The 57671-nt window shown below is 52.3% G+C and carries 49 protein-coding genes (1 of these 49 running past the window's edge); 7 read left to right on the forward strand and 42 right to left on the reverse strand.

The features are described from left to right. Positions 1 to 153 precede the first annotated feature (153 nt). From ARC85_RS07285 to ARC85_RS07295, 3 genes are read right to left on the reverse strand one after another with little or no spacing between them, the layout of a single operon-like run. Positions 154 to 1890 (reverse strand): alpha-amylase family glycosyl hydrolase, encoded by a 1737-nt coding sequence (locus ARC85_RS07285; protein ID WP_023008996.1) that lies wholly within the window; start codon positions 1888 to 1890, stop codon positions 154 to 156. Then, the gene (locus tag ARC85_RS07290; RefSeq protein WP_022992716.1) at positions 1887 to 3110 is read right to left on the reverse strand and encodes a glycosyltransferase family protein; all 1224 of its coding nucleotides are present in this window, start codon (positions 3108 to 3110) and stop codon (positions 1887 to 1889) included. The genes ARC85_RS07285 and ARC85_RS07290 overlap by 4 nt, the downstream gene beginning before the upstream one ends. Before the next feature lie 36 nt (positions 3111 to 3146). Further along, on the reverse strand, positions 3147 to 3947 hold the full coding sequence (locus ARC85_RS07295) for an HAD-IIB family hydrolase (protein WP_023008997.1): 801 nt from the start codon (positions 3945 to 3947) through the stop codon (positions 3147 to 3149). A gap of 80 nt (positions 3948 to 4027) precedes the next feature. Here ARC85_RS07295 and ARC85_RS07300 point away from each other — a divergent pair, with 80 nt between their 5' ends. Next, positions 4028 to 5482, forward strand: coding sequence for a protein adenylyltransferase SelO (locus ARC85_RS07300; protein WP_286714623.1), 1455 nt, complete (start codon positions 4028 to 4030; stop codon positions 5480 to 5482). A gap of 7 nt (positions 5483 to 5489) precedes the next feature. Here the strand turns inward: ARC85_RS07300 and ARC85_RS07305 are convergent, their stop codons facing one another. Next, positions 5490 to 6884 carry an AmpG family muropeptide MFS transporter gene (locus ARC85_RS07305; RefSeq protein WP_502688010.1) on the reverse strand — a complete coding sequence of 465 codons (1395 nt, stop codon included), beginning with the start codon at positions 6882 to 6884 and terminating at the stop codon, positions 5490 to 5492. A 15-nt stretch (positions 6885 to 6899) separates the two neighbouring features. After that, complete coding sequence (locus tag ARC85_RS07310) at positions 6900 to 7382, reverse strand: YajQ family cyclic di-GMP-binding protein (RefSeq protein ID WP_286714625.1); 483 nt, start codon at positions 7380 to 7382, stop codon at positions 6900 to 6902. Positions 7383 to 7516: 134 nt separating this feature from the next. On the opposite strand from ARC85_RS07310, the gene ARC85_RS07315 reads away from it, so the two are divergent. Beyond that, positions 7517 to 8488, forward strand: coding sequence for a response regulator (locus ARC85_RS07315; protein WP_286714626.1), 972 nt, complete (start codon positions 7517 to 7519; stop codon positions 8486 to 8488). Between the two features lie 226 nt (positions 8489 to 8714). On the opposite strand, the gene ARC85_RS07320 is transcribed toward ARC85_RS07315, so the two are convergent. The 10 genes from ARC85_RS07320 to ARC85_RS07365 form a co-directional block, all read right to left on the reverse strand. After that, positions 8715 to 9728 (reverse strand): AraC family transcriptional regulator, encoded by a 1014-nt coding sequence (locus ARC85_RS07320; RefSeq protein WP_286714627.1) that lies wholly within the window; start codon positions 9726 to 9728, stop codon positions 8715 to 8717. Positions 9729 to 9818: 90 nt separating this feature from the next. Beyond that, on the reverse strand, positions 9819 to 11030 hold the full coding sequence (locus ARC85_RS07325; protein WP_011786034.1) for an argininosuccinate synthase: 1212 nt from the start codon (positions 11028 to 11030) through the stop codon (positions 9819 to 9821). Positions 11031 to 11163: 133 nt separating this feature from the next. Beyond that, positions 11164 to 11568 (reverse strand): flagellar export chaperone FliS, encoded by a 405-nt coding sequence (gene fliS, locus ARC85_RS07330; protein WP_011786035.1) that lies wholly within the window; start codon positions 11566 to 11568, stop codon positions 11164 to 11166. A gap of 33 nt (positions 11569 to 11601) precedes the next feature. After that, positions 11602 to 13575 (reverse strand): flagellar filament capping protein FliD, encoded by a 1974-nt coding sequence (gene fliD / locus ARC85_RS07335; RefSeq protein ID WP_121207890.1) that lies wholly within the window; start codon positions 13573 to 13575, stop codon positions 11602 to 11604. A 216-nt stretch (positions 13576 to 13791) separates the two neighbouring features. Further along, entirely contained in the window at positions 13792 to 14226 is a 435-nt protein-coding gene (locus tag ARC85_RS07340; RefSeq protein ID WP_014422025.1) for a flagellar protein FlaG, read from the reverse strand. 71 nt (positions 14227 to 14297) lie between these two features. Further along, complete coding sequence (locus ARC85_RS07345) at positions 14298 to 15788, reverse strand: flagellin N-terminal helical domain-containing protein (protein ID WP_286714628.1); 1491 nt, start codon at positions 15786 to 15788, stop codon at positions 14298 to 14300. A 151-nt stretch (positions 15789 to 15939) separates the two neighbouring features. Continuing rightward, on the reverse strand, positions 15940 to 19557 hold the full coding sequence (locus tag ARC85_RS07350) for a glycosyltransferase (RefSeq protein WP_286714629.1): 3618 nt from the start codon (positions 19555 to 19557) through the stop codon (positions 15940 to 15942). A gap of 12 nt (positions 19558 to 19569) precedes the next feature. Then, the gene (locus tag ARC85_RS07355) at positions 19570 to 20598 is read right to left on the reverse strand and encodes a methyltransferase domain-containing protein (protein WP_286714630.1); all 1029 of its coding nucleotides are present in this window, start codon (positions 20596 to 20598) and stop codon (positions 19570 to 19572) included. Positions 20599 to 20651: 53 nt separating this feature from the next. Further along, positions 20652 to 21764, reverse strand: coding sequence for a DegT/DnrJ/EryC1/StrS family aminotransferase (locus ARC85_RS07360; RefSeq protein ID WP_286714631.1), 1113 nt, complete (start codon positions 21762 to 21764; stop codon positions 20652 to 20654). 100 nt (positions 21765 to 21864) lie between these two features. Next, complete coding sequence (locus tag ARC85_RS07365; RefSeq protein ID WP_286714632.1) at positions 21865 to 22527, reverse strand: acetyltransferase; 663 nt, start codon at positions 22525 to 22527, stop codon at positions 21865 to 21867. Between the two features lie 360 nt (positions 22528 to 22887). On the opposite strand from ARC85_RS07365, the gene ARC85_RS07370 reads away from it, so the two are divergent. Next, the gene (locus ARC85_RS07370) at positions 22888 to 24366 is read left to right on the forward strand and encodes a flagellin N-terminal helical domain-containing protein (RefSeq protein ID WP_286714633.1); all 1479 of its coding nucleotides are present in this window, start codon (positions 22888 to 22890) and stop codon (positions 24364 to 24366) included. 66 nt (positions 24367 to 24432) lie between these two features. Here ARC85_RS07370 and rfbC (ARC85_RS07375) read toward each other — a convergent pair whose 3' ends face one another. From rfbC (ARC85_RS07375) to rfbB (ARC85_RS07390), 4 genes are read right to left on the reverse strand one after another with little or no spacing between them, the layout of a single operon-like run. After that, complete coding sequence (gene rfbC, locus ARC85_RS07375; protein WP_206852439.1) at positions 24433 to 24975, reverse strand: dTDP-4-dehydrorhamnose 3,5-epimerase; 543 nt, start codon at positions 24973 to 24975, stop codon at positions 24433 to 24435. Between the two features lie 17 nt (positions 24976 to 24992). Beyond that, on the reverse strand, positions 24993 to 25856 hold the full coding sequence (gene rfbA / locus ARC85_RS07380) for a glucose-1-phosphate thymidylyltransferase RfbA (protein WP_286714634.1): 864 nt from the start codon (positions 25854 to 25856) through the stop codon (positions 24993 to 24995). Then, positions 25853 to 26764 carry a dTDP-4-dehydrorhamnose reductase gene (gene rfbD / locus ARC85_RS07385; RefSeq protein ID WP_286714635.1) on the reverse strand — a complete coding sequence of 304 codons (912 nt, stop codon included), beginning with the start codon at positions 26762 to 26764 and terminating at the stop codon, positions 25853 to 25855. The genes rfbA (ARC85_RS07380) and rfbD (ARC85_RS07385) overlap by 4 nt, the downstream gene beginning before the upstream one ends. Then, a complete protein-coding gene (gene rfbB / locus ARC85_RS07390) occupies positions 26764 to 27831 on the reverse strand; it encodes a dTDP-glucose 4,6-dehydratase (protein WP_286714636.1) in 1068 nt (355 codons plus the stop codon). The genes rfbD (ARC85_RS07385) and rfbB (ARC85_RS07390) overlap by 1 nt, the downstream gene beginning before the upstream one ends. 215 nt (positions 27832 to 28046) lie before the next feature. Here rfbB (ARC85_RS07390) and ARC85_RS07395 point away from each other — a divergent pair, with 215 nt between their 5' ends. Together ARC85_RS07395 and ARC85_RS07400 are read left to right on the forward strand one after the other, a co-directional pair. Continuing rightward, positions 28047 to 30050 carry a tetratricopeptide repeat protein gene (locus ARC85_RS07395; RefSeq protein ID WP_286714637.1) on the forward strand — a complete coding sequence of 668 codons (2004 nt, stop codon included), beginning with the start codon at positions 28047 to 28049 and terminating at the stop codon, positions 30048 to 30050. 133 nt (positions 30051 to 30183) lie between these two features. Further along, positions 30184 to 33444 carry a DEAD/DEAH box helicase gene (locus tag ARC85_RS07400; RefSeq protein ID WP_286714638.1) on the forward strand — a complete coding sequence of 1087 codons (3261 nt, stop codon included), beginning with the start codon at positions 30184 to 30186 and terminating at the stop codon, positions 33442 to 33444. A gap of 57 nt (positions 33445 to 33501) precedes the next feature. On the opposite strand, the gene sbcB is transcribed toward ARC85_RS07400, so the two are convergent. The 4 genes from sbcB to ARC85_RS07420 are packed head-to-tail and all read right to left on the reverse strand — an operon-like array spanning position 33502 to position 36390. Then, positions 33502 to 34950: an exodeoxyribonuclease I gene (gene sbcB / locus ARC85_RS07405; RefSeq protein WP_286714639.1), complete on the reverse strand. Its 1449-nt coding sequence runs from the start codon at positions 34948 to 34950 to the stop codon at positions 33502 to 33504. A 50-nt stretch (positions 34951 to 35000) separates the two neighbouring features. Beyond that, the gene (locus tag ARC85_RS07410) at positions 35001 to 35243 is read right to left on the reverse strand and encodes a DUF2442 domain-containing protein (RefSeq protein WP_011786049.1); all 243 of its coding nucleotides are present in this window, start codon (positions 35241 to 35243) and stop codon (positions 35001 to 35003) included. After that, positions 35224 to 35454 (reverse strand): DUF4160 domain-containing protein, encoded by a 231-nt coding sequence (locus ARC85_RS19635; RefSeq protein WP_011786050.1) that lies wholly within the window; start codon positions 35452 to 35454, stop codon positions 35224 to 35226. The genes ARC85_RS07410 and ARC85_RS19635 overlap by 20 nt, the downstream gene beginning before the upstream one ends. Positions 35455 to 35496: 42 nt before the next feature. Continuing rightward, positions 35497 to 36390 carry a DUF6160 family protein gene (locus ARC85_RS07420; RefSeq protein ID WP_286714640.1) on the reverse strand — a complete coding sequence of 298 codons (894 nt, stop codon included), beginning with the start codon at positions 36388 to 36390 and terminating at the stop codon, positions 35497 to 35499. 352 nt (positions 36391 to 36742) lie between these two features. Between ARC85_RS07420 and ARC85_RS07425 the strand changes: the two genes are divergently transcribed. Further along, a complete protein-coding gene (locus ARC85_RS07425) occupies positions 36743 to 37771 on the forward strand; it encodes a response regulator (protein ID WP_011786052.1) in 1029 nt (342 codons plus the stop codon). Positions 37772 to 37773: 2 nt separating this feature from the next. Continuing rightward, entirely contained in the window at positions 37774 to 38724 is a 951-nt protein-coding gene (locus ARC85_RS07430; protein ID WP_286714641.1) for a GGDEF domain-containing protein, read from the forward strand. Between the two features lie 37 nt (positions 38725 to 38761). On the opposite strand, the gene ARC85_RS07435 is transcribed toward ARC85_RS07430, so the two are convergent. The 19 genes from ARC85_RS07435 to ARC85_RS07525 form a co-directional block, all read right to left on the reverse strand. Beyond that, entirely contained in the window at positions 38762 to 39130 is a 369-nt protein-coding gene (locus ARC85_RS07435) for a histone-like nucleoid-structuring protein, MvaT/MvaU family (RefSeq protein ID WP_014422046.1), read from the reverse strand. A gap of 161 nt (positions 39131 to 39291) precedes the next feature. Continuing rightward, a complete protein-coding gene (tviB, locus tag ARC85_RS07440) occupies positions 39292 to 40554 on the reverse strand; it encodes a Vi polysaccharide biosynthesis UDP-N-acetylglucosamine C-6 dehydrogenase TviB (protein WP_286714642.1) in 1263 nt (420 codons plus the stop codon). A 71-nt stretch (positions 40555 to 40625) separates the two neighbouring features. Further along, the gene (locus ARC85_RS07445) at positions 40626 to 42047 is read right to left on the reverse strand and encodes an MBL fold metallo-hydrolase (protein WP_286714643.1); all 1422 of its coding nucleotides are present in this window, start codon (positions 42045 to 42047) and stop codon (positions 40626 to 40628) included. Positions 42048 to 42091: 44 nt separating this feature from the next. Then, the gene (locus tag ARC85_RS07450; RefSeq protein WP_286714644.1) at positions 42092 to 44041 is read right to left on the reverse strand and encodes a nucleoside-diphosphate sugar epimerase/dehydratase; all 1950 of its coding nucleotides are present in this window, start codon (positions 44039 to 44041) and stop codon (positions 42092 to 42094) included. A gap of 3 nt (positions 44042 to 44044) precedes the next feature. After that, complete coding sequence (locus tag ARC85_RS07455) at positions 44045 to 44602, reverse strand: sugar transferase (RefSeq protein WP_286714645.1); 558 nt, start codon at positions 44600 to 44602, stop codon at positions 44045 to 44047. Then, positions 44599 to 45585 carry an NAD-dependent epimerase/dehydratase family protein gene (locus ARC85_RS07460; RefSeq protein WP_286714646.1) on the reverse strand — a complete coding sequence of 329 codons (987 nt, stop codon included), beginning with the start codon at positions 45583 to 45585 and terminating at the stop codon, positions 44599 to 44601. Before ARC85_RS07460 ends, ARC85_RS07455 begins: the two co-directional genes overlap by 4 nt. Further along, positions 45582 to 46355, reverse strand: a complete 774-nt coding sequence (locus ARC85_RS07465) for a glycosyltransferase family 2 protein (protein ID WP_286714647.1) — start codon at positions 46353 to 46355, stop codon at positions 45582 to 45584. Before ARC85_RS07465 ends, ARC85_RS07460 begins: the two co-directional genes overlap by 4 nt. A gap of 5 nt (positions 46356 to 46360) precedes the next feature. Next, the gene (locus tag ARC85_RS07470; protein ID WP_286714648.1) at positions 46361 to 47425 is read right to left on the reverse strand and encodes a hypothetical protein; all 1065 of its coding nucleotides are present in this window, start codon (positions 47423 to 47425) and stop codon (positions 46361 to 46363) included. 25 nt (positions 47426 to 47450) lie between these two features. Continuing rightward, positions 47451 to 48041: a CatB-related O-acetyltransferase gene (locus ARC85_RS07475; protein WP_286714649.1), complete on the reverse strand. Its 591-nt coding sequence runs from the start codon at positions 48039 to 48041 to the stop codon at positions 47451 to 47453. Between the two features lie 2 nt (positions 48042 to 48043). After that, positions 48044 to 48790, reverse strand: coding sequence for a hypothetical protein (locus tag ARC85_RS07480; protein WP_286714650.1), 747 nt, complete (start codon positions 48788 to 48790; stop codon positions 48044 to 48046). A 114-nt stretch (positions 48791 to 48904) separates the two neighbouring features. Beyond that, positions 48905 to 49660: a Wzz/FepE/Etk N-terminal domain-containing protein gene (locus tag ARC85_RS07485; protein ID WP_286714651.1), complete on the reverse strand. Its 756-nt coding sequence runs from the start codon at positions 49658 to 49660 to the stop codon at positions 48905 to 48907. Between the two features lie 47 nt (positions 49661 to 49707). Then, positions 49708 to 50682: a GDP-L-fucose synthase gene (fcl, locus tag ARC85_RS07490; RefSeq protein ID WP_286714652.1), complete on the reverse strand. Its 975-nt coding sequence runs from the start codon at positions 50680 to 50682 to the stop codon at positions 49708 to 49710. A gap of 1 nt (position 50683) precedes the next feature. Beyond that, positions 50684 to 51802, reverse strand: coding sequence for a GDP-mannose 4,6-dehydratase (gene gmd, locus ARC85_RS07495; protein WP_286714653.1), 1119 nt, complete (start codon positions 51800 to 51802; stop codon positions 50684 to 50686). A 169-nt stretch (positions 51803 to 51971) separates the two neighbouring features. Continuing rightward, complete coding sequence (rfbD, locus tag ARC85_RS07500) at positions 51972 to 52856, reverse strand: dTDP-4-dehydrorhamnose reductase (protein ID WP_286714654.1); 885 nt, start codon at positions 52854 to 52856, stop codon at positions 51972 to 51974. Beyond that, a complete protein-coding gene (rfbC, locus tag ARC85_RS07505) occupies positions 52853 to 53395 on the reverse strand; it encodes a dTDP-4-dehydrorhamnose 3,5-epimerase (RefSeq protein ID WP_286714655.1) in 543 nt (180 codons plus the stop codon). The genes rfbD (ARC85_RS07500) and rfbC (ARC85_RS07505) overlap by 4 nt, the downstream gene beginning before the upstream one ends. Then, positions 53392 to 54264: a glucose-1-phosphate thymidylyltransferase RfbA gene (rfbA, locus tag ARC85_RS07510; RefSeq protein ID WP_286714656.1), complete on the reverse strand. Its 873-nt coding sequence runs from the start codon at positions 54262 to 54264 to the stop codon at positions 53392 to 53394. The genes rfbC (ARC85_RS07505) and rfbA (ARC85_RS07510) overlap by 4 nt, the downstream gene beginning before the upstream one ends. Then, positions 54261 to 55358 (reverse strand): dTDP-glucose 4,6-dehydratase, encoded by a 1098-nt coding sequence (rfbB, locus tag ARC85_RS07515; protein WP_286714657.1) that lies wholly within the window; start codon positions 55356 to 55358, stop codon positions 54261 to 54263. The genes rfbA (ARC85_RS07510) and rfbB (ARC85_RS07515) overlap by 4 nt, the downstream gene beginning before the upstream one ends. Positions 55359 to 55372: 14 nt before the next feature. Continuing rightward, positions 55373 to 56479 carry a DUF1972 domain-containing protein gene (locus ARC85_RS07520; protein ID WP_286714658.1) on the reverse strand — a complete coding sequence of 369 codons (1107 nt, stop codon included), beginning with the start codon at positions 56477 to 56479 and terminating at the stop codon, positions 55373 to 55375. Next, positions 56476 to 57671, reverse strand: the 3' portion of a protein-coding gene (locus ARC85_RS07525) for an O-antigen ligase family protein (protein ID WP_286714659.1). Its footprint extends 52 nt past the window's final position; only the last 1196 of its 1248 coding nucleotides appear in the window; its start codon lies beyond the right edge, outside the window; its stop codon occupies positions 56476 to 56478. Before ARC85_RS07525 ends, ARC85_RS07520 begins: the two co-directional genes overlap by 4 nt.

Here is a 57671-nt window from a genome sequence, read left to right on the forward strand (position 1 = left end):
CGGGCGGTGAACTGCAATCCGCTTGCCTGGGGCATGACTTCGATCCCTGAAGATTATGTTGAACTGACTCATCCTGAGCAGTCCCGATTATAACCACCGACTTGCAGAATACAAACCAACCATGCCTCATTCCTGAGGCATTCGCCTTAACGCTCAGCGTCTCTGCTGGTTGGACAACCACACACTCTGATACGGCTTCAGGGTGATTGACCCAGCCAGATCATCCACCTCCATTCCGGAGATCAAGTCTACCCAGCGATCCGTTCCGATCAGATTAATATCACTGAGCGCCACCTGCTGCACCTCGGGACTGATGTTATGGATACAGAACACCGACTGCTCCCGTCGCATGCTCTGGCGCCAGAACCCGAACAACTGCAACCCCAGGTGCAAGGTGAACTGCGTGGCGTTCGGATGGAACGCAGGTTGAGCGCGGCGTATGGCAATCAAACGCTTCAGCTCCCGGAATGCCTTGCTGTGGTGGGTCAGTGGATCTGCGAGAGTTTCCTCCAGTTGCGACAACTGCCATTGACTGCGGTTAATGGAGCGCAGGCGCCCGGTATGCTCCACCCGCGCCTGATCGTTCTCCGTGGCCAGCAAGCTGTGAATATAAAAGGCGGGAATGCCCTCGAGAGCCAGCATGATGGTATGCGCACACAGGAATCGCGCGAGCTGCCAGTGGTCAGCACCGCCTTCTGCGGTTCCTTTGAGGGCATCCCAGAGCGCAATGTTCATCTCATAGGGCTGATCCCGCCCGTCGGCCGTCCGGCGATAGGACACCTTACCCCCAAACGACTCCATGGTGTTGATCAGGCGTTGCTTTTCATCTTCGGTCAGCAGACCATCTGTGGGCCGCAGACCAACGCCGTCGTGGGAAGCGATAAAGTTCAGATAGGTGGTGCCCAGCTGCGCCGGGGGCATACTCATCAGCCAGGTTTTCAGATGTCGGCAATTGCCGGTCACCAGCGTGTTGATCAGCAGGGGCGGCAACGAAAAGTTATAGATGGCATGGGCTTCGTTGGCATTGCCAAAATAAGTCAGGTTCTCCCGGTTAGGCACGTTGGTTTCGGTAATCACCACCGCGTCCGGCGTGTGATGTTCAATCAGCAAGCGCAGAATCTTGATCAGCTCGTGGGTTTGCTGCAGGTGAATACACGGCGTGCCCGGCTCTTTCCAGAGAAAGGCCACGGCATCCATACGGAAAATCATCACACCCCGTTCCAGGTATTGGCGGATGATCCCCGCAAACTCCAACAGTACCTGCGGGTTGGCAAAGTTCAGGTCTACCTGATCTTCACTGAAGGTGCACCACACATAGCGCTCGCCGTCGTCGGTCTGCACCGGATTGAGCAGGGGCGACGTACGTGGCCTCACTACCTGGCTGAGGTCGTCTTTCGGGTTGCCTTCAAAGAAATAGTCCTTACCCGGGTCGATGCGCTTCTTATAGTTTTCGAACCACCGGCTGCGGGCCGACATGTGGTTGATCACAAGATCGGACATCAACTTGTAGTCCCGGGCAATGGCCTCAATTTCCGGCCAGCCACCGTGACTCTCATTCACCGCCAGGTAATCCATCACCGAAAAGCCATCATCAGAGCTGAAGGGAAAAAACGGCAGTATGTGCACCGCGGAAACGGAGTCCTTAAGGCAGTCATCCAGGAAGCGCTTGAGCGTCACCAGTGGCTTCTCGTCCGATTGCTGAAGCGTATCCGCGTAGGTAATCAGCAACACATCGGTTTCGTCCCAATGGTTCTGGTGGGCCGGTGGGGCGTCGGCATTGGGCGCCAGCCCCATGGTGGCCAGTAACTGCTCCGCCAGAAAGTCACAATCTACCGAGGGATAGACGACCTCGAGCATACCTTGCAGCTTGCTCTTCAGTGGCTGAATCATGGCCGATATTCCTGATTGTCCAGTTCAACAGCCTCCAGCAGTTGCTCACGAATGTCCGGAATGGCACTGGTCACCCGGTTCCAGCTGGGGATGAAGGGGGTGTCCATGGGGTTATCCAGGAAGTAGGCACCGGCGCGCATCACATTCTGGGCAAACAATTCCACCGCCTTTTCTTCCTTGTGCCGATCAAAGCCGAGCCCGTTGATCACGGCGTCGTTCTGATAGGTTTCCACAAAATCCAGAGCAATACGGAAATAGGTCGCCTTGATGGTGCGGAACTTTTCATTGGAGAACACTTCGCCATTGGTGGCCAGCTTTCGGAACAGGGCCTTGGCGATATCCACGCTCATTTTGGACAGCCCTCGGCTGGCATCCTCCGGCGAGAGATCCTGATGCTTGTGATCGTAGACATCAGCAATATCCACCTGGCACAGGCGATTGGTGGCGTAGTTTCGTTTCATCTCCGAGAGCACACCAATCTCGAGCCCCCAGTCACTGGGAATGCGCAGGTCATTGATAACATCTGTGCGGAACGAGAATTCTCCGGCCAGGGGATAGCGGTAGCTGTCGAGGTAGTCGAGAAAATCGTTCGGGCCGCAGACTTTTTTCAGGGCACGGATCAACGGGGTTACCAGCAGACGACTGACACGGCCATTCATCTTGCTGTCGGCGACCCGGGCGTAATAGCCCTTACAGAACATGTAGTTGAATCCAGGGTTGGCCACCGGGTAAATCAACCGTGCCAGCAGGTCCCGCGAGTAGGTCAGGATATCGCAATCATGCAACGCCACCGATTTGCTCACCCCGGAGGCCAGGACATAACCGAAGCAATACCAGACATTCCGCCCCTTACCCATTTCAGTTGGGGCCAGGCCCTGCTCGCGAAGCTTGAGGTCGATGGCCCGCAAACGCGGCCCATCGTTCCACAGTACCTTGAACGGCTGAGGCAGTTCGGAGAAGTACTCCAATGCGTGCCGGTATTGTGCTTCATCGGCACGATCGAGCCCGATCACGATTTCTTCCAGGTAAGGCACCTTTGCCAGCTCCTGGACAATGTGTTTCAGGGCGGGGCCTTCCAGCTCTGAATACAGCGACGGCAACACCAGTGACATGGGCCGCGCTTTACGGAACTGAAGCAGATCGGCCTCGATGTCTTCTACCGGTCGTCGCACAAGATTGTGCAGGGTCGTTACTATGCCATTCTGGTAAAAGTCGCCCATGGCGCCTCTCCTTTACTTTTGGCCACACCAGGCGGCCTAGTAGCCGTACTCAAAAAGAAGATTGAGTACGCATTCGTTCCAACCCTCCGGGCCGGGCTTCAGGGAGCGCATGGGGTGCTTCTGCGATGGTAACTGGACCTGATCGCTGTTCACCCCGCGAATCACCACCGGGATATCCGCGGCCTCCAGCATGCGCTGGTCGTTCGGGCTGTCGCCCAATGCGATGGTGACTAGCGGCTCGCCCCGATAGTGCTCCCGGTATTGCTCCAGCAAAAAGCGGGCCCCCTCGGCTTTGTCGAAGCGCCCCATGGCGTGCCAGAAACGCCCCCCCTGCACCAGACGGAGCCCCTCACGCCCCAGTGCCGCACTGAATTGGTCCAGCTCCGGGTCACTGCCTTGCCAGATCAGCGGCTCCGTACCCAGGCGCTGCCGGGCCCGAGAGGCCTCCACCTCATCCAGGCCCGCAACCTCCGCCAGTTCCGCATCCGCCATATCCGAAAAGCCCCGAAACTGTGCACCTGCCTTTCTCTGCACCATAAGCGTGCGAAGGACCTGCTGGTGATCTGCTCCAAAATTCATCACCTGTTCTTCGGTGCGGCCCAGACAGCCCGCCGGGATAACCGCCGCCGCACCGTTCTCGACGATAAAGGGGGCCCGTATGCCCATCGCGTTTTGCAGATGGCGCATCTCGGCGGCGGTTTTACTGGAGTTAAAAATCAAGGGGATACCGTTAGCGGCCAACTTTGCCATGGCCGGCGATGCGGCCCGCCAGCTGTAGCTGTGATGGTCCAGCAAGGTGCCGTCCAGGTCGGTGAAAACTATCAGGTGTGGTTGCATTTGGTTCACCTGCTCTGCAATCTGTTGTTAGGCTTCAACCCTATACATACGCAGTATTCATACCAAAGCCAGGTCGTTTTATGAGCAACAACAGCTTTCAGGTGGAACATCGCTACCTGGAATTACCGGACAGCTTCTACAGTCGGGTGCAGCCATCCCCCCTGTCTGAACCGCGAATGGTCTGCTTTAACCAGGCCCTGGCCAGCGATATGGGATTTCTGGTGCGGAATGAAAATGACTGGGCGGCCATTGGTGCCGGCGCCGAACTCCTGGAGGGGATGGACCCGGTCGCCATGAAGTACACCGGGCATCAGTTCGGCATGTACAACCCGGAACTGGGCGATGGCCGCGGCCTCTTACTTTGGGAAACCGTGGGACCGGACGGTACACGCTGGGACTGGCACCTGAAAGGGGCAGGCACCACGCCCTACTCCCGCTTCGGCGATGGCCGGGCAGTACTCCGGTCAACCATTCGTGAATATCTGTGCAGTGAAGCCATGCATGGCCTGGGAATACCCACCACCCGCGCGCTGTTCATGATCAGCGCCAAAGACCCGGTGCGCCGGGAGTCCATCGAGACCGCCGCCGCTTTGATGCGGGTAGCGAAAAGCCACATCCGGTTTGGCCACTTCGAGTTTGCAGCCCACCATGAAGGGCCGGACGCCCTGAAAACATTGCTAGAACATGTAATTGCCCTGCACTTCCCTCACCTGATCAGCTTGCCGGAGGACCAACGCTACGCCCGCTGGTTTGAGGAAGTGGTGGAACGCACCGCTAGGTTAATCGCGAAATGGCAGGCCGTTGGTTTCTGCCATGGGGTGATGAACAGCGACAATATGTCGATTATCGGTGACACTTTTGACTATGGCCCATTCGCCTTCCTGGACGATTTCGACGCCGGCTTCGTTTGCAATCACTCCGATCACGAAGGCCGCTATGCCTACAATCGCCAGCCCCAGGTAGGCTTTATCAACTGTCAGTACCTGGCCAATGCATTGTTGCCGATCATGGACGAAGATACCGTTCGCCGGGGACTGCGACGCTATGAAACCGCCTACAACGAGCATTTCAAACACCAGATGCTCGCCAAACTGGGGCTGGAGGAAGCGGATGGGTCAGATATGGGCCTGATCATGGACACCTTCAGCATGCTCCACGAACACCGCGTGGACTACACCCGGTTTTTCCGCGGCCTGTCCAACCTGCACGACCATGGCACCGCGCCGGTTCGTGATCTGTTCGCAGACCGCAGCGTGGCTGACGAATGGCTGGAACGTTACGAAGCCAGACTACAGAAGGAAACCCGCGGCCACGATGAACGGGAATACGCCATGCGCCGGGTAAACCCGAAGTACATTCTGCGCAACTACCTGGCCCAGCAAGTCATCCTGGAGGCGCAGAACGGCGACTATGAGCCAATGAAGGAACTGCTCAAGGTGTTGGAAAAGCCCTTTGATGAGCAACCCGAGTATGAGAAATACGCTGCCCTGCCACCGGATTGGGGGAAACATCTGAACATCAGCTGCTCTTCCTGAGCGGCCGCTATTTCACCAGGGCATCTTCCTCATGTTTGACTGGCGCCAGCGCATCCAGCCTGGCGCCTTGTCGCATCATAAACAGCACCAGAAGAATCGCAGGCACGCCCATCAACCCCGCAATCAGGAAGAACTCGGCGTAGCCATAGTTCGCCACCACAATCCCGGAAAAGCCCCCCAGGAACTTGCCCGGCAGCGTCATCAGCGAGCTGAACAAGGCATACTGGGTGGCGGTGAACGAGGCACTGGTCATGCTGGACAGCCAGGCAATCAGCGCCACGTTGGCAATACCGCCACTGAGGTTATCGGCACTCACCACCAAGGCCAGCGCCGCGATATCCGGTGGTTGCTGGGCTAGCAGCACGAATAGAAGATTGGTTGCCGCCGTCATGACGGCACCTGCCAGCAGTATCCGGCGCACGCCATAGCGCACCACCAGCACTCCACCGACCATGGAGCCAACAATGGTCATGAAAAACCCGAACACCTTGGTGACATCGGCCACCTGGGTTTTACTGAAACCCATAAAATCCAGATAGAACGGATTGGCCATCACCCCCATGGCAATATCCGAAATGCGATACACCGCCACCAGCACCAGAATGGCCACCGCCAGCTCCCGATACCGACGGAAGAAGTCCAGAAACGGGCCAGCCACCGCGGCATAGAACCAGCCAGTTAACCTGGCCAGGCGTTCCGGCAGGTGGCTTCGTTTCTCCACCTCTTCCTCAATTCGATGGGCAATGTCCTGCGCAGCCGCAAAATGGTTTACTTCCGGCTCTTTCACAATCAGCACCGTCAGCGCACCCACACCCACCAGCGCTGCCATCACCTGATACGACACTTCCCAGGACCAGAACTCCGCCACATACAGTGCACCGGCGCCAGCCACCAGCAACGCCAGCCGATAACCAAAGATGTATGTGGCCGCTAACGCCGCCTGCAGACGCTCCTGAGCAATCTCAATGCGATAGGCATCAATGGCCACATCCTGCGTGGCGGAGGAAAAAGCCACCAACAATCCGAACAGCGCCAGTGTCTCCGGAGCCGCCAGGGCGTTTGTCTGGGACATCAGGTACAACCCGGTGGCAATGCCCGCCTGAGCCAGCAGAATCCAGCTGCGGCGCTTGCCAAACAAGCGATCCAGCACCGGCAGTTTCAGCCGGTCCACCACCGGCGCCCAGAACACCTTGATGGAATAGGTAATGCCAAGCCAGCTGAAAAAACCGATGGTGGCGGTCTCCACCCCAACGTCTGCCAGGCGGGCATTGAGGGTGGAAAACACCAGCAGAAAGGGCAGCCCCGCCGAGAACCCGAGAAACAACATGGCAATTACTTGCCAGCGGGTGTAGGTGTAGGCGGTATCCCGAATCAGGGCTACAACATTGGGGGGAAGATAAATAAGAGCCTCTCCGAATCAGTCGCGAAAGTTGTTGAACTGCAGCGGGATGTCCAGTTCTGCCTCACGCAACATGGCAATGGCTTCCTGCAGGTCGTCCCGTTTCTTGCCGGTAACCCGTACCTTGTCGCCCTGAATGCTGGCCTGCACTTTCATCTTCTGCTCTTTGATCATCTTCACGATCTTCTTGGCCATGTCCGTTTCAATACCCTGCTTCAGGGTGAAATGCTGCTTCACCAGCTTGCCCGCTTTGCTTTCGCCATCTTCCGACAGGGCACGCGTGTCGATGTTGCGCTTGGCAAAAGCCATTCGCATCATGTCCACCACTTGCTCCAGCTGGAACTCCTGCTCTGCGCTCAAAGTCAGGCGCTTGTCCTCCAGCTCGATATCCGCCTCAACATTCTTGAAATCCCAGCGGTTACCCAGTTCACGCTTGGCCTGATCCACCGCGTTGGTAACTTCGTGCATTTCGATTTCTGAAACAATGTCAAAAGAAGGCATAGTCGTTATTCTCCAAAGGCCACGGAGGGGTATACTGTGGCGACAATTTGATTACGGATGTTCGAAACCGCCAAGAATACCAAGAGCTGTGGCGAACCGCATCTGACAATGGACTGGTAAGAAGTAGATAAATAATGCCAAACCTCGATCTTCCCATTCTCGTAGTAGACGACGCCAAATTCAGCAGTATGGTGGTGGGCCGTACGCTGCGAAATGCCGGATACCGCGACATACGCATCGCCAACAACGCATCGGCTGCCCTGAAACTCATGGAACAACGCCCGGTCAGCGTACTGATTGCAGACTGGCTGATGCCAGAAATGGACGGCCTGCAGCTGACCGACCAGGTTCGCCAGCAAGACGAGCAGAACAACCACTACACCTATGTGATTCTGCTCACCGCCCGCGAGAGCGTGGAAGCCTTGTCGGAAGCGTTCGACCGGGGTGTGGACGACTTCATCTACAAATCAGACATGACCAAACAGCTCATCCCTCGCATCTTTGCGGCGGACCGCATGGCAGACCGGCAGAACACCCTGCTGCGCGCCAACGCGCTGCTGGTGGAGAACAACCGGGAACTGGAATCCAGCAACATCATTGATCTGGAAACCGGGCTGACCAACAACAAATACGCGCGCCAGCGCTTGCAGAAAACCCTGCGCCACGCCGAATCCCGCGGCGGGTCAACCGCCTACGTCATGTGCGGCATCCGTAACTGGCAAGAGCTGAAGCGCAAGCATCCGCCCAGCGTGATGAGCGAACTGTCGATCGGCATCGCCCGGCGCCTGAGCACATTGATTCGGCCGATTGATGCCCTGTGCCGGGTGGGGGACAACCAGTTTGCGATTGTCTCCTACTTTCCCAACAGTGATCACTGCACCACCACCGCGTTCCGGCGCATTTTTGACGGCATCAACCACAAAGCGCTGAAAACCACCGCAGGCTTCATCTCTGTAGAAGCCGGCATGGCCCTTTGCAAAGCCGATGCTCAGGACGGCACCCCCACGGTACAGGATATGGAACGCGCTGCTGTACAGGGCCTTGTGGACGCCTATGAAACCCGCCGGTTCACCGAAACCGCCCCGGAGATACGGGAAGGTGTGTAGCGATCACAAACAGTAACACTGGGACACACTTCACAAACAGACAGGAAAGGCGAACAGGCTTATTCTGAGATTGTGGAATCAAGCAGTATCCACCCATGGCGGAGGAGCCGAGTAGTACCTCCGCCGCCATATGGGTACCGCAAGCTGATTCCGCAGGATTAACGAATTTTTCAGGCACTTTCGTTCTTTCCGAATTTCTTAAGCCAGCTCTCGTAAGCTGGCTTTTTTATTGCCTTCGAAAATCCCCGGGCGTTTTACCGGTCGCTGCCTTGAACTTGCGATGAAACGACGTGGTTTCGCTGTACCCCAGGCGCAAGGCAATATCCGGAATACTCATGTCGGTATTCTGCAAATAGTCCTCCGCGATCTGCTGGCGCACCTCATCCAGCAACTTCTGATAAGACACCCCTTCCTGGCTCAGCTTTCGCTGTAAGGTACGGCTGGTCATCCCCAGATCCTCGGCGACCATATCCTGACGGGTAATGCCCTCGGCGAGCTGTTTCTGGATGCTTTGCTTTACCTTGCTGGTCAGATCCGTGTCGGTGTCGAGCAACGCCAATTGAGACAATGCATGGGCTTCCAGGGTTTTTCGCAATAGCGGGTCTGGCTGACGCAGGCGTGTTGCGAGCAGTGTCTGAGCAAAGGTGACACTGTCCTCCTCTGCATCAAACTGTACAGGGCACTGCCAGCGCAAAGCATAGGCCTTCTCATGCTCCGGGCCGGGAGAAGGCCGCTTCAGGCGAACTTCCAGCGGCGTGGCATCCGTGCTGTCTGCCAGCCATCGCGCATAATTGATCCAGGAGGCAAAGACATTGTCCACCACCTGGGGCCACACCACAGGATCGGTAAAATTGCAGGTCCAGATCAGTGTCGCGGAATCGCCCTTCATCTTGAGGCGGGTGGTACCCATATCCCCCACCAGCTTCTCATAGGGCGCAATACGGGTAACCGCTTCCCCCAACGTGGCGCAGCTCATGGTGATGTAACCCAGTACACTGTAGGAACCGGGTTGCACATAGTCGCCGGTCTCCAATCCCAGTACCGGGTTACCGGTATGTTCGGCCAGCAGGTGAATGAACGCCTGGAGCTGTTCGCCGCCGATTCGGCCCTCATCGGAATCCAGGATCTCCGGCTTCAAACCCGCCTTTTCAAACAGCGGATCAACCGCGATACCTTTGGCATCGGCGTAGCGAACATACTGCCGCAAAGCGGCGACGGAAGCTGTGCCCAACGCATTCATGGTGATGACTTTCGTTGTTGGAATTGTTTGAAAAGTATAAACAAAAACGCCCGGCTATGAACCGGGCGTTTTCAGGGCATCAACAAACCATCAAAGCTTGCGGCCTTTGCCAGCGGCAATCCGCAGGCGCAGCGCGTTCAGCTTGATAAAGCCTTCCGCATCTTTCTGATCGTAAGCACCCTGGTCTTCTTCAAAGGTGGCGATCTTCTCATCGAACAGAGAATCGTCAGACTTACGGCCGACCACGTCTACATTGCCCTTGTACAGCTTCAGGCGAACGGTGCCGTTCACGTAGTTCTGGGTCTGGTCGATCAGCGCCTGAAGAGCCTCACGCTCCGGGGACCACCAGTAACCGTTGTAGATCACCTCAGCATAGCGCGGCATCAGGCTGTCCTTCAGGTGTGCCACTTCACGGTCCAGAGTAATGGACTCGATGGCGCGGTGGGCGCGCAGCATGATGGTACCACCCGGAGTTTCGTAACAGCCGCGGGACTTCATGCCCACGTAGCGGTTCTCGACGATGTCCAGGCGGCCAATACCATTTTCACCGGCCAGCTTGTTCAGGGTTTCCAGCACCACGTGGGGCTTCATTTCCTGACCATCAACGGCAACGATGTCGCCTTTCCTGTAGGTGAGCTCCACGTAAGTGGGCTTGTCCGGCGCGGCTTCCGGAGATACGCTCCAACGCCACATGTCTTCCTCGGCTTCCGCCCAGGGGTCTTCCAGGTTGATGCCTTCGTAGGAGATGTGCAGCAGGTTGGCGTCCATGGAGTACGGGCTCTTGCCCTTCTTCATTTCCACCGGGATGTTGCGCTCTTCACAGTACTTGAGCAGCTTCTCGCGGGAGTTCAGATCCCACTCACGCCAGGGAGCGATCACCTTCACGCCGGGCTTCAGGGCATAGGCGCCAAGCTCGAACCGAACCTGGTCGTTACCTTTACCGGTAGCACCGTGAGAGATGGCGTCTGCACCCGTTTCGTTGGCAATGTCGATCAGGCGCTTGGCAATCAGCGGGCGGGCGATAGAGGTACCCAGCAGGTACTCGCCTTCGTAGATGGTATTGGCGCGGAACATCGGGAACACGTAATCGCGCACAAACTCCTCGCGCAGGTCCTCAATGTAGATTTCCTTAACGCCCAGCGCTTCGGCTTTCGCACGCGCCGGCTCCACTTCCTCGCCCTGGCCAATATCGGCGGTAAAGGTTACCACCTCACAGTTATAGGTATCCTGCAACCACCGAACGATGACGGAAGTATCCAGGCCACCGGAATAGGCCAGCACCACCTTTTTAATATCAGACATGCCCTTGCTCCAGACTGAACAGAATGGATGTGTTGAAAAGAAGGGCCACATTGTACGGGATGGCGGGGGGAATGGCTATAAAGCCCCTACCCTGCCAAAGGATAGGGGCGCCATGGACGGCAAAAGTACTGGTTTAGCCAGCGGCCTGGGAGTGCTGGGTTACCACTTCTTCGCGGATGCCATCCCAGCCTTCTTTGATTGAACGCAAGAGCTCAGCGACCTCATCCAGTTTGGCGGGATCGTTTTTCACATTCGCCTCGAACAGAGTCCGCTCCATATAGTCGTATAGACCTTCCAGACGCTCTGCAAGATCGCCACCCTTCTCGAAATCAAGGAAGCTGCGCAAGCCGCCGATGATTTCAATGGCCTTGCTGATGAGCCGGCCTTTACCCTCAATGTCATTGGCCTGCATCCGGGCCTTGGCCATATTGATCCTTTCCAGGGCACCGCTGTATAGCAGTTGGATCAGCTTGTGAGGGTCAGCGTCAGTGATGCTGGTTTGAGCGTTTACCCGCTGATATGCCTGTAAACCGTTCATAATAAACCTCTTCGTTACCGGGACTTGCCCCGCTTATCGATTACTGTTGTTCTGCGGAGCCAGTGCCGCAAGCTGCTGTGTCAGGTAATCGCCTGTACTGTTGAGCTGGGAAATCAGGGAATCCGCCGCCGTGAACTGGCTGACCAGCCGCTCACGGTAGGAGGCAATCCTGTCTTCCAGCCGGATCCGTTCCTCCTGAATCCGCTCAAGATCACGGCTCAGGCTATCCGTTTTCGCATCGAGAATGCCGTCGGCACCCACAATGTCGGTGACAAGATTAACGGCCTGTTCACCAATACCTTCGATGAAATTCACCCGCCCGAGATCGCCGTCCTTATAGCCGGCAACCTGAAGCTGCATGCCTTTGGCACCGCCCGCGCCAGTGACGGTCAGTACCCGGCCATCACCGGTTGCCTCCTGGCCGTTGACCGTACCGGCAACGTCTTTGCCTAAGGTTCCGGTTTTGGCGGAAAGCCCGAGCGCCGCACCATTTTCCACGGACAGGATGCTGACATTTGAACTACTGCCGAATGCTCCAGAGGTAAACTGGAGTACGCCATTGCTGTCGAGCCCGACCCGCACAGACTGGCCGGCTGCATTCAAGGCCGAGTTGCTGTCGATCTGGCTCTGGATTTCGGCCACCAGGTCGGCCGCACTTGCGTAGGTTTGCTGGCTGAGCTGAATAGTAAAGTTGGTGGAACCGTCAACGGTGAACTCGATCTCGTCATTGGTACCATCAATCACCACGCCGTCGGCCAATGCCGAATCACCCAGCACGCCACCCTGAGTGGCAGCCTGGGTGATATTGATGGCGTAGTTTCCACGGGTTGTCCCGCTGCCAGAGCCAAGGAACTCAACGTCTGCACTCGAGGTACGGCCCTGCTCGGCGAACAGCGCAGTCACGTCGTCCGGGTTCTTTTTCAGCTGCTCTTCAAACTTGGCACGATCAAAGCTCAAACCGCCGGTTTCATAGTCTGTGGTAATGCCGACATCAGCCAGGGTCCGAATACTGGCATTCTCAAGCCCTGGCACCACGCGGCCCAGAACATTGCGCAACTGCGCCTGGATTGAGCGGATGGTGGTATCACCCGAAAGAATACCGCCTTGCCCCGTCTCGGCATTAAAGCCGGACAACCCTTTGATGGTTGTCTGGAGGGCATTGAACTTTTCAACAAACGCTCCGACACGATCTGCTACCGCACCGAAATCCTGCTCGACTTTGATGGTGGAGGTCACACCTTCTGCTTTTGCCTCAAAACTCAGGCCATCAATAACATCCGTGAAGGAGTTGGTCGAACGGGTAATCTCAATACCGTTGATCTCGACCCTCGCGTCTTTGGCAGCGATGGTCTCCTGCATGTTCTGGGTGGTGTCGTTAAACACAAACTGGGACAGACCGGCAGCGTCGTCATTGTTACCATCATCATCGGTAACCGAAACGGAAATGGCATTTGCCTCGCCGGTTTCTTCGGAAGACAGCACCAGCCGGAAGCCGCTACCCGTGTCGATAACGCCAGCCGATACGCCAATGCCCGCTTCGTTGATTTCGTCCGCCAGCCCTTGCAAAGTGTTGTTAGAACCATCGATGGTGAGCGTCGCCGATTTATCACCGGAAGAAATGGTGAACGATCCGGTACCGACCGACGTAGAGTCACGGTCAGCAAACGTGGAAGACGCCAGGGACTGCGACTGCGCAAGACTCAACACATTGACGTTGTAGGTGCCACGGCTGGCCTTGGTGCTGTCTACCGTAACCGACACATCCTCATTTGAAGAGGTTGCCGAAAAGGCTTTCAGATTGTCGGGCGCGCTCAGCTGACGCATCGGCAGCCGAAGCTCCGTGATAGCGCTCTTCAAGGTGCCATAGGCAGAAATGAGCAACTCTGCCTTCTGGGTTCGGGTGTCGAGCCGATTCTCTTTAGGCGCACGCTCAGCTTCAACGAGCTGATCAACCAGATCAGAGTTCAGAACTCCCGAGCCGATACCTAATGCTGAAATATTTGCCATAACCATGCCTCCTCAAGGGGGCGCTTCGCTTACTTAGTCCTTTATCGGCTGCCAGCGGCAAAACTTTGCCTATATTTCGGCTAACCACTACACCAATTTGTAACACCCTGTAACGGACAGTCTAGCACCGTATATAGCAGAACACCGCCGGACCCTGTCAGGGTGCGGCGGTGCTGAAATACCGTTGTCTGGCATCCGCGTAAAAGCGGCAAGCTTTTACACTTTGATGTTAAACAACGTCAGCGGTTCATCCTGCTGCAATTTTTCTGCCAACCTCATTGCCACTTCGTCCGGGATCTGACGAATGACTTCCTGGGTGCTCTGATCAACCACTTTAACAATGGTCTGCCCCATCTCGTTATCCACCTCAAACTGAAGATCCCGCTGCACATTCTGCACGAAATCATTCAATTGGCTCACCGCATCATTCAATTCATCCCGCTGCGCTTCCGAACGAGCCTGAAGCTTCTCGGCTCTGGATGTCTCAGTCGCGGCCTGCGGGCTCTGAATGGCTGAGCCACTCGAACCTGAAGCAGCAAGGTCAGGGGCTTTTCCGCCCTCGGCCTGAGATGACGACAGTGCCTTCCCCGGAGCCTGGGCGTTGGAACGCACCAGCTTGAGATCCGGGTTATTCAGGTTAACGTCATTCATAGCTTTACCTCGCTATTCCTCTAACGGCGTAAAGCCGGAACCCGAAGGTTCCGGCCGTTACCGCCAAGCCCTTACTGCAGCAGAGACAGAACCTGCTGAGGACGGGCGTTCGCCTGAGCCAGGACGGAGATACCGGCCTGCTGCAGCACCTGGGCCTTGGACAGCTTGGCTGTCTCAGCCGCGAAGTCCGCGTCCAGAATCCGGCTCTGAGCGGCGCTCAGGTTGGTACTGGTGGACTCCAGGTTGGAGATGGTGCTTTCGAAGCGGCTCTGGATCGCACCAAACTTCGCACGCTGGGAGTTTACTAAGTTAAGAGCTGCATCTACTGTTTTTAACGCCTGAGTAGAGCTTTCAAATGTAGTAATATCGAGCTCGGAGATTTTTCGCAGTTCAGATCCGGCCGAAGCAACTGCGTTAGCGCCATCTTTGGCTACGATTGCAAACGACCTATCTGAGTCAAGCTGCAAGTAGCCACTTACAGACAGCACATCCGTGGAACCGGTAGAAGTGGCCAAGGTCTCGTTGGCCGTGTCTACCTTAGCCTCACCATTCTCGTCCCTATATTGCTTATTAATGGTTAAGTCGCCACCGCTGGTGTTTGCCGTGTTACCAAACACGATATCCGATCCACCGGTGTTCGTAAGAACAACACTTTGACCATCATCGGCTACCTCCGCAGTGATACCAGTTTTCGCTGACTGGTCATTTATCGCAGCAACCGCATTTGACAACGCGTCCTTACCTGAAGTCGCATCAATTGTAAAAGAAACAGATTGAGCGTCTGTGTTTTCGCCTATGAGTGTAAACGAGTAGCTTCCAGAAGCAGTAAACGCGACATCGACTTCCGTACGCGCGGTCGCAGTCACTCCGGTTTCAGACGACACGTCGTTAATGCTTTCTGCGATATCTTTCACGGCCGTTCCGGACGCAGCGATATTTACTGTTTCCGAACCCAGATACCCATTAATATCAATGTTACCTGACGCAATCCCGTTGTCAGCAGTCGCACCTGAGGCCTGCGTGCCGGCACCAGAAGCAATAACCTGATTATTGCCGTAACTGGTCGTTCTCAGATTCGACGTTGAAGCACTAATTGTCTCGTTTGCATTGGCCCCAACCTGAAACTGCGCAGTTCCAAAAGATCCATCAAACAGCTTTTGACCGTTAAAGTTGGTCGTCGTAGCAATACGATCTAGTTCAGATACCAGCTGATTGACTTCGTCCTGCAAAGCCTGACGATCAGAAGAGGAGTTGGAAGCGTTAGCAGACTGAACCGCCAGCTCACGAACACGCTGGAGAATGTTACCCGCCTCGCCCAAGGCGCCTTCAGCGGTTTGCGCCAGAGAGATACCGTCGTTAGCATTTCGAGTTGCCTGATTCAGACCACGAATCTGTGCTTCAAAACGATTTGAAATTGCCAGACCAGCCGCATCATCTTTGGCTGAGTTGATACGCAGACCTGAGGACAAACGCTCCAGAGCTTGGTTGGACTGCTCCTGAGAGCGGTTCAACTGATTCTGAGCGGACAGTGATGCAACGTTAGTGTTAATTCCGAGAGCCATAATGCTTCTCCTTCGACTGATGTCGTTTTCTCTTGAAACGGTCAGGCGCCCGGTTCAAGTTTGGAGCGCCGCCCTGTTACTCCAGTTAACGGCACTCATCCGGCTCCCTTTAGAAAAATTTTCACCGCTTTTGTAAAAAAATGTAAGAGCCTTAAAATTTGGTCCACGCACCCAACCACTCCTGGAGATTCTCTCCCTCCAGCATCCAGTCTCGGCAAACCACTTCTCGCAGCTCATCACCAATTCTGGCAGTCTCATCCAAATCGCTTAAGTGCATGCGAATTGCGTCGACCCAATCCTTGTAGCGATTCTTGACTCTCGTAACCGGAAGTTCATGCGCCCTGTAGGGCTCGACGTCACTGCACACGACGGGAAATCCACAGGCCCCGTATTCCAGCAATCGCAGGTTACTTTTGCAGCGATTAAAAAGATTGTCCTCAAGAGGCGCAATCGCAAGATCCAGATTCATAGAGGCCAACTTCTCGGGATACAACTCTATATTGACCCCCTCATGCACTTCCTTTACGCAGGGGCGCAGCCCTTCTGGACACATTCCAAAAAACACCCAGTCAACCTCATCTGCGAGATCGCGAACCACAGCCTCTACCAATTCCAAATCACCGGTGTGCCCAACTCCACCAGCCCACCCGACTCTCGGCTTTTCAGATTGACGTCTAGCGGCACTCAGATCTGCCCACCAATCGAGCGGCAACCGGTTTTCCACTACACGAATATCTGGATGTGCCCCTTTGAAAGCATCTGCAAGCGGATGGGTAGAAACCACGAATCGGTCGACATGCTTCAATGATGCTCTAAGTGATTTCAATATGTCTTTAGGCATGTTCTTTCGATACGCGCTTTTTATCGGCAGATTCGGCAAATAGTCATCCAGTTCATACACAATAGGCTTCTTCAGAAACCGACGCGCATATTTCATATTCTCAACAGCTTCTGGTGTGATCTGACGCTGATATACGAAAGCGTCTGGATCAAGACGGGCCATCTCAGGGACCGTCAACCACTCTTTTGCAATCATTCCACCAGCAACAGCTTGAGTTTTCATGCTTTCAAGTGGTTGCATAATGCGGTAGTGACCACACCCCCATTGATCTGCCGGGTGCACCAAAACAGTTGGCAAGTTCAATAGCTTTTGCGGCTGCCAGTTCAATTCAGCCCGCTGCTCCACCTCAAAGCCAGCGGCTCGAAGCGAGAGGTTGCGATTAAAAGCCGGATCGCAGCCCATGTAAGGCAACCACCGCTCGTACATTAGGTCTTGTTCACGCCTAAAACGAGCAATCTTCTTCGCATCAGCCGTCTTATCTACCGAGGTTTGACTTGCGTTAGCCACATGCATGACAACCGAGTACGGCGTCCAGACCGTCAAAAAACCCGCTTGCGCAACCTTTAAACAGAAGTCGATATCGTTATAAGAAACAGCAAAAGCGTCTTCATCCAAGCCCCCGACCTGCTGATAGACAGACTTCCTTACCAACATGCACGCAGCCGTTACGGCGGTATAATTCTGATCAACCTGAAGCCTGTTCATATAACCGGAGCTATCAGCAGGCATGCCTATGCAGATATGTTCTGCAGGGCCCCGCATACCCAAAATCACACCTGCGTGTTGAACGCTTCCATCGGGAAAAAGAAGCTTCGGCCCGACTATTCCGACTTCTGGCCGCTGTGCGTGATTCATTAGCGCATCAAGCCAATCATGCCTGATTATTCCAGTATCGTTATTGAGTAAGAGAACATATTCGCCCTTCGCCTCACTTACCGCATAATTATTGATGGCTGAGAAGTTAAACGGTTTTCTGTAACGAAGCACCCTGATATTCGGTACCGCCATTTCTTCAAGCCCCTGAAGCCAAGCAACGGCCTCTGGTGCCTTACTATCGTTATCAACAATCAACAGCTCGTAATTTGGGTAACTCGTTCTCTCCAAAAGTGACTCAACACAAGTTTGAAGTAAATGAAGCTGATCCTTTGTAGGTATGATAATCGATACAAGCGGTGAATATTCGTGTTGATATTGGACCCTAAGAGTCCCTGGCTCGCCACCTGAAACAATCTTCGGGTGAGCGTACCCTCTTCTGCTCAGGTGCTGTTCCAACGCACCGATGTATGATTCCAAACGATAATACTGTTGATCCGGTCGTAGCAGAAACAATGGCTCATCAAGCCGCCCTACAGCCCCCATTCCTTCAGACTCCACAGTCCTGAGAATCAGATCAAAATCGAGAGCATCTCCCGTACCTGACTTAAACCCTCCTACCGACTGAAGATACTTACGCTCAAAGACCCAATGCCTGGACAGATCAGCTGGACAGCTAATCAACATATCTAAATTCAAACCAGGCCGAAACAATCCACTCTGAATGGAGCCATTTCGATCAATCAACTCGTCGCAATAGACTGCTTTAACGCTCTCAGGGACTCCCTGCAACTCTGATAGCAGCACCATTGCTCCTTGACACAACATCTCGGTTGGTGCGTGTGAAATTACGACCCAATCTGATTCAATGTTAGAAACAACATGATTAATCGAGTTTGCCAATTCATCTCCAGCACGCTCGACAAACTGAATGTCTTGATATATCTCCGGGCTGTAGGCACTCGCATCTCTTGTCACCGCAACGCATTTAAGCCCAGGACAGTAATAGCGAGCCACACGAAACGCTTCAATCGATATACTTAAGTTATACGTTTCCGGGTTTTCATCAACCAAAATAAGGCACAAACTTTGATCTTTAATTTTGGATTTTACGCCAGAGGAAAGACTCCTGGACATTGACCTCCGACCAAGCCACAAATTCAGACCTTCTGATGCACCGGCTTTAAGCGCGATATCTCTTGGACCTATAAAAGAATACTCGGAAATGGCTTTTTCAGATAGCCCTCCAGCCCTCTGGAAAAAGTCTATCAAAGAAACCCTACGGGAATGCTGCCGCCCAGCTCTTAGTGGCCAGTATTCAACCTTACAATCGTCATATAAACTCCCCCCAATACGAGCATCTAGTTGAGCAAGAAGAACGGACCTTCCTCGGTTCCCTAGAACAGTTCCACTACCTTGCTTTTGAGTTTGAGATCCATGCATTCGGAATTGAGAAAGGGGCTCTTCCAGAAAAACAAGATCCCCAACCTCAAGGAGGTTTGAAAACAACGCAAGATCATTCACCGATGTAATCAACCGAGTATTTAGGGAGCTTATGTGTGGGAATTTTTCCTGCAAATCTAACCGTCTAAAGAGAACTGTGCTTGGCTCACCAATAAAATTGATCGGATACCTTCTGATGGTCTGCAGCAAACTATTACCATCTATAACAACGTCCGAATCAAATGGAAAAATAGAGAACAACTGGTCTGGCAATGGCTCTCCTTTTTCGTTTATGAGCGTCCTTCTGGAGCTCGCAAGTTTCGCGCCTGACTCCTCCAGCGCATTAATCAATTCGGCCGCGCAATTTCTATTTAAAACATCATCATCGTTGAGGAACTTTACATATTTTCCTTTCGAGATCCGAAGACCATAATCCAAAGCAATTATGCCCCCCAATTGCTGTTCAGGCCTCACATACTTGATAAAGTCTGAATTGTAAGACCTCACAAACCCTTCAACAATGGCAGCCGGCGAATCATCTACCACGACAATCTCAAATGACGAAATACCGATCTGGTCGAAAATTGAGTCAATTGCCTCTTTTAAATAATCTGTTTTGAAAGCCGTAATAATGAAGCTAACTAAGATGTCTGATCCATTTTCTTCGTTCATAAAAATAAACTTCTATCGATTCACAATATACAAGACGCTTTCAGACTTTAACCCTAGCGACTCAAAGGTTGCCAATCCAAAATAAGAAACGTCTAATGTCTTAACTTTAAATCCTGCTTCGCAAATTCTCTCTAAAAAACCCACTCGGTTGTATAGCCTGACGTGATCATCTTGTCCAAAACGTCGCCAACGCTCAGCCACGTCACTTTCGCATGGATCTTCGTCAATAGCCTCCAACCCTGACACTATCGGAACCATCAAGATTCCAAGACCACCTCTACGGGTCACTCTAAATAGCTCCTGCAGAGCAGCTCTATCATCTTCTACATGCTCAAGCACGTGACTGCATATAAAAAAATCAATACTGTTATCGTCAAACGGCAAATCCATTAGATCAGAATGATAATCGACTCCAGACATCGTATAATCGGAGGTTGCATAGTTCTCAAACCCTAAACTCTTAATCCAACCAGAAAGCCCAGATTCGGGCGCGAAGTGCATAATGTTTATTCTTTTATCAATCTCGCCTCGCACGAGCATCATTAGGATCCAATGCGCATACAGCCTCTCTCTATCAGACGCGCCACACACTGAACACAAGTAGCTTTCTCTGGGCGTCATCTCCCCTTTCTCAAAATGCTCAAATCCATATATTTCAAAATTTCTTAAGTAAAATTCCGGAATAGGCTTAAATCCTTTGTTGGCACTTTTACAAACCGGGCAGTAGGTATTAGAGAGATGGCTCGAATCGTCAATGTTTTTTTTATCACTACTCAACAACTCATTCAGGACTTCGGTAAGATTATCAGATATGAGAAAAGAAGTTCGAGCCTGAACTTCAAACGCTTGGCGAAAACGACTTAACGCTTCACTCGTTCGGCCAGATTTAAATAGAGCTACAGCCATATCATTCAGCAATTTTGCGTCATCACCAATGATTTCAGATAGCTGTGCGAGAAGCTCAGCTGAACGGCCGTAATTGGCAGATTCAAATTCTGAATACGCCTCTCTTCTTAACTCAGAAAAATCAATTGATAACATAAATACCTCACAATTATTATTTTATAAAATCCGTAGCGCCCAAAACTTAAATATCAAGAAAAAGATAAAGCCCTCAACTCTCCTTTGACCAACTCTATTATTTTTCTCTGATCAAACCATCGCAACTCATTAAACATTGGAAGACACAGTATTCTAGAAGCTATATCATTAGAGGTCGGACAGAAACTGTTTGATCGAAAAACATCTATTAAATCCAACGAAGGGTAGAAATATCGCCTCGACTGAATCCCATTTTCCTCTAGCTTTTTGGCAACCCTAACAGCCTGTTTCTCACTATCAAACAAAGCAGGAAAGTAGGCATAGTTATATTCTAATGATTCACGTAATTCCTGAAGCTGGACATGGCTTGACAGTTCTTTTTTATACTTATTCCAAATAGCTTCTCGCTTATTAAGATTATCATCTATTTCATCTAAAACACATAACCCCAAAGCAGCCTGAAGCTCACTCATCTTGGCATTGATACCCAGGCCATCTATTTTATCAGGGCCTGTTATTCCAAAATTAATGACTTTTCGAGCCAACTCTAAATCCTTCTTACGACGAAATACGATGGCACCACCCTCTCCAGTATGAAATAGCTTTGTTGCATGGAAGCTAAGAGTTGCCGCATCCCCGTGCTTGAGTAAGCTTTCGCCATTATGTTTCACCCCAAATGCGTGGGAAGCATCATAAATAACGGATAGGTTCCGTTTCTTAGCGATAGCGTCAATTTCTTCAACATTGCAGGCATTACCGTATACATGAACAGGAACTATTGCGCGAGTCTCTTGACTCAAAGCGAGATTGACAGCTGACGGACTTAGACACCATGTCGAAGGATCGATGTCGGCGAAGACAGGCTTTACTCCTTCCCACCTTAGAGAGCTTGCGGTCGCGACGAAAGAAAAGGGTGCGGTAACTGCCTCACCACCGCTGATCTCATCTAGTTCTCGAAGTCCCAGGACGCGGTAGGCCACCTGAAGAGCGAGGGTTCCATTCGCTACAAGCAGAAGATTCTCAACCCCAAGGTATTCCTCCAACCGATGAGTAAGCTCCTGAACCAACTGCCCATTGTTTGCAAACCAGTGTCTTTCGTAAATCCCATCTATTAGGCGTTCCAGTTTTTTCCGACTCGGTAGGTAAGGCTTGGTTACGGGTATCATAGAGCTTCATCCGGGTATTTGTTGGCCCCCTGGGGGCAGCTCCCAGCAAGCTTTTCTTTCGCTTGCTGTTTGGTGCTAGCGAAGTTTGCAAGTATCGGAGTCAAAGATAACTATCCCCCTTTTTACGCTGACGAACCACTTTTGCTGGCACACCTTGCGTAACAACATAAGACCCAACTGATTTCAAAAGCAACGAACCTGCCCCTACAATCGTATGTTGACCTACCGCCACTTGGTGACACAACGTTGCTCCAATACCGATTGCTGAGGTGTGACCAATTTTACAGTTACCGCCAGTCGTCACTCCCGGGGCAAGGCTTGAGAAATCCTCCATCACCGAGTCGTGGTCTAACGAGGAGTTGGTGTTCAGAATGCAAAACCGCCCGATTGACGAATTGGCGTTCACTACTGCTCCCGCCATCGCTACCGTCCCTTCGCCAACAGACACACTAGGTGCGATAGATGCCCGGGGATGGATGGCGGAAATAAAGCATAGTTCAGGGCAGTGCCTCCCAATGAAGTCAGCCATTTGCGAACGAACAAAATTATCCCCGATGGCAACAACAATGCCCGTGACGCTTTTTGACAGCATCAAGTCGGGCAAGTCCTCCTCTCCGCCAACAATTGGATAACCTAAAACGGTCTCATCGACACAGCGATATCGATCCACTAACCCTACGATTTCATATCGTCCTTCCTGCTGGACAATATCGATAACGACTCGGGCATGCCCTGAAGACCCAACGACCAGAATTTTCTCCAAATTACCCCCCTCACTTACCCTCTAAAACCAGAACAACTGATGTTAATTCCGCCAAACAGAATGTTTGTGCCCGCTTGGCCGTAGCACAGCCCTTATCCCATAGGGGATAGTACAGAAGCGAGAACCGGCAAACCATTTCCCCCTATTTCCGACGATATTCCGTCAATTATAGACTTCCACATCCCCCACCATCCTGACTTTCTTTTTTAAAAACAATGAATAAAGAAACAAAGAATAAGTGTGGCACGGTTTTCGCTTTGACTCCTGCAAACGGCAAATAAACGAATTCCGGCCGGCAAAGGTTTACTTTTTGCTCCACAGTGAACCTGACACCGGCAAAGCTGAGCAGGGAGAACCGACATGCCTCAGATCATCAATACCAACATCGCGTCGCTGAACGCTCAACGCAATCTTAACGCCTCTCAGCAAGATGCGAACACAACGCTTCAGCGTCTATCCTCAGGCTTGCGCATTAACTCAGCAAAAGATGATGCAGCGGGCCTAGCGATCGCGGAGCGATTTACCTCTCAAGTACGCGGTCTTAACCAGGCGGTACGGAACTCCAATGACGGTGTATCGTTGGCCCAGGTAGCCGAAGGCGCATTGGGCGAGTCTGGCAATATTGTGCAGCGGATGCGAGAACTTGCGGTTCAGGCGGCGAATGCAACCAATTCAGCATCTGATCGAAAAGCACTACAGGCGGAAGTCAACCAGCTGAAACAAGAGCTGGAACGCATTGCCACAACTACTGAATTCAACGGCCTGAAACTGCTCGATGGCACCTTCCAGGCCCAGAAGTTCCAAGCAGGCGCGAATGAGGGGCAAACCATTTCCGTCTCTATCACTGGAACGCGCATTGACACACTGGCCAACAACACTCTCGACACAGTGGCCAGTGGAACGGGAACCGGCTCAATTGCCTCCGGCACGACAGCTCCTGCACAGAATAATCTTGACCCTCAAAACCTGACAATATCGAGCTCCCTCGACGAGCAAACTGTTGCAATTACTGCTTCAGGTGCTACAGCGGAGTCTATCGCTGCCGAAGTTAACAAAACAGCGGAGACTACCGGAGTTACCGCATCAGCCCGTACGTCTGTGGAATTTGGCCCGCTATCGGCAAGCGGTACAGTCACCATGGCCCTGTCTACCGGTGATGGCAATGAAGCCACCGTGTCAGCTCAAATATCTGACACAAACAACATTGAGGCCTTGGCGAGAGAGATAAACGCAAGCAGCGGCAAAACAGGTATTACTGCAGAAGTCGACGGCGGAAAGTTGACGCTGATTCAAGACAGCGGTAAAGACATTGTCATTGAAGGCTTCACTAATAACGGCGGCGGGACTGTCGCACTTACGAGCTCTTCTGGAGATACGGCAACTCTAACCGACGGAGCGGGCGACAGCGCAAGAATAGCGGGCGAGGTCACCTTTGATTCCGCAACAAGCTTTGCCGTTTCGTCCGATGTTGGGGGACCAACCGGCTTGTTTACTGCCACTACTGCTTATGGCTCTGAGGCGGAAAAACTCGCCGACATCGACATCAGTACTTTCGAGGGCGCCAGCAGTGCGATGAGAGTGCTCGACTCTGCACTGGAAACCATTAACGGAATCCGCGCAGACCTGGGTGCGGTGCAGAACCGGCTGGAATCTACCATCGCCAACCTGAGCACCACGTCAGAGAATCTCTCTGCAGCTCGTTCCCGGATCCAGGATGCCGACTTCGCGGCGGAGTCTGCGAACCTTGCCAGAACCCAGGTTCTCCAGCAGGCCGGCCTCTCAGTTCTGGCTCAGGCCAACGCCCGCCCCCAGCAGGTACTTCAGCTGCTGCAGGGCTAACACACCAAAACAAATGTCCCAACAAAAAAGCCAGGGCAACCTGGCTTTTTTGTTTCTGCTACAACACTAGGGAAATAATTCCCGGAAAGGTCGGCCGGCAGCGTCTTTGTCAGAAATGATCAACCGACTGGTTTCGACACACTCCCAGTCGATATCCAGATTTTCATCATCCCACCGAATACAGCGCTCAAACTCCGGGGCATAGAAGTCCGTGCATTTGTACTGGAAGTCCGCCTGCTCGCTCCTGACCAGAAAACCGTGCGCAAACCCAGGAGGGATCCACATCATCCGGTGATTGGTATCGGACAGCACTTCGGACACCCATTGCCCGAACGTCGTGGAATCCGGACGAATATCCACAGCCACATCCAGCACCTCTCCCTGGCTCACCCAGACAAGCTTGCCTTGTGGTCGTTCGCACTGATAGTGCAGGCCCCGCAGCGTGTTCTGGCAGGAGCGACTGAAATTGTCCTGTACGAAGGACAGGTTCAGTCCCAGCTTTTCCAGCTGTCGCTGATTCCAGGTTTCCTTGAAGAACCCTCGGCTGTCCCCGAACACCCGGGGTACCAGCACTTTTACATCGGGTATCTTGGTTTCAATGATATCCATGGTCGCCTTGTTGTCTTCTATTGCGCGAGTCGTCTGAGGTAGTGGCCATAACTGTTTTTATCAAGCTTATCCGCCTGAGCCAGCAATTGATCACGGTCTATGTAACCCATTCGAAAAGCAACCTCCTCAAGACAGGCAATCTTCAGCCCCTGCCGCTTTTCAAGCGTTTCAATAAAACCGGACGCTTCATACAGAGAGTCAAACGTCCCCGTGTCTAACCAGGCAAAACCACGACCAAGGAGCTCCACGTTCAATTTCTCGGAAGCCAGATACGCCTGGTTTACCGCTGTGATCTCAAGCTCTCCACGCGCCGAAGGCGAAATACTTCTGGCGATTGAAACCACATCGTTATCGTAAAAATACAGACCCGTGACCGCATAGTCGGATTTTGGCACCGCGGGCTTTTCCTCTATGGAAACCGCTCGCCCCTCCTCGTCGAATTCAACAACGCCAAACCGCTCGGGATCTTTCACCTGATAGCCGAAAATCGTAGCTCCGGAGTCAAGCGAAGCCGCCCGCTGAAGTTTCTGACTCAAGCCCTGGCCGTAATAGATGTTGTCTCCTAATACCAGGCACACGCTTTCCGCACCAATAAACGACGCACCAATAAGAAATGCCTGGGCGATACCCTCTGGCCTGGGTTGAACCGCGTACTCGATTTCGATGCCAAACTGGCTGCCATCGCCCAGCAGCCTTCGGAATGTGGAACTGTCCTCAGGTGTGGTGATAATCAGAATTTCCCGAATACCCGCCAGCATCAGTATCGACAGCGGGTAGTAGATCATGGGCTTGTCGTAAACCGGCAACAGTTGTTTAGACACGCCCTGAGTAATGGGGTACAGCCGGGTTCCGGAACCACCAGCCAACACGATACCTTTCACAACTGCCTCCGTTTCTCGAAATAGAGCCATTCGTCGACAACCCGAGTCACGCCCGTGGTCCAATCCGGAAGCACCAGATCAAAAGCCTTTTCAAGCCGGGACGTATTCAGGCAGGAATTCTTCGGTCGCAAAACCTCGGAGCCATAAACCGCAGCCGTTACCGGGACAATGGCCTCATCGTCAATTATCTGCCCGGCCGATCGCTCCCTTAACCGGTCTGCAATGAGACAGCTATAGCCGTACCAAGACGTTGCCCCACTCGCGGTCAGGTGATAAAGCCCGCCTAACGCACGATCTGGGTAGGTGCGGGCAACAGCATGAGCAGTCACGTCCGCCAGCAGCTCTGCCGAGGTCGGCGCCCCCCGCTGATCGTGAACCACCGTTAGCCGATCTCTCTCACGCAAGAGCTTCAGCATCGTTGTCAGGAAATTCTTGCCACGGACGGAGTAGACCCAACTGGTCCGGAAAATAAGGTAGTCGCAACCTGACGCCATAACTCGACGGTCACCGTCGAACTTGCTCTCACCATAGACATTCAAGGGCTTTGCAACGTCCGTTTCGGAATAGGCGTCATCAGACTGGCCGTCGTAAACGTAATCGGTTGAATAGTGAACCATCAAGGCACCACAGCGCACCGCCTCCTGCGCCATGGCTTCAGGCGCCAGAGCATTGATGGCAAAGGCACGCTCCCGTTCGTGCTCCGCTGCCGCCACATCGGTGTGGGCGGCGGCATTCACCACCACATCCGGACAATGGCGCCGAATGATTTGCCTCAGGCCCTCCAGGTCACTTAAATCACCACCCGCTCCCGGCTTTCTGGCGGGTACCACCAGCTGCCCGAGAACCGACAACGCACGCCTCAACTCCCAGCCAACCTGGCCCTCACCACCAAACAGAAGAATGCGCATCAAACGCTCCCCGACCGATAACTGCCGTCCGCAATTCGCTCGCACCAGTTCTGGTTATCCAGATACCAATACACTGTTTTCCGAAGCCCGGAGGTGAGGGTTTCTTTTGGTTCCCACGCCAGGTCACGGCGAATCCTGGAAGCATCGATAGCATAGTGCAAGTCGTGCCCGGGCCTGTCCTCAACGAAGGTGATCAGGTCTTCAAAACGCCGAACTCCTTGCGGTTTCTCGGGAACAACATCCTCCAGTACATCACACAAAGCACGAACCAGATCAATATTCCTCATCTCGGCATTACCGCCAATGTTGTAGGCCTCATTCGCACTGGCTTTCGTGAGCACTCGATAGAGAGCCTCAGCATGATCCTCAACGTAGAGCCAGTCCCGGATCTGACGCCCGTCACCGTATACCGGCAAAGGTTTACCTGCCAGCGCGCTGGTAATCATCAGCGGTATGATTTTTTCTGGAAACTGAAACGGCCCATAATTGTTGGAGCAATTGGTAATAAGAATCGGCAAGCCATAGGTTCGGCTCCAGGCCCGGACCAGGTGATCCGAGCTGGCTTTGCTTGCACTGTAGGGGCTACTCGGGGAGTAAGGCGTTTGCTCGGTGAAGGCGGTTTGTCCTGTCCGTGAATCCGCCAGATCACCAAACACCTCATCGGTGCTGACATGGTGGAACCGAAACATCTGGCGCTCACCGTCCTCAAGCCGGCCCCAGTATGCGCGGGCAGCCTCGAGCAGGGTATAGGTTCCAAGGATGTTGGTCTCAATGAAAACCGCAGGCCCCTCAATAGATCTGTCTACATGGCTCTCGGCAGCCAGGTGCAGCACAGCAGAAGGCCGGTACCGTTCCAACAGACGATCCACCAGCTCACGGTCACAGATATCGCCCTTTTCAAACACAAAACGAGGATGGCCCTGGAGCCCGGCCAGATTGTCCAGATTGCCGCAATAGGTGAGCTTGTCCAGCACCACAACGTTATCGTCAGTACGCTCAATAATGAACCGTGCAACGGCAGAGCCAATAAACCCGGCCCCACCTGTTACGAGAATTGTTCTCGTCATGCTATTGCTTCCCGTCATAAGTTCCCGGCGTCTCTTTTCCTGGCATAGAGGCCCGAGTATAACCAAAACCTTCAACTCGTCGCTGTAAACAGAGACGACTATGGACAAAACTGAAACTGGCACACCTTTCGCTATAACTCTCTCAAACCCCGGCAAACCGTCAAAAAACTGCAGACCTTTGCCGCATCGGATATTGGCTGGTAACGAGGTGTTCCATGCAAGTACAACATCATAACGCGCATCTTTCCCGCTCGGTTCAGGCTCAGGTCGCGCGCCTGGTGCTCCAGGCAAACCTGGCGTACGGCGAGTCCAATAGCAACGGGCTCTCCTACATTCAGCGGCTGAAAGCGCGCAATGAATGCCGGGAATACCTGAATCAGGCGCTGGCGCTGGAGGCCGATCACGCAGCGGCCCTTGGCCTGCTGGGCCGGGTCGAGATGGACGATGGCCAGCTTGAAAAGGCCCACGCCCTGTTCAACGCCAGTCTCAATCGGCAACCGGCGCAGGCCCAGCAATATTGCAACTTGGGCTACTGGGCACTGAAGAGCGAGCGCCCCGCCCTGGCGGAGGAGTATTTCCTGCAGGCACTGGAATGCGACCGGCAATCTGCCGCCGCTTTCTGCGGGGTTGCTCATGCCAAACGGCTGCAAGGCCAGTTCGATGTTGCCTACCTGCACTACCGCAAGTTGCTGCAGAGCGGTTCGGAATGGGACTCTGTCTATTCCGGCATGCTCTCCTGTGCCCAGCACCTTCAGGTTCACAAAGCCGACAGTGATCTTGCGCTGGACGCCATCGCCCTGCTGCGCAAGGAAGGCCTGCCACACCAGGAAATCGGCCGCTTTGTCGGCGCAATCATCCAGCAGCAATACGACCTGGATAACCCGAACGCCGAGATATTCCTGGATGCCGCCGCCGAAGATGAATTGCTTATTCTGGCGCTCCAGAAAACTCTGATGCCTAATGCTGCCGTGGAAGAACTGGTGGTGCTGCTGCGTCGCGCCATCATGGCAGAGGTCGCTCAAACGGCCAGCCTGAGAGATGAGCTCCAGCCGCTTTGCCTGGCCATCGCGGAATACGCCGACCGCACCGGCTTCGCGCTGGCCGCGGAAGACGATGAGGAACGCCTGGCGGCCACCATCAATGAAAGCATCATGGCGCAATTTGCCGTGGGCGAACCTCAAGAGGCCCTAATTGGCTCGCTGATGAGCAGTGCCATGTATGGCGCACTTTTCCACCAGAACTTTGCAGTACAACTTGGCCAATGGAACCTGGTGGACTGGCCCCTGGCCATGCAACCCATGATGGCAGCAAGTTACTACAACCGGGCGGAAGAAGAGGCCATCAAGCAGAATTTTGACGAAAAAGCCGAGGAACTCTGCCTGGAGAAAACGGATGTGCCCCAGGCATGGCCGGCCTGGAGCCAGCTGGCCTATCGGACGGAGACCAGCCTGAAAGCCGTGATGGCGCAGGAACTTGGCCTGAACACCGACAACCTCCCCGCCACGTTGCGGATTATGGTGTGCGGCGCTCAGTCTGGCCAGCGAGCCATGGAGCTGGCGCAATACCTGAACGATGTCGAAGTGATTGCAATTGATGAATCCCTGGCCAATATCGCCAAAGGCACCCGAATGGCCCAGAGCCTGAACATGGACAACATCGTGTTCTGGCCCTGGTCCATCGCACAGCGTTTTGTGGCCGATGGTCACAAGGTCCATTGGGTGGAAGTGGGCCGTGTGCCCTCACCGGCCATGACCGAGCTTTCTCTGGCCGCACTCATCAATACTGCCTCGAACACCGGTGCCATTGTGCACATGCACACGGCGCTGGCCGAGCAAACCCAGGGTGACAAACAGATTCGCCGCCTGGTCGCGGAGCATAATCTGCAGCCCACTCGTACCGCCTTACGTCAACTTCGCAGGATGGTTTTGGCCAACCGGCAAGATACCCTCTGGACAGAGCTGCTGAAGGACGAGGACTTCTACAGCCTGGGCGGCTGCCGCGATCGATGGTTCCGGCCGCAGGACGCCAACCAGCTCAAAGAACTGCTGGCCCTGGTGAGCAATGAAGTGGAGTGGAAGCTGATTAAAGCCCGGGATGAAGATGGCCACAGCCTGGCCACCGGCCCGGTACAGCGCCAGATCCAGGCGGAAGCCCTGGGTAGTGAAGTTCAAAGCCTGATGGGGCAGAACCTGAGCGTGTATTTCCAGCGTCGGCGCTAAACAATGGGGGCCAGGCCCTCCGGACATTTGCCCAGGCAAAATGTCCGGAGGGCCTGGCCCAAATTCGTTTGAGCATGGTGCTGGTTTCCGGTAGCTTTCCCTTTTTTGAATCTACCGGTGCCCGCTCTCAGCCATGCAAGTCTCGCAAGCAAACCTGAACCTCAACTTTGACGCCAACAGCCTGCAACGAGGCAAGCGCTATTTCAGCCAGGGCCGGGTACAAAACCTGGTTCGTGAAACCGAAGGCATGAGCATACAGGTGCTGCGAGCGGAGGTTTCTGGCAGCCAGCGCCAGCTCTATATCACCGAGGTTCGGTTCGACCGCTACCTGCCCGGAAAAATAAACACCTTCTGCAGTTGCCCGGTGGGGTTCCGGTGTAAGCATGCGGCGGCCGTTATACTTCAGGCCAATTACGAAGCAGGCCTGAGTGCTGAAAAATACGAACCGGAAGCCGATACACGATACAAATACCCGACAGCGGAAACATGGCTGGAACAGGCGGCCTCAGTTTTCAGCTCGATTGACAACGCTTCCAACCCTGAGTGTCTGGCGTACCTGCTCCACATAGAGCCACACCGCAGCCAGCAGACCCTGTCAGTGAACAAGGTTCGGCGTCGTAAATCGGGAGAATATTCCAGTGGCTCCAAAACCACCGTGTGGAGCCGTACCAACCTTGAATACGATCGCCCGAAATACCTGCGAGAGAGCGATATAGCACCGCTCACATGGTTAAACGCACTGCCCACAGCATTTCGTGTTGCACCGGTTCTGGAGGGCACGACGGGCGCCTATTTTATTGAATCGGCGCTGAAAACCAGCCGCTTCTTTCTGGAATCCACTCGAAACCCGCCGCTTCAACTCGGAGAGACTCTAGAATCCGGCTTTGAGTGGATGCAGTTGCCAGATAAACAACACTGGCAACTGGTCAGCAAGGCGCTCCCGTCACACATTCGGCTGTTGAACACCTCGCCCGCCTACTATCTGGACGAGAAAGAGCTCCTGATCGGGCGGGTGGAGAACTCGCTGGATGCCCGCACAACCGCGCTTCTGCAACAGTGCCCTCCCTTGGCAGAAAGCCAGCTTCAGCAGGCGTTGCCAGATCTTGCGCCCATACTGGAAAAAGCCGGCGCCGTTCTGCCGGAATCTTTCCATGTGCCCTCCATGGTGCAGGCAGCACCCCAGCCGATACTGCAGCTGTACAGCCTTCAGCATCCCGCCCCCGGGGCACTGCCACTACTAATGGCGAGGTTAATGTTCAGCTATGAAGGCCACCGGGTAGCGTTCTCGGAACAGGAACCCCGGGTTCTGGTTGATGGCAACAATGGCCCGTTGCTGGTCATTCGGGATGAGGATGCGGAAATCGAATGGCTACATCGTGATTTGCCCGATTTTAAAATGGCGGGAACAATGACCGATCATCTCGAAGCAGACATGGTTAACGCGCTACCGTATGGCAGCTTTCTCGATTTCACCTTGCCAACCCGTAACCAGTGGCTGGATTTCATTGCCTTCGATTTACCGCGCCTGGATGCAGGCGGCTGGCAAATTGAAATGGACGAGAGTTTTGATGTACCTGTTATTGAAATAGACCAGCTGCACGGCAGCCTGAAGCCGGATGAAGAATCGCCGGGCTGGTTTGATGTTGAAGTGGGTATTGACTACAACGGCACACAGATTGACCTGATTCCGCTACTACAACAGGCCCTGGTTTATCTCGACCTCAACAATGACAGTGACGATGCCTTGCCTGAAACCCTCTGGCTCCATAACGGCGACGCCCTCATCCGGGTTGTTTCAGACCGCATCCGACCATTGGCCCGAACCCTGTTGAGCCTGTTAGGGAAAGAACGTGGCGGCAAACTAAGGCTGCCAAAACTGGATGCGGCCCAGGTAATGGGTGATCTGGCGGCAGATTGGCAATGCAACGCAGAATTGCGCAACCTCAGTGAAAAACTCACGTCCTTTCAGGCACTAAACCATGTTCCAATTCCCTCAGAGGTTCGGGCAGAGCTGCGCCACTACCAGCAAGATGGCCTGAATTGGCTGATGTTCCTGCGAGAATTCGGGCTCGGTGGCGTTCTTGCCGACGATATGGGCCTGGGCAAGACCCTGCAAACCCTAGCCTGCATTCAGGCCGAAAAAGCCGCAGGTCGGCTTTCCGCGCCAGCTCTGGTGGTATGCCCGACCACGCTTATTGCCAACTGGGAGGCAGAAGCCGAGAAATTTACCCCGAGGCTGAAACGCCTGGTGATCCATGGCCAACGTCGTAAACCATTCTTCGACATGGTAGCGGAGGCCGATCTTGTGATCACCAGCTACCCACTCCTGCACCGGGATCTGGAACAGCACCAGAACCAGTCATACAGCCTGGCTTTTTTCGACGAGGCCCAACACCTGAAAAACCCGGCAACCGTGACGTCCAAAGCGGCTCGCCGCCTACCAGCCGAAAACCGCATCGCACTTACCGGCACACCAATGGAAAACCACCTCGGGGAGCTATGGGCCCTGTTTGATCTTATTCTGCCGGGCTACCTGGCAGACCAGAAAATCTTCCGCGAACACTACCGAAAACCTATTGAAGAACAGGGCAATCAGAGCCGTTATGCGGAGCTGAGCCGCCGGGTGCGACCATTTATGCTGAGGCGCACGAAAGATCAGGTAACCCCGGAGTTGCCGGAAAAAACCGAGATCGTGCGTCACGTTGAGCTGAATCGCCAGCAGAAAGATCTGTATGAGACCATCCGCGCCACCATGGATAAGCGCATTCGCAAATTGCTTGCCGAAAAGGGCGCAGCAAGAAGCCAGATAGAAATACTGGATGCGCTCCTGAAACTCAGGCAAATCTGCTGCCATCCCGCTCTGCTTAACCCGGAAGAAACAGCCGGTTCGGCCAAACTCGACGCTTTAATGGCAATGTTGGAACAACTGCTGGATGAGGGACGCAAGGTCATCATCTTCTCTCAGTTCACCAGCATGCTGGCGCTGATCGAAACCTCTTTGAAGGCGGCAGGCATAGGCTATGAAAAACTCACCGGCCAAACCAGAGACCGCGCCACACCGGTTAAACGGTTTCAGAATGGCGAGAGCCCGGTCTTCCTCATCAGCCTGAAAGCCGGTGGTACCGGCCTGAACCTGACCGCCGCGGACTGCGTTATTCACTATGACCCGTGGTGGAACCCCGCAGCCGAACAACAAGCCACAGACCGCGCATGGCGCATCGGCCAGGACAAACCTGTCTTCGTGTACCGTCTGATTACCGAAGGCACGGTAGAAGAGCGAATTCAGGCACTACAGGCAAGGAAGAGCCAGCTTGCAGACGGTCTGTACGGCAAAGCTGATACCTTCAGCTCGGCCATTACCGCCGACGATATTTCTGTCCTATTCGAGAAATAAAAGGGGTCAGCCCCCCGAACATTTGCAAACGCCAAATGTCTTGAGGCCTGACCCCACTTACATATAAGGAATCAGGGATTCGCCATAGAGATGTAAGTCCTCCAGTATCTGCTGCTTCTTGGGCGTCAGCTCCGTATCAGCCGCCAATCGCTGTAGCTCCTGACCATAGGCCTCCAGTGAGCGCCATCCCTTTTTCGGCTGCATCAATCGTTCGGTACGAAACTGCTCCCAGCGCTCCATTTCCTCGCCAATCAGGGCATCCGGATAGTTTCGGGCACGGTAACGGAACAGCATCTCCGGCAGGCGCGCGTCTTCAAACCTCACTTCCTGCTCGGCCAGGGTATCCACGGGTTGGGTCAGCAACCAGTTGAGTTTCTCCCGGTCGGTTTTACTGATAAATCCGCCCGCGTACAGTTGCTCGTCGGGATCGGTCAGGTCGCTGCCCTGAAAATCCTGTTCGAATGCCTGGGCAACACGGGCGGGCAGGTCCGGTGCTTTGCGCAGCTTGGCCAGGTTCGCCCGAAGCACATCACCATCTAACTCCAGCTCGGCCAAGCGCTCCTGTGACAGCGTGGAGAGCATATTCGCCGGCGCCAGCACCGGGCATTTGTTCAGTTGCACGCCTTTCAGTGGAAAGCGGCTAACGCCCTCCCCCAGTTCCGCCTGAGACGTAAATACCCGCTCACGGATCTCTTCTACCGAGGCGTTAATCAGCGCCTCCGGGTCTTCCCTAAGATCGTAAACGATCACCTGGTTCTTGTTGCTCAGGCTCTCTGCCAACGGCGCCACCAGCGCACAACAACCCCTTGCTGCCGGGTACTTGGCGGAAATATGAAACACCGGCTTCATAGCGGCGGTATCCAGCATTTGCCGCGCGGAATGTTTGTCTTTGTTGTTCAGAACGAAATCAAACAGCTTGGGCTGTTTTTCCTTGATCAGCTTTGCCACGGCAATGGTGGCCAGCACATCCGACATGGCATCGTGGGCAGCCTCATGAGCAATGCCATTGGCCACCGTCAGCTCTTCCAGCCTGAAACTCGGGCTGCCATCTTCTTTCCGGGGCCAATTTATACCCTCGGGCCGCAGAGCATAAGTCAGCCGCACCATATCAATAACGTCCCAGCGGGAATTGCCGTTCTGCCATTCCCGTGCATAGGGATCCCGGAGATTACGGTAAAGCGTATGGCGGGTGACTTCATCATCAAAACGCAGGCTGTTGTAGCCTACTGCGCAGGTTCCAGGCTGACTGAAAGCCTCGTTAATCTGGGCAATAAACTCCGCTTCCGGAAACCCGTCCTCCAGCGCTTTCTGAGGAGTAATACCGGTAATCAGGCAGGCTTCAGGAGATGGCAGGTAATCGTCGGCTGGCTTGCAATAGATCACCAGCGGGTCTTCGATGATATTCAGATCCGCATCGGTGCGCACACCCGCAAACTGGGAGGGCCGGTCATGAACCGGGTCTACGCCAAAGGTTTCGTAATCGTGCCAGTAGAAAGAGCGGATCAAAGGAAGACTCCTGCAACCGAAGTAAAGTCAGACGCAGGAGTTTAACAAACTTACGCGGCACTTTGCCGAGCATTACCCGTCAACATCGCCTCGATGCTCAGGTGATAATCCAACGCCTCCCACTCAATGCCCGTACCATCGCAGATAAAATGATACTGACGCACCTCCGCAATAGAGGCTGCCTCCAACTCAGGGTACCAATGCACAGGCGTGGAGATTACGCGGCCGTCTTCCAACTCCACGTGCAAGTGACGGTCGTCAATATGAACGGATTTACCCTTGAAACCAGGCATTCCACCTCTCCAGAAAATCAGATTGATGACGTTCAACGATCTTCAGGCACTCCCTCAATTCCTGATTCTTGAGGGTGCTGTACTTTACCGCGAAAGTCGACAACTCAATCTTAGCCCATCGTTCACCTCGGAGCACATGAACATGGGCGGGCGGATGGTCATTGGCGTAGAAAAAGAACTTGAAACCATTTAGCAGCAGTAGTGTCGGCATCCTTGCCTTTCGATCCTTCTATGCTTCGCTAGCCATCCACAATTAGAACAGTTTGGTACCCATATCCGACTGATGGGTGCGCAGGCGGTCGACACCTCCACCCGTCAATTGACTCAAATCTACCGTCATATTCGTTGGCAGGTTAATAAATACACCTTTCCCTACACTGATGGTGTTGGCACCATCCAGTGTCTGCCAAGCGACATTATCATCGCGCTGTAAACCGATAAAAAACCCATCGGTAAAGGCAACCTCGCCTTCGGCGGAGCCTTCCTCGCCTACGATAACGGACCGCAGGTTGGTCAGTGGTGCGCAGTTTACACCCGAAATACAGGTCATCGTTTCACTGCCATTGGGCGCAATACCAATATGGGACGCCCGATAATTAGTGGCCGTCTCTCCTTCCCCGGCAAACAACGCGGTATCGTATATGGTGCCCGACACATCTTCCCGAACCTTAAGCCCGGAAATATTACCGCTGAAACTGGTGGTGTTAGACGACACCGAACCCCGAGCTTGCTGAAACCCCATGCGGAACCCGGCAAGACCGGCGGCATCTTCCGCCAGTTCGATGTAGGGCATGCGTGCTTCGAAAGGAATTTCCTCGCCGGCGTTGTAGGTTTTGCCGTTGAAAACCTCGCCATCGTTACGGGCGATGTGACCAAGGGCCAGGTGGGTGGCAGAGAAATCCGTGCCGCCATTGATCTGGCCGGCCTGAATATCGTCAATATTCACGCGGGTCTCCACATCCATGGTCAGCGTCATACGCGTGAACTCATGGTTCTGGCCGGGAATATTTTCAATCTGCATAAAGGCCTGCCCGGTTACCTCGCCCATCGCATTATCTGAAATGGGCTCCAGTTCTGCCTGGGAAACGGGCGAAATACCCAGGCAGAGCATGGCAAGGGCAGCGCATCCGTACGCTTGCTTTGTCATAGATTGTGTCTCTGATTGTTTTAGTGAGTCAGTTTCGACACCCGACTCCATGCCTGCCCGCTGGTTTTATTATTTCGGTGCTGGCATGCGGCCCGTTATTCTTTGTAACAAACTGTTTCTTTTTGACCGCAACACGACTATATCCGACCGAGGCTCGTATATTGAGTGAGGTACATCACATTCATTCATTACCTGACCGTCATTTGTTGTTCAAGCTTGATGTTCGTCACAGGATTAAACTAGCTGAAACACCAATATGTCGCTTCGCGAACTTGTAATGTAGCCCGCATATACACAAGGCTTCATATTGGTATACTTACGCCCTTTCATTGAAGGCCCCAAACGGCACCCCATGACCACCAGAATACTGATCTGCGACGACTCTGCCCTGGCACGCAAACAAATGGCCAAAGCTCTGCCACCCGGCCTGGCAGACGACATCCTGTTTGCTGGCGATGGCAAAGAGGCTCTGACCATCCTGCGCGATCAGAAAGCCGAACTGCTGTTTCTGGACCTGAACATGCCGGAACTCGACGGCTACCAGGTGCTGGAACACATTCGTTCCGAAGATCTTCCGGTTCTGACCATCGTAGTCTCTGGTGATATCCAACCCGAAGCCCGGGAGCGCGTACGAAAACTGGGCGCCATCGACTTCATCAAGAAGCCAACCGACACCGGCGTTGTCTCCCGACTACTCAAAGAGTACGGCTTCTATCGCCCTTCCGAGCTTGAAGACACTGCCCTGAACGACGCCAGCCTGCACAGTCGAGAGGCAGCAGCCCCGGAAATCTCAGTAAGCCTGAGCGACTACCTGCAGGAGATCTCCAACGTGGCCATGGGCCGGTCCTCAGATCTGCTGGCCCGGCTGCTAAAGGTGTTTGTCAAACAACCTATCCCCAAAGTCGCATTTATCGCCAACTCTGAGCTGCACATGGCGATATCGGCTGCGCAACGAGCAGAAAACTATTCAGCCGTTTGCCAGGGCTTTACCGGCGCCGGTATCGCAGGCGAGGCCCTCCTGCTGTTTGAAGACGCCAGTTTCCGGGAAATGGCCGAACTGCTGCACTATGACGTGCTGGAAGGCGAATCCGTGAACGTGGAAGTGCTCATGGATATGTCGAGCATATTGTTTGGCGCGTTCATCAACGGTATTGGCGATCAGCTCGACCTGAAGCTGGGCCTGGGTCATCCGACCGTTCTCGGCCAGCACCGCCCGGTTAACGAACTGTTGGATCATCACAGCAAGCGGGAAGAACAGCTGCTGTGTATTGAGATCAGCTATGCTCTGGAAAACCGGGATATCCGATGCAACATGCTGATCCTGCTAACCGAGGACTCCATCCCATTCCTTGAAAAACGCCTCGCGTATCTGGTGGATTAACTATGGCCTTTAATCAGGACGCCAACGAATTCCATTGGTTAATGGACATGCTCGAATCCGTCGAGGTGGGCCTGGTGGTGCTGGACCTGGATTTCCACGTCCAGGCATGGAACGGCTTTATGGAACACCATAGCGGCATTACCGCCAGACAGATTCGGGATAAGGTACTGTTTGAAGTCTTTCCGGACATCCCGGAAGCCTGGCTTACGCGCAAGGTAGATGCCGTCGCCATGCTGAACACCCGGGCCTTTACCTCCTGGGAGCAGCGCCCTTACCTGTTCAAGTTCCGGAATACACGCCCGATCACGGGCACTGAAGAATATATGTTCCAGAACCTGACCATCAGCCCGATTACAGCCCCTAACGGAGAGGTAGAGAAGGTTTGCCTGCTGGTATATGACGTTACCGAATTTGCCAGCAGCAAACGGGCCCTGGAACGTGCGAACGAACAGCTCGCCAAACTCAGCATGACGGATCGCCTGACGGGGTTGCTGAACCGCGGCACCTGGGAAAATCTGGTGGATGCCGAATATGAGCGCTTCCGGCGATATGGCCAGGCCACAAGCCTTGTGATGTTCGATATCGACCACTTCAAACCGGTGAACGACACCTACGGCCACCTGGCCGGAGATGAAGTCATTCGCCATACCGCCGATGTTACGCGCAACAACATCCGGCAATCGGACAGCGCCGGCCGTTATGGTGGTGAAGAATTTGGGATTATCCTGCCGGAAACCGATGCTGAGAGTGCCCGGGTCATTTGCGAGCGCATTCGTGAGGCTATTGAGAACAGTACGGTTAGCACTACGGCAGGCGATATTCGCTACACAGTAAGCATGGGCATCGCGCAATTAACGGAAACGCCTGAGAACTATATGCAGTGGATGCAAAAGGCAGATGAGGCTTTATATAAAGCCAAGGAAAGCGGGCGGAACAAAGTCGTAATCAGTTAATATCCCCCTCCCTCTATTGAGAGAGGGGAATAAGCAGTTAATCCTGCTGCCAGCTCTGTACCGCTTCCTTACCGTGCTTTTCACGCCACTCATTCAGAGTCTTGTGATTACCACCGCGGGTTTTTACCACTTCACCGGTGTGCGGGTTTTTATAGGTTTTCAGCGGACGCTTTGCACGGGTACCGGTTGCAGTCTCGGCCTTGGCGCCAGCGATAGAAGGATCAATAGCAGACAGAATCTGCAGAACATCCTTCGGTGATTTGTCATACTCTTTCATCAAATCGCGAACTTTATTTTCAAATTCCAGTTCGCTTTTCAGTGCCTGGTCCTTTTCGAGCTTCTCCAGCTCGGCGGCCAGCTTTTCCATCAGCTGTTTCTTCTGGTAATAATCATTAATCTTTGCCATGGAAATAAAACCTTTTATCGTGGGGTTTTAAATACTGAGTAAATATGACCGAGAGTCGAAACAAATAATAATAGAGAAACCAAAACAAGGCAAAACAAATTACTTAAATCGACTTAATAAAAAAGCCGACACATTGGCCGGCTTCATAGTTCACATTAAGATCAGAGGCGCAAATCAGCCTCCCCTAGCGGCAACACACCCTTCAAATCAAATAAAACGCCATTACCATTCGTATAAGCACGCAGTTGCTCAGCTGAAAGACCTGCATATTCGCGGTGCGGTACCGCGAGAAATACCGCATCATATTCACCGGCTTTGGGTTCGGAAACCAGAGAAATACCATACTCATGCTCGGCTTCTTCATTATTTGCCCAGCAATCGGTGACATCCACGTGGCAACCGAAATCCTTTAACTCATTAACCACATCGATAACGCGGGTATTACGCAAATCCGGGCAGTTTTCCTTGAACGTTAGCCCCATGACCAATACACGAGAATTGGCAATGGTATGCCCCCTCTTGATCATCGCCTTAACCAGTTCGGCGGCTGCGTATGGCCCCATATTGTCGTTCACACGGCGGCCAGCAAGAATAATCTCAGGATGATAACCAATGGCCTGGGCCTTATGGGTGAGGTAATACGGATCTACACCAATACAATGCCCGCCAACCAATCCGGGTTTGAACGGCAGGAAATTCCATTTAGTACCAGCAGCAGCCAACACTTCATGGGTATCGATCCCAATGCGGGCAAAAATCATCGACAGCTCATTCATCAGCGCAATATTCAAATCCCGCTGAGTATTTTCAATGACCTTTGCCGCTTCCGCTACCTTGATGGAACTGGCCTTATGGGTTCCCGCAGTAATGATGCCGGCGTAAAGATCATTTACCTCATCGGCAATCTCGGGCGTGGAGCCGGAGGTTACCTTCATAATGGTGGTAACGCGGTGTTCCTTATCGCCCGGGTTGATACGCTCCGGACTGTAACCGGCAAAGAAATCCTGATTGAACCTGAGGCCGGACATCTTTTCCAGAACCGGCACACAGACTTCTTCAGTGGCACCGGGGAACACCGTGGATTCATAAACAACGATGTCACCCTTCTTGAGGACTTTACCCACACTCTCACTGGCCTTTACCAACGGGGTAAGGTCTGGCGATTTGTATTCGTCAATCGGGGTTGGCACGGTCACGATGTAGACCTGGCAATCGGCAATGCCATCCAGAGAATCCGTAAACGACAGTTTCGACGACGCCGCCAGTTCATCCCGGCTCACCTCGCGCGTGAAATCAATGCCATCCTTCAGCTCGGCAATCCGTTTGGGGTTGATATCAAAGCCAACCACCTCGCGCTTTTCGCCGAATGCAGCCGCCAATGGTAAGCCCACGTAACCAAGGCCGATTACCGCAATCCTTTTCATATATTCTCCTGCCTTAAATAAGGTCTAAGCGCTTGGGCAAACTGTCGCATGAACAGCGCATGCTCACCCCGTTATCCTACTGGAATCAGAATATCAGAATCCGGTGCAATTGCCTCCAGTGCCTGTTTAAAAGCGTGCTTGGCATCCGAATCGCCATGAACAATGCGAATTTCGGCGGGTGTTTCAGGAATGCCTGCAACAAACCGAAGCAAATCATCCTGCCCGGCATGGGCCGAATAGCCACCAACAGTGTGAACGCGAGCGGAAATACTATAACGCGCTCCGTCCAGCTCCACCCATCCACCACGTGGCCCATAAGTCAGAATATCCCGCCCGGGCGTTCCAGCAGCCTGATACCCCACAAAAACCACATCATTTCGGGCATCGCCCAGCATTGCCTTCAGGTAGTTCACTACCCTGCCACCGGCGCACATACCAGAACCCGCAATAACCACGCAGGGACGATGAGTGCGAGCCAAATACTCAACCGCATTCAAATGGTCTTCGTGGGAATTGATCACCGTGAGCTGCTCGAACGACAGAGGATGCCGGCCCGCGCTAACGAGCTCCCGGGCCTCATCATCCCAAAATGGCTTGAGATCCCGATAGATTCGGGTGAATTCGGCGGCCAGCGGCGAATCCACAACAATTTCCAGGTCCTGCCATCGGAGTGATCCAGAGGAGCCTTCTGCGCTCGACTGTGAAATCTCAGATTCCCCAAATTCGGCAATCAGCCCTTCGATCTCATAAAGCAGATCCTGGGTGCGCCCGATACTGAATGCCGGAATCAGCACCGTACCGCCGTCTTCCAGGGCATGCTCAAGTACCGATTTCAATCGATAGCGGCGGCTCTCCCGGTCTTCGTGGTTCTTATCGCCGTAGGTGCTTTCGATGATCAGGCGATCCGCCTTCTCAGGTGATAACGGCTCAGGCAGGAGTGGTGCGTGACTCGCACCAAGATCCCCGCTGAACACGATACGTTCGTTGCAATGACCATCGTGGACCTCGCATTCCACATAGGCAGAACCGAGAATATGCCCAGCCCTTTGCAACCTGATTTTCAGCGCAGTACCGCCCTCAGAAACCACCTCATGCCACTGGCCATAGGGCAGCGGCACCAACTGGCTACGTATACGCTCCAAAACCCGGATAATCAAAGCCCGATCCCGGGTAAAACCGATCTTCAAAGCGTCTTCGAGAATTTCCGGCAGCATGATGGCGGAGGGTTCAGAGCAGACAATCGGCCCATCAAACCCGGCTGCCAATAGATAGGGAATCCGCCCGACATGATCAATATGGACGTGAGTGACCACAAGGGCGCGGATATGATCAATGGGAAAATCAATCGCCAGCTCCATGGCAGAGGAAGCCCGGCCTTTTTCCTGCCCCTGGAACAGGCCGCAATCAACCAGAATGCCAAAATCCGGAACCCGGAGCTCATGGCAGGAGCCTGTGACGCCATTAACAGCGCCGTGGTGTTTTATCTGAATCATTCAACAGTCCTTGTTGACGTCCCAAGTGGAACGGTTCGATGCGGTTAGCTCAAGCGGAGGACTTTGCCATCCTTATCGTGATGTTCCGGAATTTCCGCCCCAGCTTTACACCAAACCAGGTCAGCCACATCCCCGTTAGGCGAATAGGCCGTTCGGGCTTCTATCAAAATATTCAATGCGGCTTTACAGTCAAAGCTCTGGCTGGCTCGCGTTAGTCGCCCCAGATACTCCTCAACTTCATCCCATGTCAATGACACTTCGCGCGCCATCAATATTCTAGGGTGAGCCGTACCCTGAGGGTTATCGCCTATCAGCAGTTCCTCGAAAAGCTTTTCGCCCGGTCGCAATCCGGTATATACAATCTCAATATCGCCGTCGGGAGAATCCTGAGTTTTCTCCTCAAGCCCCATCAAGTGGATCATCTTACGGGCAAGGTCGGCTATTCTTACTGGCTCGCCCATATCCAACACGTAAACCTCTCCCCCCTGCCCCATGCTGCCAGCCTGCAGCACCAACTGGCTGGCTTCCGGAATGGTCATGAAATAGCGGATGATATCCGGGTGCGTAACCGTGACTGGCCCACCATCGCGAATCTGATCTCGAAAAAGAGGCACCACAGATCCAGAAGAACCCAGCACATTTCCGAAGCGCACCATAGAGAAAACAGTCTGGCTCTGGCGTTGCGACAAGCCCTGCAGCACAAGCTCTGCCATACGCTTGGTCGCACCCATCACATTGGTTGGGCGAACGGCCTTATCTGTTGAGATCAACACAAATCGCTCGACACCCGCCGCGATGGCCGCTTCTGCAGTATGCCAGGTACCAAACACGTTATTCTGGATACCCTCGATGACATTGTGCTCCACCAAAGGCACGTGCTTATAGGCGGCCGCATGATATACCGCTTGAACACGGAACGCCTTCAAAACGGCCTCACACCGCCTTCTGTGAGTCACACTCCCAAGAATTGCGTGTACGGTTACATCCAGGCTTTCTATCTGGCTGATGGACCGAAGTTCTCGTTCAATGGAGTACAGCGAAAACTCGGATTGCTCAAATAACACCAACACCTTGGGCTTGTGTCGAATGATCTGCCGGCACAGTTCAGAGCCAATGGAACCGCCGGCCCCCGTGACCATAACTGACTTTCCGTAGAGGCTTTCCGAGACAATGGCAGTATCCGGCCGAACGGGATCACGCCCCAACAAATCCTCAATCTCCAGATCCCGAATATCATTAATGCGGGCCTGGCCCGCCACAAGCTCAGACATCGACGGCACAGTCTGAACCGGAATGGAGAGCTTCTCCAGGGACGAGAGCAACTGCTTTCTGTTCACCGGTACAGCATCTTCCAACGCCAGCAACGCCCGGGAAGCATCCAGCTCTTTCACCGCTTTTTCGAGATGCTCAATCGAGTAGACCGGCAAGCCACCAATAACCGAACGATGATTGCTGCTTAACAGCGAGACAAAACCTATCGGACGATACTCAACGCCTTGTGACAGGGCAGATGCTAATTGCAGACCTTTGGGGCCAGCCCCAACAATAAGCACACTATTTTTGGCCTTCTCCCTGGGCCGTCGGACAATAGCGCGAACCGTAAAGCGTGTTCCGGCAACGAGAAGAAACGCAAAGGCGCCGTAAATGACTGGCACGGAGCGCGGTACCAGGGCCTGAAACAGAAAACCGAAAACGATAAGAGCGACGCTTGAAAAAGCCACCCCGACGATAATGGCCAGAAACGCATGTTCACTGAGATAACGTATAACAGCTCGATACAGACCCAGCTTGATGAATGCGCCAATCGTTACCAGAACCGCCGCGAAACAAACAATCAATTGCTTGCTGTCCGGCATCCAGCTGACGGTTTCGAACCTTAACGCAAACGCCCCCCAAACCGCGACGGAGAGCAGCAGAAAGTCTGCAAGTACCGAGATGAATCGCTTTAGAGGCCTGGACCATCCCAGAATAGAATTGATAACGCTGGCTACCATCGTCTACTCCCGCGATTTAACGCGATCCCCCGCCCCTTTGCCTGTCACCGTCTGCAGGATATATCGGAAATAATGCTTCAAATCCAAGGAGCGAAGCATCGCGGCATCAGTTTCCGCAAGCAGTTGAGGGGTGGACATATCAATATCATTCACTTGCGCCAGCCCGGTAATGCCAGGCCGGGCATCGAGCACCCCGCGGCTCTCCCGCTCCTGAATGAGCTCCACCTGGTTAAATAAACACGGCCGAGGGCCCACCAGGCTCATCTCGCCCTTGAGCACATTCCAGAGTTGCGGCAGCTCATCAAGCTTGGTCCGCCGGAGAAATCGGCCAACTGGCGTAATGGACGACGAATCAGCCAGATGGCTGGCGACCGATTTGGTTTCCGGCGCCATGGTACGAAACTTCACCAGGATGAACGGCTTTTTACAACGGCCAACCCTCTCTTGGCGAAACAGAGGTGAGCCAGTATCAAGCAATCCAACGACATAAATAGCCACCAGAAACGGAAGGCCAAACACAAGCCCCAGAGTGGCAAATAGAATATCCAGAACTCTGATCACGCGGACTCTCCGGATTGCGGGCGTTGATGGAAAGCGTCCACCGTCGCTTTCAGTCCTTGCTGAACTGAATAAGGGGCAGACCAGTCCAAAACGTTCCGAGCCTTGCTCGAATCGATCGTCAATTCTCCCGTCAAACGGTTCACAGCCTCTGCCTTGCTCAACACAGCTCCCAACCATCGAAACAGAAAAACCGGCACAGGTACCAGCCAAGCCGCTCTCCCCTGCGCTCGCCGGAGGTTCTTCAGAAGCTCAGCCAAAGAAAGCGTTAAATCATCACCAATCAGAAACGTCTCACCAGCAGCCCCTCGTCCACCAATACAGTGAGCCAGGAAGTCTGCGAGGTTGCCAACATAAACCATGCTTCGCTTGTTCTTCATGGAACCAAATGGCAGCGGTACCGGCAAGTTACACAGTTTCAATAAACTCAGGAAATTACCCTTCACGCCCGGCCCATAAACCAACGGAGGACGCACCACCACCAGCTCCAAGCCCACTTGCTTACAGAAATCGCGCAACTTCCACTCGGCCTCAGCCTTTGAACGAGCGTATGCGTCCTCCGGCGACGGCTCATCAGTCTCCCTGAATGGAGCGCGGTGGTTGGTGCTCTCACCATTGACTTTAACCGTACTCACAAACACCAAGCGCTTAACCCCGGCTTTGCTGGCCTCAGTAGCCAAATTCAGAGCGCCATCAACGTTCACACGCCGAAACTCTGCTAGCGGATCCAAAGAAGTGTCATTCATCACATGAGCGCGAGCAGCGCAATGAATTACGACATCAACACCCTGAAGCGCTTCAGCCCAGCCGGCTGGCTCACTCAGTTCCAGGCCGGAAACAACCCGGCAAGCTGAACTGTCAACGCCCCGCTCCGAGCGACCTGCTGCCACAACGTCGTAAAGCTCAGGGTGCTCTAAAAGGCGCTTTACAACGGCACCGCCAACAAAACCCGAAGCCCCGGTTACCAATATCCTTTGCCTGGTCATGGCATGGGCCGCCTGATCAGCTCCAGCAATTTGAACGGAATCTTGCTTAAAACAAGCAGCAGATTGGTGTATACGCCGTTATCTCTGCAGGCGCGGACAATCTCCCGATTCAGCCGGATGCTGCTTCGGATACCGCTGGTACTGACTCCACCGGCACGCATGCGAACGAGCACTCTATCCAGATACTGCCATTTTAAACCAGCCACCAATAACCAGCGAACAAACATGTCGTAGTCTGCCGCAATACGCATATCCAGACGGTATTTACCTACCCGCTCATATGCGCCTTTCCGGACAAACGTTGCAGGATGCGGCGGCATCCATCCGAAACGGAGTTTCCAGGGCCGAAAATGGCCGCTCTTGTAATAACGTGTTACTCGCTCGAGATTGTCAGGCTCAACGAAGACCACATCACCGAATACGATATCAATCTCTGGATGATCCTCGAATAGACGCACAACCGCAGAAACCACCTCTTTATTTTCAAAAAAATCATCCGAATTCAGAATCCCAATAATATCGCCGGTAGCATGGTGAATCCCCTTATTCATTGCGTCGTACAAACCGCGATCCGGCTCCGAAACTACGGTACTGACGCTATCACGGTACTGATTCACAATGTTTACGGTGCCATCACTCGAGGCACCATCGACCACAACATGCTCAAGTTTTTCATAATACTGCGACCGCACAGACTCCAATGTGCCACGAATCGTTGCCTCACTATTGAAGCATACAGTAATGATCGATACAGATAGCTTATTATTCATAAAACTCACAAAACGACAGTTGAACGATCCGGCCGGTAAAAATACACGAATGGCCCCAGCAACAAATAATCAAAGATATTTCCGAGATAAATAATATCGAGCGATGCGCGAGCAATGAAAACCGCTGATATTACTGAAAGGACAAAAAGGCCATTAGATAGCATCAGAAGAACAGCCACCGAAAGAGCTAGAATAATACCAATACTCACCAAACCAAAATAACTATGGGCACGAAGGAAGGCATTGTGAGTGTTACCACCGTGATCAACAATTGAGTCCACCGCCGAAAGCTCCGTACCCAAAAACAAAGAGCTCACGTTCGTTTGATCGGCATACTCTCTCAGCATCTCGCTCCGGGGGCTCTCAAAGCCAGCAGAAAAGTTAGTGCTGCCAGAAATATAGTTTAGGAGTGGATCGAAGCCCAGCGTCAGCAAAAGAACTGAAAGGAGGCCCAGGAAAAACGAGCCTGCGAGGCCAAAGTTCAGATACAGTACCAGCGCGAATAGCACCGCACCGCCCACAATGTTAGCCCTACCGTATAGCGGGAACATTAATAAAAGTGCCAGTGCACCTAACAGTATTGAAGGCTTTGAGTTTTTTTCATAGCAGTACCACACATAGCCTGACAAGAGCGCCAGCAACACTGCACCTACTCCATTCCTGCTGTATCCCTTAAACACACTGTTGAATTCACTCGGCCCGAATTCCAGGACTGCAAAGAGGTAAAGCAAGAAAAATGAAAACAGGGAAAGCGGTATTGTTATGAAAACCCACCCAAGATCATGATCTCTAATCAATATCGCCAAACAAAGCGACGAAAAAAGTGACAAGATAAAAAAAAGGCTTGCGAGAAAATTAGAGTCCGCCTTTACTATGGTAATCCCAAGCATTATCAAAGCAACAACAAGGGGTATCCAGACACGAACTCGATAAACCGAAAGAAAATAGGTAAGAAAGAAAGCTCCAGTCAAGCCGCTCAGCATCCTAAAGGTGCCGCTTCCCAAAAAAACCGCTGAAAAGCAAAAGCCTAAAAAAAACAACGCCGCCACTGTCAGGAGCGCCCGATCCAACCTTATCGCCACGGGCAGGCTAAGACTAAGCCTCACCGATCTTCTCACTTTCGTTAAGGAACGCTTCTATATCTGAAAACAGCTCCCAGTTTTCCTTTATCCATGATAAGTCTTTATCCCACCACTTTATTGCCAACAGACTCTTGATTACATCGGCATCGAACCGGTATCGAATGAACCTGGCAGGCACACCGCCCACCAATGAATATGGCTCAACGTTTTTAGTAACCACAGCGCCAGCAGCTATACAGGCGCCGTCACCGATGCGAACACCATCGCAGACAATCACACTCTGTCCAATCCAAACATCATTACCGATAACAACACGTTCCGACTCGTTGAACTTATCCCTATCAGAAAAGCTCAGGCCTGATGCATTGGATTTTGAATAAAAGGCAGGATGAGTAGATACATAATTACGAACGGGGTGTTTACCAAGACCTATTCGTACATCCGGACCAATTGAACAAAACTTACCAACTTCGGCATTGCTAATTCGACCTCCATTTGCGACGTACGAACAGTCCCCTATGACGGCATTATTCACACGGCAAAATTTATTAATTTTTGCCAACTCTGAAATAGAACTATTTCTGATCAAAGATAGAAATGCCACAACTAACTCCTCCCCCCCTTCTCAAAGGCATCGATAAACGAATCGGGAGTTCGGTTAATAACTCGAACATCTTTTCGGATGGCAATTCTGGCGAGAACCTTATAGCTTTTATGCAACAAGTAATACGCTCGAAAAATATCTTCCACAGAAAAATGAATCCCATTTTCAGAATCTTTCAGTAGCGGAGTCATTTTAGGATTACCATCATAAAAGTGGACATCCTTGATCATTAGCTTGTTTTCATTGTTCAGATGAAGGTACTTATGCCAGCTATGATCAGCTCCCTCAAGAAATATCCTTGAGTACCCAAGCAGAACTCCAACATAGATTGCGGCCACCATAACATTCTGGGCCCGTGGCATAATCACTTGATGTTCCATTAGCCACAACGAGATGGCTCCACCATCTAAAGGAAATCCTGCATCTCTAAAATAGATGATATGAAGCTTTTCCGAGGACACCAAATTTTCAATTTTTGCTTCGTATCCTTTGAACCGTAAAGGAATATAAAGTGTCATCGACCATGTTAGTTTTTCGCATATAGTGCGAAAAACTCTACTCGCCACCGAATCAGGATCTTCCAGCCCAACAACAAACAAAGGATCGAAAATGACATAATGACGGGGTTTAAAGAACTCAAAATGACTGTTCAAGGCAAAAAGATTTACACACATGAAGTCAGTGCCCGACTCTGGTTCGGGCGAGGCTTCAATGTATTGGTTTAACCCCGGGCCATTGGCGAGAATCACCAACGAGGTATTCCGATTCTCCAGCGGAGTAATGGACGCATGTCTAGATTGGACCGGAAGAAATGACAGGAAAAAACGAACAGCGTAGCTCAATAACCTAGACATCACGCAACCTCAAACCGCACTCATACGCTTTCTTGCATGGCTAAAAAGCGCCCACACCAAAGTAACGATACTCGCCAGGACACCGGCTAAGAACCCTCCAATTACAACAATAAATAGCGGACTCCGGGAGACGGGCTCCAAACTAGGTTGCGCCACAGTAATGGCTTCGGGCTCTTTTACAAATGAAATTTTCTGCTCAATTTCTGCCTTCCTTTCTACAGCGTCGGGTAGTGCAGCCCCTGAATCTTCCATCGCCCGCAACAGTTCAATCGTCTCATTTACGCTGGCGAGTTGCGCCTTTAATCCCTTCAGGTAACGCTCAGCCGCGTTTTTTTGCCTCTGTATTACCTCGTTCGTCACGCTTTGATGGACTTGCTCCAAATCATTCTGTTCTGCTGGTTCCGCTTTGGATGTCAGCTTCAACAGCATCGTATCGGCGGGAATTTCAATAACGAGTTGGAAGGGCATCCTCTGCGATCTTTCATCTCTGTAGATCGTTTCAGTTGTTGGTAAAACAGAGTATTGAAGCCAGCCGACCAAAGCACCTGAAGACTCTATCGGTTCCTCCGAGGACTTCTCAGCCAACTGCACAAGCGTCGTATATTGATACTTCTCAGGGAGAACCAGAGCAACAATCAACGCCAGTAGCAGAATGATCGAAAACGCCAAAAAAAACACTTTTTTAAATCGGATAAAAACCGATGCCAAATCGATCAGGCTAACTTCCTGAATCTTGTCGTTCGCTGTAGGAGCAGGAGAATGCATAGTAGCTATATACCCAGTATGTTGATCAGACGCTTTTGGTGCCTCCGTTAGCCTCGAACAGCCGATTCATGCTGCAAGAACCACTCGTAGCTACCACGCAACCCTTCTTCAAGGGCAATCGATGCATGCCACCCCAACGCCTTCAACCGGCTCACATCCATTAACTTCCTCGGCGTGCCATCCGGTTTGCTGCTGTCGAATACCAGCCTTCCCGAAAATCCGGTTACCCTGGCAACCGTCTCTGCCAGTTCTCGAATGGTGCAATCCACACCGGTACCTACGTTAATATGGGAGAGCATTGGCTCGGTATTTTGAGCGTAGGTTTCGTGGTCCAACTCCATGACATGCACGCTGGCTGCGGCCATGTCATCCACGTGCAAAAACTCACGCATAGGCTTGCCACTACCCCAGATAACCACTTCCTCATCGCCGGCCTTAACCGCTTCATGAAACCGCCGCAACAACGCCGGAATCACGTGGCTGTTTTCAGGGTGGAAGTTGTCATTAGGGCCGTACAGGTTGGTGGGCATCACGCTGCGGTAGTCCCGTCTATATTGGCGGTTATAGCTTTCGCAAAGTTTGATACCGGCAATTTTGGCAATTGCGTAGGGCTCATTAGTGGGCTCAAGAATACCCGTTAGCAAGGCATCTTCCCGCATGGGCTGTTCGGCGAACTTCGGGTAAATGCAAGACGACCCGAGAAACAACACCTTCTGCACACCGGCCTGGTGAGCGGCATGAATCAGGTTGGCTTCGATCATCAGGTTTTCATAGATGAATTCCGCCGGGTAGGTGTTATTGGCATGAATACCGCCTACCTTCGCCGCTGCGATATACACCTGCTCCGGCTGATGCTCGGCAAACCAGGCATGTACCGCAGCCTGGTCCAACAGATTCAGCTCATCTCTGCCGGCCGTAAGGATGTTGGGGTATCCCAAGGTCTCCAGGCGCCGAACAATTGCCGAGCCCACCATGCCGCGATGGCCGGCCACAAATACCTTCTGATTGCGCAGTTCTGCCATCTTAGTTCTCCACCGATACCGGAACATCATGGCCATGGGCCTTGAGTAAGGCATGGCGCTTCGCAGCCTGCAGGTCCTCCTGAACCATCTCGGCGCACATCTCCTGCACGGTAATCTCCGGCACCCACCCCAGTTTCTCCTTGGCTTTGGTTGGATCCCCCAATAAGGTTTCCACCTCGGCTGGTCGGAAATAGCGGGGATCCACCTTCACAATCACGTCGCCCGGCTTCACTGCTGGCGCCGCATCACCAGACACCGCTACAACTACGCCAATCTCATCCACACCCTCACCATCGAAACGAAGCTCAATACCCAGCTCCGCCGCAGACCACTTAATAAACTCCCGAACCGAATACTGAACACCGGTCGCAATAACAAAATCCTCGGGCTGATCCTGCTGCAACATCATCCACTGCATGCGCACATAATCCTTGGCATGCCCCCAATCCCGGAGTGCGTCCAGATTGCCCATGTACAAACAGCTCTCAAGCCCCTGAGCGATATTCGCCAGGCCACGGGTGATCTTACGGGTAACGAAGGTTTCACCGCGCCGGGGCGACTCATGATTGAACAACACACCATTACAGGCATACATGCCGTAAGCTTCCCGATAATTCACGGTAATCCAGTAGGCGTAAAGCTTGGCAACGGCATAGGGCGAGCGCGGATAAAACGGTGTAGTTTCTTTCTGGGGAATCTCCTGTACCAGGCCATAAAGCTCAGAGGTGGAGGCCTGATAGAAGCGGGTTTTCTTCTCCAATCCCAGCAAACGAATGGCCTCTAAGAGGCGCAGGGTGCCCATGGCATCTACATCTGCAGTGTATTCAGGTGACTCAAAGCTAACGGCCACGTGTGACTGCGCCCCCAGGTTATACACTTCGTCTGGCTGCACTTCCTGCAAAATGCGCGTGAGGTTGGAAGAATCCGTAAGGTCACCGTAATGCAACACAAATCGCTGATTATCGGTATGAGGATCCTGATAGATATGGTCTACACGCTGAGTGTTGAACAACGAGGCCCTGCGCTTGATACCGTGCACCTCGTAGCCCTTTTCCAGCAAAAACTCTGCAAGGTAGGAACCATCCTGGCCGGTAACACCGGTAATCAACGCCTTCTTCATTGTGCGACCCTAGAAATTTTGCAAACAACATAACAGAAACGGGCCTTCGCTCAGCACGAAAGCCCGTTTGCGAGGAAATTGGCGCAAGTTTACGCCAAGAGCCCGACTATTTCAGTAACCATCACGTAACCTAACTTTTGAACAGGCTCGCCTCTCACGCACTGCAATGCTATTGTTGCGCAGAGTTATCCGTCTGAAGTACTTTGCTGCAAACGGCTCTTAGAGCGTCGCACCAGCTTCCTTCTCGAATTCCCATTCTCGCTTCAAGCAATCCCCCATCAAGAACAGAAAAAGCTGGACGCTTTGCAGGCGTTGGGAAATCAGAGGTGGGTATTGGATCTATCATTGGAATCTGAAAGTCAGGCTTTAGATCAACGCAAGTCTCGAAAATTTTCTGCGCAAACTCATACCAACTGCAGCGTTGACCTCCAGAAAAATGGTAAGTGCCGCTCACAGGTGGGCTTTCCGCCACAGCTCGCAACGCCTCGGCCAGATCTCCGGCATAGGTAGGCGTACCGATCTGGTCATTCACAATCGACAGACTGTCACGCTCACTCCCAAGCCTCACCATTGTCTTCAGAAAATTACTACCGTATTCACTAAAAATCCAAGCCGCACGGACAATGACATAGCGATTCGCCTTCTCCGCTTCTCTCTCACCGGCCAACTTGGATTTTCCATACACCCCCATCGGATTAACTGAATCTATCTCACGGTAGGGCCGAGTTGATGAGCCATCGAACACATAATCCGTGGACACATGAACCAGAAAAGCGCCAACTTTATTGACCGCCGCCGCTAAATTAGCGACAGCCTCTGCGTTCACTTTAAATGCTAGATCCGGCTCTGCTTCCGCTTTATCAACCGAAGTATAAGCCGCAGCGTTAATTATCACGTCAGGCTCATGAGCAAGAACAAAACTCTCAACTGAATCGGAACTTGTAATATCGAGCTCACTTCGGCCTGCTGCAATGACCTCATGGCCAGATTCTTTAAAACTGTCTTGCAAGCATTTTCCCAGCTGCCCGCCCGCACCCGTTATCAGTACTCTCATGAACAACAAAACTCCCTAAAACCAGGGGCATTCGCATCTTTCTCAGATAACTTGACCTCAAGATCAATAGGCCACTTTATCCCTATATCTGGATCATCCCATGCAATCGCACCTTCATCTGCCGGGTCATAGTAATCGGTGCATTTGTACTCAAAATCTGCCGTCTCACTAACAACAACAAAGCCATGCGCGAAGCCAGGGGGCACCCAGAACTGGCGCTTGTTATCACCACTCAGATAAACACCTTCCCACTGCCCAAAGGTAGGAGAATCACGACGAAGATCTACTGCAACATCAAACACCTCACCATTAACCACGCGCACCAGTTTCCCCTGAGGCTTCGTGATTTGAAAATGCAAACCACGCAAAACCCCCTTGCCAGACCGGGAATGATTATCTTGCACAAATGGCAAACTGATACTTGCCTCTTCGGCGTACCGTTCCGCCTGAAAAGTCTCAAGAAAAAAGCCCCGATGGTCTCCAAACACCTGGGGCTCAATCACCACACAATCCTTAAGGGTCGTAGGAACAACCTTCATACATGCTCCTCAGCCAATCTCATGAGATACTTGCCGTAACCGGTCTTGGCGAGCTGCTGCCCTTTTTCGGCGAGCCAGCCCTGCGTTACCCAACCGTTCCTGAAGGCAATTTCCTCAAGACAGGCAATTTTCAATCCCTGGCGATGTTCAACCGTTTGAACGAAATGCCCAGCTTCGATAAGCGAGTCGTGAGTTCCCGTGTCCAACCAGGCGAACCCTCGCCCAAGAACACTCACATTCAAGTCACCCCGCCTTAGATAAGCATTATTTACATCGGTGATCTCTAGCTCGCCTCGATTTGAAGGCTGGATTTGTTTGGCAATATTCACTACATCGTTGTCGTAGAAATACAAACCTGTCACAGCGTATTGTGACTTGGGGTGTTCTGGCTTTTCTTCAATCGACAGCGCCTTGCCCTCCCCATCGAACTCAACAACTCCAAAACGCTCTGGATCCGTCACATGATAACCAAACACCGTGGCCCCTGTTCGACGACCGACTGCCTCACGTAGCATCTGACTGAAACCATAGCCATGGAAAATGTTGTCCCCCAAGATCAAGCACACACTATCGTCGCCGATAAATTCTTCACCAATGATAAACGCCTGAGCAAGGCCATCCGGAGAGGGCTGTGGTGCGTAGCTAAGCTCGATACCAAAGTCAGATCCATCCCCAAGTAATTTAGAAAAGCTGGGCAGATCCTCCGGGGTGGAAATTACAAGTATCTCTCTAATACCAGCCAACATAAGAACCGACAGGGGATAGTAAATCATCGGCTTATCATAGACCGGTAACAACTGTTTGGAGACGCCACGAGTGATAGGATGAAGCCGGGTGCCAGAACCGCCGGCAAGAATAATACCCTTCATGCGTTTTCTCCCAAGCGATCCAGTTGATACTCTCCGCTCAACACTCGTTGCCACCACTCCGGGTTATCCAGATACCATCGGACCGTCTTACGAATTCCCGTCTCGAACGATTCTTGGGGCATCCAACCCAACTCTCGTTCAATTTTACTGGCGTCTATCGCATACCGGACGTCGTGTCCGGGCCTGTCCTTTACAAACGTAATTAACTCTCGGTAGTGGGCCACCTCAGAAGCAGGCTGCCATCTCAGGTGCGGATAGGTACCGGGTGGAGACATCTCTTGCAAAAGATCACATATGGTTTCCACCACTTCGAGATTTGTTTTCTCATTGTGGCCACCAATATTGTAGGTCTCTCCTACCCGGCCCTCGGTAGCCACGCGCAGCAACGCACGCGCATGATCTTCCACGTACAGCCAATCACGAATCTGAGAGCCATCACCATAAACCGGTAAAGGTTTGCCCGATAAGGCATTCAAAATCATGTGGGGTACAAGTTTTTCGGGAAAGTGATAAGGCCCATAATTGTTGGAGCAGTTGGTGATCACAACCGGTAGACCATAGGTTCTATGCCACGCCCTCACCAGATGATCGGAACTGGCTTTGGACGCCGAATACGGCGAACTCGGCGCATAGGCCGTTGTTTCGGTAAACAGGTCGGAAGTATTCTCCAGATCCCCATAAACTTCATCTGTAGAAATATGGTGAAACCGAAACACAGATTGTTTTGATTTATCCAGACTTAGCCAATACCGACGAGTTGCTTCCAACAGCGTATAAGTCCCTACGATATTGGTCTGGATGAAATCGGATGGGCCATCGATCGAACGATCAACATGACTCTCAGCCGCCAGATGCATAATGTGCGTTGGCTGAAACTCAGAGAACACACCATCCAATGCTGAAGCATCGGAAATATCTGCCTGAAAGAAGTGGTAACGAGGAGCCCCAGACGCCCTCCCAAGGGAATCCAAGTTTCCTGCATAAGTAAGTTTATCGAAATTAGCCACATTGTAATCAGTGGTCTTAACAATATATCGAACCACGGCCGAACCAATAAAGCCCGCGCCACCTGTAACCAGAATACGATTAGACATAAATAATAGCTAACTTATTTAGTTGGATACCAGTGGGTTAAGAGCTCTTCGTACTCTCCCAGAACCTGCTCCCAAGTAAAACGATCTTTGAACCTTGTGCGACTCGCAGCCCTCATCTTTAACGCGATGTCTTCAGCCGGAAGCAGCCTATCGAGAATTTCACAGAAGTCCGCCTCATCCCTAAAGTAAGCAGCATCAGGTCCCGCCACCCACCTATTGAAGTGGTTATCGTGAGCGATAACCGCACAACCCGCTCCCAACGCCTCAACGAGGGATGGATTAGTGCCGCCTACTCTATGACCATGAAAATAAAAACGAGCATAAAAGCGCAGGGATTGAACTGTGGCTGTATCATAGATTGCGCCGGGGAAAATAACTTCATCAGAAGCGGAATCTATAACTGAGCGGTGATAACTATTTCTTTCAATATCAAAGTTCCCGAGAACCACAAGTTTGTGGTTCCTCTGCTTACGGCTAAAAGATCGAACCATCTGCAGAAATGAATTTTCTGGCTCAGGACGCGCGATTATTACTGAAAACTGGCCCGGAACTAAATTATACTCATCCAGCAGCGATGCATCAGCATTACAAACTTCATCGCCGCCATATGGAATCATCGTTATTTTTTCAGTCTTCACACGAGTTGAGAGATGCTCCTTAATCTTCGGATGGTCGGCAATCAAATGACTGCCAAACCAACAGCCAAAACGTTCATTAAGCCAGAACCAAATCCTGGCAACTATGCCCCATTTCTCCCGCCGCCATTCAATACCATCCATATTAATAAGATTAACTTGGCTTTTCATGCGTTGAAGCAAGTTAAAACATGCGGTGTTGTAACCGAGAGTGAGCAACAAGCCGCTTTGGTTCAACGAGTGGACTATTGATTTCCAATCAAAAATAACTGTACCAAAAGATCCGGAAAATGGAACTGGAATGTGCACACGATTAACTCCATTCCAGATGGATTCATATATTTCGCCCTTACCGCTTTCCTGGCAGTAAACTGTCACTTTCCAACCTTTCTCAATGAGATAGAGTGAAAGTTTTTCAGCGAATGTTTCGAAACCACCATGCTGAGCTGGAACGCCCCTAATTCCAAGCAACGCGATTTCCTTCATTTTTGGTTCCTTATAAAAATCAGGTTTGAAGATTCTCTAAATGCAGAAAAAAACAAAATTATGCACAACATAAAAAGCTGATGCTTCTGAAAATTTGAATTTGTTATTGATGAAACAAAAAGCACGCTCAAAGAAAAATAAACGGTAAACTTGTAAGACCAAAAAGCAAAGTGAGATCTAGAGAGCTTAATCGTCGAACAAAAAACATAAATGACAAAAGCAGGCCAAACCAAAACCCCAAAAAAACCATAACTTACCAAAAAACCAAAATAATCGCTGTGAGGATCTAACAAGATTGGAACATCATATATCTCATATCGAAGAACATTGAACATGAGATTGCCCGCGCCTAAAACGTTTTTGCTAAAAATCTCTATAGATGAAACCCATAATGTTCCTCTAGTCACAAGAGACGACATGGCTTCATGGCCAAAATATTTATACATAATGTCAAAATATGCTACGACGAAATAAATACAAAAAGTCAACGGCACTAAAATTAATAGCACACTAGCAACGAACCTCAAATTAACACTACCTCGATCAGCGCAAAGCAAAACGCTGTAGAACGTCAAACCAACGAAAATTGAAAAAAGTGCAACCCTAGTCCCTGACAATAAAATACAAATTAGCGCCAAAATGACTGACGTGTAGATAATAATCTTTACTTCTTTCTTAAGCCGCTTAGTACATAACAGCAAATATACTGAAATCAGCACCAATGCATTGGCAAAGACGTTTACTCCATAATTTCCACTGCTTAACCTAGCGTTGTTTTGGCTCACGCTATATATAACTGATTCAACACACAAAAATGCTAGACCGACCACAACACCTAGCACAAAGTATTGGAAATGTCGTCTAAAATCGAAGACAATAGCAAACAACAAGCCATAATAAAAATAACGAATTTGATAAGTACCCGAAAGAAAAAGCCCAAAGAGATCTGGGCTATCGAAGTATCTTATGGACGATATCAAATAGACGATAAATACAATCAGAGTTAAAAAAACAAAAAGCAAGTCCTTTGATTCAAATTTCAATGACGACGAAAGTCTAAAGAGGTGAAAAGCAAGCGCCATAAAGTACACATCAATATGCGAGATCACCGAATAGTCCGCAGTAATCACTTCTGAGCTTGGCCCCATGGGGAATGAAGGAAATATATCATTGACCAAATTGGGAAGAAAAA

This window comes from Marinobacter sp. tcs-11 (assembly GCF_002049515.1).
In the GTDB taxonomy this organism is placed as follows: domain Bacteria; phylum Pseudomonadota; class Gammaproteobacteria; order Pseudomonadales; family Oleiphilaceae; genus Marinobacter; species Marinobacter nauticus.

Coding starts and splice junctions, on each gene's coding strand:
- ARC85_RS07285 (WP_023008996.1), bottom strand. CDS start 1,890: ATGATTCAGCCACTGAAGAGCAAGCTGCAAGGTATGCTCGAGGTCGTC.
- ARC85_RS07290 (WP_022992716.1), bottom strand. CDS start 3,110: ATGGGCGACTTTTACCAGAATGGCATAGTAACGACCCTGCACAATCTT.
- ARC85_RS07295 (WP_023008997.1), bottom strand. CDS start 3,947: ATGCAACCACACCTGATAGTTTTCACCGACCTGGACGGCACCTTGCTG.
- ARC85_RS07300 (WP_286714623.1), top strand. CDS start 4,028: ATGAGCAACAACAGCTTTCAGGTGGAACATCGCTACCTGGAATTACCG.
- ARC85_RS07310 (WP_286714625.1), bottom strand. CDS start 7,382: ATGCCTTCTTTTGACATTGTTTCAGAAATCGAAATGCACGAAGTTACC.
- ARC85_RS07315 (WP_286714626.1), top strand. CDS start 7,517: ATGCCAAACCTCGATCTTCCCATTCTCGTAGTAGACGACGCCAAATTC.
- ARC85_RS07320 (WP_286714627.1), bottom strand. CDS start 9,728: ATGAATGCGTTGGGCACAGCTTCCGTCGCCGCTTTGCGGCAGTATGTT.
- ARC85_RS07325 (WP_011786034.1), bottom strand. CDS start 11,030: ATGTCTGATATTAAAAAGGTGGTGCTGGCCTATTCCGGTGGCCTGGAT.
- fliS (WP_011786035.1), bottom strand. CDS start 11,568: ATGAACGGTTTACAGGCATATCAGCGGGTAAACGCTCAAACCAGCATC.
- fliD (WP_121207890.1), bottom strand. CDS start 13,575: ATGGCAAATATTTCAGCATTAGGTATCGGCTCGGGAGTTCTGAACTCT.
- ARC85_RS07340 (WP_014422025.1), bottom strand. CDS start 14,226: ATGAATGACGTTAACCTGAATAACCCGGATCTCAAGCTGGTGCGTTCC.
- ARC85_RS07345 (WP_286714628.1), bottom strand. CDS start 15,788: ATGGCTCTCGGAATTAACACTAACGTTGCATCACTGTCCGCTCAGAAT.
- ARC85_RS07350 (WP_286714629.1), bottom strand. CDS start 19,557: ATGAACGAAGAAAATGGATCAGACATCTTAGTTAGCTTCATTATTACG.
- ARC85_RS07355 (WP_286714630.1), bottom strand. CDS start 20,598: ATGTTATCAATTGATTTTTCTGAGTTAAGAAGAGAGGCGTATTCAGAA.
- ARC85_RS07360 (WP_286714631.1), bottom strand. CDS start 21,764: ATGATACCCGTAACCAAGCCTTACCTACCGAGTCGGAAAAAACTGGAA.
- ARC85_RS07370 (WP_286714633.1), top strand. CDS start 22,888: ATGCCTCAGATCATCAATACCAACATCGCGTCGCTGAACGCTCAACGC.
- rfbC (WP_206852439.1), bottom strand. CDS start 24,975: ATGGATATCATTGAAACCAAGATACCCGATGTAAAAGTGCTGGTACCC.
- rfbD (WP_286714635.1), bottom strand. CDS start 26,764: ATGCGCATTCTTCTGTTTGGTGGTGAGGGCCAGGTTGGCTGGGAGTTG.
- rfbB (WP_286714636.1), bottom strand. CDS start 27,831: ATGACGAGAACAATTCTCGTAACAGGTGGGGCCGGGTTTATTGGCTCT.
- ARC85_RS07395 (WP_286714637.1), top strand. CDS start 28,047: ATGCAAGTACAACATCATAACGCGCATCTTTCCCGCTCGGTTCAGGCT.
- ARC85_RS07400 (WP_286714638.1), top strand. CDS start 30,184: ATGCAAGTCTCGCAAGCAAACCTGAACCTCAACTTTGACGCCAACAGC.
- ARC85_RS07410 (WP_011786049.1), bottom strand. CDS start 35,243: ATGCCTGGTTTCAAGGGTAAATCCGTTCATATTGACGACCGTCACTTG.
- ARC85_RS19635 (WP_011786050.1), bottom strand. CDS start 35,454: ATGCCGACACTACTGCTGCTAAATGGTTTCAAGTTCTTTTTCTACGCC.
- ARC85_RS07420 (WP_286714640.1), bottom strand. CDS start 36,390: ATGACAAAGCAAGCGTACGGATGCGCTGCCCTTGCCATGCTCTGCCTG.
- ARC85_RS07425 (WP_011786052.1), top strand. CDS start 36,743: ATGACCACCAGAATACTGATCTGCGACGACTCTGCCCTGGCACGCAAA.
- ARC85_RS07430 (WP_286714641.1), top strand. CDS start 37,774: ATGGCCTTTAATCAGGACGCCAACGAATTCCATTGGTTAATGGACATG.
- ARC85_RS07435 (WP_014422046.1), bottom strand. CDS start 39,130: ATGGCAAAGATTAATGATTATTACCAGAAGAAACAGCTGATGGAAAAG.
- tviB (WP_286714642.1), bottom strand. CDS start 40,554: ATGAAAAGGATTGCGGTAATCGGCCTTGGTTACGTGGGCTTACCATTG.
- ARC85_RS07445 (WP_286714643.1), bottom strand. CDS start 42,047: ATGATTCAGATAAAACACCACGGCGCTGTTAATGGCGTCACAGGCTCC.
- ARC85_RS07450 (WP_286714644.1), bottom strand. CDS start 44,041: ATGGTAGCCAGCGTTATCAATTCTATTCTGGGATGGTCCAGGCCTCTA.
- ARC85_RS07460 (WP_286714646.1), bottom strand. CDS start 45,585: ATGACCAGGCAAAGGATATTGGTAACCGGGGCTTCGGGTTTTGTTGGC.
- ARC85_RS07465 (WP_286714647.1), bottom strand. CDS start 46,355: ATGAATAATAAGCTATCTGTATCGATCATTACTGTATGCTTCAATAGT.
- ARC85_RS07485 (WP_286714651.1), bottom strand. CDS start 49,660: ATGCATTCTCCTGCTCCTACAGCGAACGACAAGATTCAGGAAGTTAGC.
- fcl (WP_286714652.1), bottom strand. CDS start 50,682: ATGGCAGAACTGCGCAATCAGAAGGTATTTGTGGCCGGCCATCGCGGC.
- gmd (WP_286714653.1), bottom strand. CDS start 51,802: ATGAAGAAGGCGTTGATTACCGGTGTTACCGGCCAGGATGGTTCCTAC.
- rfbD (WP_286714654.1), bottom strand. CDS start 52,856: ATGAGAGTACTGATAACGGGTGCGGGCGGGCAGCTGGGAAAATGCTTG.
- rfbC (WP_286714655.1), bottom strand. CDS start 53,395: ATGAAGGTTGTTCCTACGACCCTTAAGGATTGTGTGGTGATTGAGCCC.
- rfbA (WP_286714656.1), bottom strand. CDS start 54,264: ATGAAGGGTATTATTCTTGCCGGCGGTTCTGGCACCCGGCTTCATCCT.
- rfbB (WP_286714657.1), bottom strand. CDS start 55,358: ATGTCTAATCGTATTCTGGTTACAGGTGGCGCGGGCTTTATTGGTTCG.
- ARC85_RS07520 (WP_286714658.1), bottom strand. CDS start 56,479: ATGAAGGAAATCGCGTTGCTTGGAATTAGGGGCGTTCCAGCTCAGCAT.